General features: G+C 38.1%; 58 protein-coding genes (1 of these 58 running past the window's edge). 10 read left to right on the plus strand and 48 right to left on the minus strand.

The window, feature by feature from the left end; translation table 11 throughout:
• The 12 genes from MKZ25_RS17710 to acpS form a co-directional block, all read right to left on the minus strand.
• Nucleotides 1–194, minus strand: the 5' portion of a protein-coding gene (locus MKZ25_RS17710; RefSeq protein ID WP_340802627.1) for a SprT family protein. 274 nt of this gene lie to the left of the window's left edge; 194 of the gene's 468 nt are visible here — the first part of the coding sequence; its start codon is at nt 192–194; its stop codon lies off the left edge, out of view.
• A 75-nt stretch (nt 195–269) separates the two neighbouring features.
• Nucleotides 270–2,441: a Tex family protein gene (locus MKZ25_RS17715; protein WP_340802628.1), complete on the minus strand. Its 2,172-nt coding sequence runs from the start codon at nt 2,439–2,441 to the stop codon at nt 270–272.
• A gap of 126 nt (nt 2,442–2,567) precedes the next feature.
• Nucleotides 2,568–3,353, minus strand: coding sequence for an RNA polymerase sigma factor SigB (gene sigB, locus MKZ25_RS17720; RefSeq protein ID WP_079523292.1), 786 nt, complete (start codon nt 3,351–3,353; stop codon nt 2,568–2,570).
• Nucleotides 3,331–3,801 (minus strand): anti-sigma B factor RsbW, encoded by a 471-nt coding sequence (rsbW, locus tag MKZ25_RS17725; RefSeq protein ID WP_340802629.1) that lies wholly within the window; start codon nt 3,799–3,801, stop codon nt 3,331–3,333. Before rsbW ends, sigB begins: the two co-directional genes overlap by 23 nt.
• The gene (locus MKZ25_RS17730; protein WP_340802630.1) at nt 3,801–4,133 is read right to left on the minus strand and encodes an STAS domain-containing protein; all 333 of its coding nucleotides are present in this window, start codon (nt 4,131–4,133) and stop codon (nt 3,801–3,803) included. The genes rsbW and MKZ25_RS17730 overlap by 1 nt, the downstream gene beginning before the upstream one ends.
• 65 nt (nt 4,134–4,198) lie before the next feature.
• On the minus strand, nt 4,199–5,194 hold the full coding sequence (locus MKZ25_RS17735; protein ID WP_340802631.1) for a PP2C family protein-serine/threonine phosphatase: 996 nt from the start codon (nt 5,192–5,194) through the stop codon (nt 4,199–4,201).
• Between the two features lie 13 nt (nt 5,195–5,207).
• Complete coding sequence (locus tag MKZ25_RS17740; RefSeq protein ID WP_340802632.1) at nt 5,208–5,609, minus strand: anti-sigma regulatory factor; 402 nt, start codon at nt 5,607–5,609, stop codon at nt 5,208–5,210.
• A 273-nt stretch (nt 5,610–5,882) separates the two neighbouring features.
• On the minus strand, nt 5,883–6,233 hold the full coding sequence (locus MKZ25_RS17745) for a type II toxin-antitoxin system PemK/MazF family toxin (protein ID WP_008405778.1): 351 nt from the start codon (nt 6,231–6,233) through the stop codon (nt 5,883–5,885).
• Between the two features lie 4 nt (nt 6,234–6,237).
• Nucleotides 6,238–6,525: a hypothetical protein gene (locus MKZ25_RS17750; RefSeq protein WP_008405780.1), complete on the minus strand. Its 288-nt coding sequence runs from the start codon at nt 6,523–6,525 to the stop codon at nt 6,238–6,240.
• Nucleotides 6,526–6,691: 166 nt separating this feature from the next.
• On the minus strand, nt 6,692–7,810 hold the full coding sequence (gene alr, locus MKZ25_RS17755; protein WP_340802633.1) for an alanine racemase: 1,119 nt from the start codon (nt 7,808–7,810) through the stop codon (nt 6,692–6,694).
• 231 nt (nt 7,811–8,041) lie between these two features.
• A complete protein-coding gene (locus MKZ25_RS17760) occupies nt 8,042–9,040 on the minus strand; it encodes a LolA family protein (RefSeq protein ID WP_340802634.1) in 999 nt (332 codons plus the stop codon).
• A gap of 65 nt (nt 9,041–9,105) precedes the next feature.
• On the minus strand, nt 9,106–9,459 hold the full coding sequence (gene acpS, locus MKZ25_RS17765; protein ID WP_340802635.1) for a holo-ACP synthase: 354 nt from the start codon (nt 9,457–9,459) through the stop codon (nt 9,106–9,108).
• Between the two features lie 89 nt (nt 9,460–9,548).
• Between acpS and MKZ25_RS17770 the strand changes: the two genes are divergently transcribed.
• Entirely contained in the window at nt 9,549–10,172 is a 624-nt protein-coding gene (locus MKZ25_RS17770; RefSeq protein WP_340802636.1) for a rhomboid family intramembrane serine protease, read from the plus strand.
• Between the two features lie 45 nt (nt 10,173–10,217).
• Here MKZ25_RS17770 and MKZ25_RS17775 read toward each other — a convergent pair whose 3' ends face one another.
• The 7 genes from MKZ25_RS17775 to MKZ25_RS17805 form a co-directional block, all read right to left on the minus strand.
• A complete protein-coding gene (locus MKZ25_RS17775) occupies nt 10,218–11,696 on the minus strand; it encodes a PH domain-containing protein (RefSeq protein ID WP_340802637.1) in 1,479 nt (492 codons plus the stop codon).
• Nucleotides 11,689–12,168 (minus strand): PH domain-containing protein, encoded by a 480-nt coding sequence (locus MKZ25_RS17780; protein ID WP_340802638.1) that lies wholly within the window; start codon nt 12,166–12,168, stop codon nt 11,689–11,691. The genes MKZ25_RS17775 and MKZ25_RS17780 overlap by 8 nt, the downstream gene beginning before the upstream one ends.
• A 226-nt stretch (nt 12,169–12,394) precedes the next feature.
• The gene (locus MKZ25_RS17785; RefSeq protein WP_340802639.1) at nt 12,395–13,948 is read right to left on the minus strand and encodes a DEAD/DEAH box helicase; all 1,554 of its coding nucleotides are present in this window, start codon (nt 13,946–13,948) and stop codon (nt 12,395–12,397) included.
• Between the two features lie 363 nt (nt 13,949–14,311).
• Nucleotides 14,312–15,010: an alpha/beta hydrolase gene (locus tag MKZ25_RS17790; RefSeq protein WP_340802640.1), complete on the minus strand. Its 699-nt coding sequence runs from the start codon at nt 15,008–15,010 to the stop codon at nt 14,312–14,314.
• Between the two features lie 91 nt (nt 15,011–15,101).
• On the minus strand, nt 15,102–16,472 hold the full coding sequence (locus MKZ25_RS17795; RefSeq protein WP_340802641.1) for a UDP-N-acetylmuramoyl-tripeptide--D-alanyl-D-alanine ligase: 1,371 nt from the start codon (nt 16,470–16,472) through the stop codon (nt 15,102–15,104).
• Between the two features lie 12 nt (nt 16,473–16,484).
• Entirely contained in the window at nt 16,485–17,558 is a 1,074-nt protein-coding gene (locus MKZ25_RS17800) for a D-alanine--D-alanine ligase (protein ID WP_340802642.1), read from the minus strand.
• 98 nt (nt 17,559–17,656) lie between these two features.
• Nucleotides 17,657–18,406 (minus strand): hypothetical protein, encoded by a 750-nt coding sequence (locus MKZ25_RS17805; RefSeq protein WP_340802643.1) that lies wholly within the window; start codon nt 18,404–18,406, stop codon nt 17,657–17,659.
• A 294-nt stretch (nt 18,407–18,700) separates the two neighbouring features.
• Here MKZ25_RS17805 and MKZ25_RS17810 point away from each other — a divergent pair, with 294 nt between their 5' ends.
• Complete coding sequence (locus MKZ25_RS17810) at nt 18,701–19,891, plus strand: FtsW/RodA/SpoVE family cell cycle protein (RefSeq protein WP_340802644.1); 1,191 nt, start codon at nt 18,701–18,703, stop codon at nt 19,889–19,891.
• Nucleotides 19,892–19,984: 93 nt separating this feature from the next.
• Here the strand turns inward: MKZ25_RS17810 and MKZ25_RS17815 are convergent, their stop codons facing one another.
• On the minus strand, nt 19,985–20,122 hold the full coding sequence (locus tag MKZ25_RS17815; protein ID WP_176141992.1) for an Lmo0850 family protein: 138 nt from the start codon (nt 20,120–20,122) through the stop codon (nt 19,985–19,987).
• Between the two features lie 478 nt (nt 20,123–20,600).
• On the opposite strand from MKZ25_RS17815, the gene MKZ25_RS17820 reads away from it, so the two are divergent.
• Together MKZ25_RS17820 and cls are read left to right on the plus strand one after the other, a co-directional pair.
• Nucleotides 20,601–21,401 (plus strand): YwqG family protein, encoded by an 801-nt coding sequence (locus MKZ25_RS17820; RefSeq protein ID WP_340802645.1) that lies wholly within the window; start codon nt 20,601–20,603, stop codon nt 21,399–21,401.
• A gap of 92 nt (nt 21,402–21,493) precedes the next feature.
• On the plus strand, nt 21,494–22,960 hold the full coding sequence (gene cls / locus MKZ25_RS17825) for a cardiolipin synthase (RefSeq protein ID WP_340802646.1): 1,467 nt from the start codon (nt 21,494–21,496) through the stop codon (nt 22,958–22,960).
• A gap of 102 nt (nt 22,961–23,062) precedes the next feature.
• On the opposite strand, the gene MKZ25_RS17830 is transcribed toward cls, so the two are convergent.
• The 3 genes from MKZ25_RS17830 to MKZ25_RS17840 all read right to left on the minus strand — a co-directional run bounded on the left by MKZ25_RS17830 (nt 23,063) and on the right by MKZ25_RS17840 (nt 25,251).
• Nucleotides 23,063–23,950 (minus strand): M15 family metallopeptidase, encoded by an 888-nt coding sequence (locus MKZ25_RS17830; protein ID WP_340802647.1) that lies wholly within the window; start codon nt 23,948–23,950, stop codon nt 23,063–23,065.
• Nucleotides 23,951–23,975: 25 nt separating this feature from the next.
• Entirely contained in the window at nt 23,976–24,230 is a 255-nt protein-coding gene (locus MKZ25_RS17835) for a hypothetical protein (RefSeq protein WP_340802648.1), read from the minus strand.
• A gap of 226 nt (nt 24,231–24,456) precedes the next feature.
• On the minus strand, nt 24,457–25,251 hold the full coding sequence (locus MKZ25_RS17840; protein ID WP_340802649.1) for a helix-turn-helix transcriptional regulator: 795 nt from the start codon (nt 25,249–25,251) through the stop codon (nt 24,457–24,459).
• A gap of 578 nt (nt 25,252–25,829) precedes the next feature.
• Between MKZ25_RS17840 and MKZ25_RS17845 the strand changes: the two genes are divergently transcribed.
• Both MKZ25_RS17845 and MKZ25_RS17850 read left to right on the plus strand, forming a co-directional pair.
• Nucleotides 25,830–26,480 (plus strand): LytTR family DNA-binding domain-containing protein, encoded by a 651-nt coding sequence (locus MKZ25_RS17845; protein ID WP_008405802.1) that lies wholly within the window; start codon nt 25,830–25,832, stop codon nt 26,478–26,480.
• Between the two features lie 333 nt (nt 26,481–26,813).
• Nucleotides 26,814–28,334 carry a succinate CoA transferase gene (locus MKZ25_RS17850; protein ID WP_340802650.1) on the plus strand — a complete coding sequence of 507 codons (1,521 nt, stop codon included), beginning with the start codon at nt 26,814–26,816 and terminating at the stop codon, nt 28,332–28,334.
• Nucleotides 28,335–28,509: 175 nt separating this feature from the next.
• Here MKZ25_RS17850 and MKZ25_RS17855 read toward each other — a convergent pair whose 3' ends face one another.
• From MKZ25_RS17855 to MKZ25_RS17910, 12 genes are all read right to left on the minus strand, one after another.
• Nucleotides 28,510–28,917, minus strand: coding sequence for a 3-oxoacyl-ACP reductase (locus MKZ25_RS17855; RefSeq protein WP_340716616.1), 408 nt, complete (start codon nt 28,915–28,917; stop codon nt 28,510–28,512).
• A 348-nt stretch (nt 28,918–29,265) separates the two neighbouring features.
• Nucleotides 29,266–29,547, minus strand: coding sequence for a GNAT family N-acetyltransferase (locus MKZ25_RS17860; RefSeq protein ID WP_340802651.1), 282 nt, complete (start codon nt 29,545–29,547; stop codon nt 29,266–29,268).
• A gap of 93 nt (nt 29,548–29,640) precedes the next feature.
• Nucleotides 29,641–30,555, minus strand: a complete 915-nt coding sequence (locus MKZ25_RS17865; protein ID WP_340802652.1) for a DUF1002 domain-containing protein — start codon at nt 30,553–30,555, stop codon at nt 29,641–29,643.
• 119 nt (nt 30,556–30,674) lie between these two features.
• Nucleotides 30,675–31,532, minus strand: coding sequence for a CvfB family protein (locus MKZ25_RS17870; RefSeq protein ID WP_340802653.1), 858 nt, complete (start codon nt 31,530–31,532; stop codon nt 30,675–30,677).
• A 26-nt stretch (nt 31,533–31,558) separates the two neighbouring features.
• Nucleotides 31,559–31,978: a transcriptional regulator MntR gene (gene mntR, locus MKZ25_RS17875; RefSeq protein WP_340802654.1), complete on the minus strand. Its 420-nt coding sequence runs from the start codon at nt 31,976–31,978 to the stop codon at nt 31,559–31,561.
• Between the two features lie 313 nt (nt 31,979–32,291).
• The gene (locus MKZ25_RS17880; RefSeq protein ID WP_427713826.1) at nt 32,292–32,579 is read right to left on the minus strand and encodes a late competence development ComFB family protein; all 288 of its coding nucleotides are present in this window, start codon (nt 32,577–32,579) and stop codon (nt 32,292–32,294) included.
• A 212-nt stretch (nt 32,580–32,791) separates the two neighbouring features.
• Nucleotides 32,792–35,164 carry a penicillin acylase family protein gene (locus tag MKZ25_RS17885; protein ID WP_445326886.1) on the minus strand — a complete coding sequence of 791 codons (2,373 nt, stop codon included), beginning with the start codon at nt 35,162–35,164 and terminating at the stop codon, nt 32,792–32,794.
• A gap of 105 nt (nt 35,165–35,269) precedes the next feature.
• The gene (locus MKZ25_RS17890) at nt 35,270–36,037 is read right to left on the minus strand and encodes an exodeoxyribonuclease III (RefSeq protein WP_340802655.1); all 768 of its coding nucleotides are present in this window, start codon (nt 36,035–36,037) and stop codon (nt 35,270–35,272) included.
• A 99-nt stretch (nt 36,038–36,136) separates the two neighbouring features.
• Nucleotides 36,137–37,048, minus strand: coding sequence for a UDP-N-acetylmuramate dehydrogenase (murB, locus tag MKZ25_RS17895; protein WP_340802656.1), 912 nt, complete (start codon nt 37,046–37,048; stop codon nt 36,137–36,139).
• Between the two features lie 85 nt (nt 37,049–37,133).
• Complete coding sequence (locus MKZ25_RS17900; protein ID WP_079523324.1) at nt 37,134–37,439, minus strand: winged helix-turn-helix transcriptional regulator; 306 nt, start codon at nt 37,437–37,439, stop codon at nt 37,134–37,136.
• A gap of 206 nt (nt 37,440–37,645) precedes the next feature.
• The gene (locus MKZ25_RS17905) at nt 37,646–38,284 is read right to left on the minus strand and encodes an FMN-dependent NADH-azoreductase (RefSeq protein WP_340802657.1); all 639 of its coding nucleotides are present in this window, start codon (nt 38,282–38,284) and stop codon (nt 37,646–37,648) included.
• A gap of 214 nt (nt 38,285–38,498) precedes the next feature.
• Complete coding sequence (locus tag MKZ25_RS17910) at nt 38,499–39,203, minus strand: DsbA family oxidoreductase (protein WP_340802658.1); 705 nt, start codon at nt 39,201–39,203, stop codon at nt 38,499–38,501.
• A gap of 155 nt (nt 39,204–39,358) precedes the next feature.
• Between MKZ25_RS17910 and MKZ25_RS17915 the strand changes: the two genes are divergently transcribed.
• Nucleotides 39,359–40,735: an FAD-dependent oxidoreductase gene (locus MKZ25_RS17915; protein WP_340802659.1), complete on the plus strand. Its 1,377-nt coding sequence runs from the start codon at nt 39,359–39,361 to the stop codon at nt 40,733–40,735.
• A 19-nt stretch (nt 40,736–40,754) separates the two neighbouring features.
• Here the strand turns inward: MKZ25_RS17915 and MKZ25_RS17920 are convergent, their stop codons facing one another.
• From MKZ25_RS17920 to MKZ25_RS17930, 3 genes are all read right to left on the minus strand, one after another.
• Nucleotides 40,755–41,681, minus strand: a complete 927-nt coding sequence (locus MKZ25_RS17920) for a manganese-dependent inorganic pyrophosphatase (RefSeq protein WP_340802660.1) — start codon at nt 41,679–41,681, stop codon at nt 40,755–40,757.
• A gap of 131 nt (nt 41,682–41,812) precedes the next feature.
• Entirely contained in the window at nt 41,813–42,661 is an 849-nt protein-coding gene (locus MKZ25_RS17925; protein ID WP_340802661.1) for a MurR/RpiR family transcriptional regulator, read from the minus strand.
• Nucleotides 42,662–43,025: 364 nt separating this feature from the next.
• Nucleotides 43,026–44,258 (minus strand): MFS transporter, encoded by a 1,233-nt coding sequence (locus MKZ25_RS17930; protein WP_340802662.1) that lies wholly within the window; start codon nt 44,256–44,258, stop codon nt 43,026–43,028.
• Between the two features lie 209 nt (nt 44,259–44,467).
• Here MKZ25_RS17930 and thrC point away from each other — a divergent pair, with 209 nt between their 5' ends.
• The 3 genes from thrC (at nt 44,468) to MKZ25_RS17945 (ending at nt 47,233) form a co-directional block, all read left to right on the plus strand.
• Nucleotides 44,468–45,526, plus strand: a complete 1,059-nt coding sequence (thrC, locus tag MKZ25_RS17935) for a threonine synthase (RefSeq protein ID WP_340802663.1) — start codon at nt 44,468–44,470, stop codon at nt 45,524–45,526.
• Nucleotides 45,523–46,434, plus strand: coding sequence for a homoserine kinase (gene thrB, locus MKZ25_RS17940; protein WP_340802664.1), 912 nt, complete (start codon nt 45,523–45,525; stop codon nt 46,432–46,434). Before thrC ends, thrB begins: the two co-directional genes overlap by 4 nt.
• A gap of 151 nt (nt 46,435–46,585) precedes the next feature.
• Nucleotides 46,586–47,233 carry an NAD(P)-dependent oxidoreductase gene (locus tag MKZ25_RS17945; RefSeq protein ID WP_340802665.1) on the plus strand — a complete coding sequence of 216 codons (648 nt, stop codon included), beginning with the start codon at nt 46,586–46,588 and terminating at the stop codon, nt 47,231–47,233.
• A 108-nt stretch (nt 47,234–47,341) separates the two neighbouring features.
• On the opposite strand, the gene zupT is transcribed toward MKZ25_RS17945, so the two are convergent.
• From zupT to MKZ25_RS17995, 10 genes are all read right to left on the minus strand, one after another.
• Complete coding sequence (zupT, locus tag MKZ25_RS17950; RefSeq protein ID WP_340802666.1) at nt 47,342–48,163, minus strand: zinc transporter ZupT; 822 nt, start codon at nt 48,161–48,163, stop codon at nt 47,342–47,344.
• Nucleotides 48,164–48,312: 149 nt separating this feature from the next.
• Nucleotides 48,313–48,909: a phosphatase PAP2 family protein gene (locus MKZ25_RS17955; protein ID WP_340802667.1), complete on the minus strand. Its 597-nt coding sequence runs from the start codon at nt 48,907–48,909 to the stop codon at nt 48,313–48,315.
• Nucleotides 48,910–49,030: 121 nt separating this feature from the next.
• Nucleotides 49,031–49,363 (minus strand): antibiotic biosynthesis monooxygenase family protein, encoded by a 333-nt coding sequence (locus tag MKZ25_RS17960; protein WP_340802668.1) that lies wholly within the window; start codon nt 49,361–49,363, stop codon nt 49,031–49,033.
• 64 nt (nt 49,364–49,427) lie between these two features.
• Nucleotides 49,428–50,465 carry a siderophore ABC transporter substrate-binding protein gene (locus MKZ25_RS17965; RefSeq protein ID WP_340802669.1) on the minus strand — a complete coding sequence of 346 codons (1,038 nt, stop codon included), beginning with the start codon at nt 50,463–50,465 and terminating at the stop codon, nt 49,428–49,430.
• Between the two features lie 184 nt (nt 50,466–50,649).
• The gene (locus tag MKZ25_RS17970; RefSeq protein ID WP_008405841.1) at nt 50,650–51,417 is read right to left on the minus strand and encodes an iron ABC transporter ATP-binding protein; all 768 of its coding nucleotides are present in this window, start codon (nt 51,415–51,417) and stop codon (nt 50,650–50,652) included.
• Nucleotides 51,414–52,370: an iron chelate uptake ABC transporter family permease subunit gene (locus tag MKZ25_RS17975; protein ID WP_340802670.1), complete on the minus strand. Its 957-nt coding sequence runs from the start codon at nt 52,368–52,370 to the stop codon at nt 51,414–51,416. The genes MKZ25_RS17970 and MKZ25_RS17975 overlap by 4 nt, the downstream gene beginning before the upstream one ends.
• A complete protein-coding gene (locus MKZ25_RS17980; RefSeq protein ID WP_340802671.1) occupies nt 52,357–53,313 on the minus strand; it encodes an ABC transporter permease in 957 nt (318 codons plus the stop codon). Before MKZ25_RS17980 ends, MKZ25_RS17975 begins: the two co-directional genes overlap by 14 nt.
• Nucleotides 53,314–53,581: 268 nt before the next feature.
• Entirely contained in the window at nt 53,582–54,691 is a 1,110-nt protein-coding gene (gene menC / locus MKZ25_RS17985) for an o-succinylbenzoate synthase (RefSeq protein ID WP_340802672.1), read from the minus strand.
• 44 nt (nt 54,692–54,735) lie between these two features.
• Nucleotides 54,736–55,569, minus strand: a complete 834-nt coding sequence (locus MKZ25_RS17990; protein WP_340802673.1) for a GNAT family N-acetyltransferase — start codon at nt 55,567–55,569, stop codon at nt 54,736–54,738.
• 401 nt (nt 55,570–55,970) lie between these two features.
• Nucleotides 55,971–57,455: a peptide MFS transporter gene (locus MKZ25_RS17995; protein WP_340802674.1), complete on the minus strand. Its 1,485-nt coding sequence runs from the start codon at nt 57,453–57,455 to the stop codon at nt 55,971–55,973.
• Between the last annotated feature and the right edge of the window lie 216 nt (nt 57,456–57,671).

Genomic DNA, 57,671 nt, shown 5'->3' on the forward strand with positions numbered 1-57,671 from the left:
ATAATCCCCTTTAACTCCTCAATTCCGAAATGGTCATATAGTTTTTTATTGAGTTCGATATTATGGCTGCTTAACATATACCGACCGCCCGTCGTTTTCAAGCGACTATTAAAATAAGCTTTATGAATAAACGGTCGATTAAAAAAGTCATTTGATAACTGTTCCACTAATTTTTGTGCCTGTTCGTCCGTCATATGCCTACCCCCTTAAATTAATAAAAAGCGCATATTCAGCTATGCGCTTTTTATTATAATTGAAAATTATACTCTTTACACGCTATGTTGATTTTCAGGAGTTAACATTGTTAAAGAGATTCTGCCTTTGTTTGCTTCTACTTTTTCTACCCAAACTGTCACAATATCTCCCAGCGAGACAACATCTAACGGATGCTTAACACGTCCCTTTTGCAATTTTGAAATATGGACAAGTCCATCCTGCTTAACCCCGATATCGACAAACGCACCAAAATCAACAACATTCCGAACTGTGCCCTGTAGTTCCATCCCCACTTGTAAGTCATCCATTTGAAGTACATCTGTTTTCAATAATGGTTGAGGGAAAGCATCACGAGGGTCACGGGTAGGTTTCATTAATGTATCAACAATATCTTTCAATGTAACTTCCCCTACATTTAACGTATCACCTAATGATGTTAAATTTAACTTGCCGATCGATTCTTCAGCTTTCGCTGTGCCGACATCCTTTTTCGTCAATCCCGCTGCTTCCAATACGGCTTCGGCTAATTTATAGCTTTCAGGGTGGATACCTGTAGCATCTAAGGGGTTTTTAGCGTCTGCAATACGTAAGAAACCGACCGCCTGCTCATATGTTTTAGCACCTAATCGCGGAATTTTTTTCAGTTGTGCACGTGATGTGAACTGCCCGTTCTCACTACGCATCGACACAATGTTTTCCGCCACCGTTTTTGAGAGGCCTGATACATATTGTAAAAGGGAGGCTGAAGCTGTATTTACATCAACTCCAACTTGGTTTACCGCTGTTTCTACAATAAACGTCAGTGATTCTGCTAACTGTTTTTGCGACACATCATGCTGATATTGCCCTACACCAACTGCTTTCGGATCAATTTTTACAAGCTCTGATAATGGGTCTTGTATACGACGGGCAATCGATACAGCACTTCTTTGCTCCACCTGTAAATCCGGAAACTCCGCTCGTGCCACTTCAGATGCCGAATATACGGAAGCTCCTGCCTCATTGACAATAACATATGCAATGTTTCCTTCCATTTCTTTCAGCAGTTCGGCAATAAACTGCTCTGTTTCGCGCGAGGCAGTACCATTACCAATCGCAATAATATCAATCGGATATCTTTTTAATATTGCCTTCACTGTTGCTTTCGCTTTTGAAGGATCCGATGTAGTGTGGGGATAGATAACGCCAATTTCTATCATCTTGCCTGTCTCGTCCACCACCGCTAACTTACAGCCTGTTCTGTAGGCAGGATCTACACCGAGTACCATTTTACCGCGCATTGGTGGCTGTAATAATAAATTACGAAGGTTTTCCGAGAAAATATGAATTGCTTGTGTCTCTGCTTTTGATGATAGTTCTGCGCGCAGCTCATTTTCAATAGATGGTTTGATTAATCGTTTATAGCTGTCTGCAATTGCTAATTTCACTTCATTTACAGAAGGGCCTACAAAATTTCTGGGAATAAAATGATTTTCCATTTGTGTTGTCGCTTTGTCGATTGGAACTTCAATTGCTGCACGTATCACTTCTTCTTTTTCACCGCGATTCACCGCCAGTATGCGGTGAGGTGCAATTCGGTGAACAGGCTCTTCATATGCGTAGTACATTTCAAATACTTGTTTTTCATCTTTATCTGCATTTTTTACAGTTGTGACAAGTTTGCCTTCTCGCCAAGATAGGGTACGTAGCTTTTCACGAATCGCCGCATCGTCGGCAAATCGTTCTGCTAAAATATCCCTTGCTCCTGCCAATGCGTCTTCAATTCCAGTAATACCTTGTTCTTCGTTTATATAAGGTGCCGCCATTTCTTCCAACGTACGCTTTTTAAACTTTAACAGTTCTTCAGCTAACGGTTCCAAGCCCCGTTCTTTTGCAATCGTTGCTTTTGTACGGCGCTTTTGTTTAAATGGTCGGTACAAATCTTCTATGCGCTGTAAAACAGTTGATGCCTGGATCGCTGTTTGTAGTTCTTCCGTTAATTTTCCTTGCTCATCAATTAAACGCAGTACTTCCTCTTTCCGTGTTTCGAGCTGCTGTATGTAATGGTAGCGGTCTTCTACTGCCTTAATTTGAACTTCATCAAGTGAACCTGTCATTTCTTTTCGGTAGCGGGCAATAAAAGGTACTGTATTACCTTCTTCCAGCAGCCCAATAACTGCTTGTGCTTGCTTTGGCTCCACTTTCGCATCTTTCGCGATTATTTGTAACATTTTTTGTTGATCCATCATGCCACTCCTTTAAATTTCGAACTTTCTTTTAGTGTACCATTCCATTCGTATTGTTTCCCAAAAAAGCATTGAATTTATGCATGAAAAAGAGCCTACTAAACTATGTTAGTAGACTCTTAAACTTTATAATGAGACGCCGCCACTTGCTGTGATGGCATCCTGTAGTTTTTTAATTGCCTTACGTTGAATTCTCGAAACGTGCATTTGGGATATACCGAGTCTCTCCCCGGCTTCCTTTTGACTAAGTTGTTCCAAATAGGTTAATTGGATAATTTGTCGCTCACGTTCATTTAATACATTCATCGCATCTGCTACAATCATGCGGCGGTTAGTCACTTCATAGCCTGTATCTTCCCGACCGACTACATCAAATAGCGTTACCGTACTGCCATCGGAATCCGATTCGATCGAATGATCCATCGATAATGCCTGATAGCTTCTCCCCATCTCCATCGCTTCCAGTACGTCCTCATCCTGTACTTCGAGGTACGTCGCAATCTCGGTAATGGATGGAGAACGTTGCAGCGATGTCGTTAATGCTTCAACAGCTGCCTTGATTCTAGGTCCTAGTTCTTTAATACGTCTCGGAACATGCACGTCCCAGGTTTTATCACGTAAAAAGCGTTTTATTTCTCCGACGATTGTCGGAACAGCAAACGCCTCAAAGCTTCTGCCAAAAGAAGGGTCAAATCGTCGGATCGCACCTAATAAGCCAAGCATCCCTACTTGTACAATATCATCATAATAAGATTTACCATGTGAATATTTGCGTGCAATCGACTCGACTAATTGTTGATAATGAAGCACAAGATTTGTTTGTGAATCTTCACAGCCGCTCGCCTGATATTCTGCAATCCAATTTAGCACTTCTTCTTTTGATGTATTTTTAGGTAGTGATTCTTTCGACATTCCCTTTCACCTGCTCTCTCGAGACATACTTTGTCATGAAAACAGTGACGCCACCTTCGTTATTCAATTTCACTTCATCCATTAAAGTTTCCATTAAATAAATCCCTAATCCACCTTCACGTAATAATGCTACGTTTTCATCTTCATGATATGGACCAACTTTTGATTTGATCTCTTCAAAGTTAAAGCTTACACCGTAGTCTGCCACCATTATTTCAATTTTGTCCTCGAATAACGCACAGCCGATTACAACTTCGCCTTCCTCATTTGATTTATAAGCATGGTGCACAACATTCGTCACCGCTTCACTTGTAGCAATTTTCAAGTCTTCTATTTCATCATAAGTAAACCCAACTCGCATCGCTAATCCTGAAATTGTTAGCCGTATTACACTTACATATTGCGATTTGGCGGGCACTCGAATTTCAATATAGTCAAACGCTCTCATCATTTCAACTCCAATTCCTCATCAATCTCAATACTCATCAATTCACTTAATCCTGTAATTTCAAACAATCTTACTAAACGGTTGGATAAGTTGACTAATTTTAATGATGCATTTTCTCTTGTAACTTTTTTATAAAATGCAACAAATATTCCTAACCCTGTACTGTCCATATAATTTACTTTTGATAAATCCAATTCTATTTTTCGGCCTTCCACAACTTGAACAGTTTCTAACTCTTCACGTAAAATCGGGGCTGTGTACGTATCAATCTCACCCTCGATATAGCCTTTTAATACGTCTCCATCTTCTCTAAATTGAACATTAACATTCATTAAAGACACCTCCATTATAAACCTTCTTACTATTCCCGAATCCGCGGGAGTTCAAACATTATTATTTATTTTTTAAATATAACAACCGTAAAATCATCTTCAAGTTCGAAATCAGGCAAGTTTTTCAAGTAGGTGTACAATTCCTCACACATTTCCTGTGCCGAAAGATGGTTACAGCTTAACACCAACTTCTTAATTACATCCCTGGGATCCAGTCCCCCTTGCTTACGAAAATCTGTTACACCATCTGTAATCATAACGATAAAATCATTTTCTTCCAAATGAATATCGTATTGTGGATACGTCACTTCCGGCATGACACCTAACAGTAAACCTTTTGACTCAAGATCAAAGAAAGTTTTTTTGCGAGCATTATAATAGATAGCAGGCTCATGTCCAGCAGACCCATATGTAAATTTGCTTTCTTTAATATTATATGTCCCATAAAACATTGAGACAAACATACTATCATCGACACTTTTTTCAATAATGCGATTTAATACTTCTAAAATATAAGAAGGATCTTTCGTTGCATACTCGAGTGTATCGAGCCCATACTTGACCATTGACATACAAAGGGCTGCAGGTACACCTTTTCCGACAACATCTGTCACCGCTACACTGACTACTGAATCATTATTGTTCAAGAAGTGAACATAATCTCCATTCATTTTTCGAATCGGCACAGAAAGCATACCGATATCTATTTGATCAAGCATTGGTACTGTTGTTCTGAGAATCATATTCTGAATTTTTGTAGCAACATTCATCTCCATACGCAGCTCTTCCTGCTGTTCAAGTAAACTTTGGTGCTCCTTTAAAGTTAAACCGAAGTGTACCATAATCTCAATTAAAAAATCATAGCTATGCGAAATATCTTCTGGAATATCTGGGTAAATTTGTTCAATCGCATATTTATGGATATTGATTACCTCTTCTGGAGCTACTTTTTTTTGGATTAACTGTCGAATAAAGTTTTGACCTATATATAAATTTCGCTCAGTTTGGTTGGCCAAAAAATCGGATAAGATTTTTTGATATTGTGTTTGCAGCTCTTTCAAATTTTATCACATCCTATCTTACCCATTTTTCGATAACTATTGTCGTACCAACTCCTACATTGGATTGGATGTCCATTGTATCCATCAGCCTTTTGACTCCCGGCAATCCCGCACCAAGCCCACCGGAAGTAGAATAGCCGTCTTCCATCACTTTTTTTAAATCGCTTATTCCTGGTCCTTTATCTGCCGCTATTATACGAAGGCCAACTTTCTCTTCATTACTAATACGCTCTATTGTTATTTCCCCGGTCCGTGCATACAAATAGATATTTCGAGCCAGTTCACTTATCGCTGTAGTAATTCGAGCTTGATCTACCGCGCCAAAGCCAATTGCTTTCGCTTCGTTACGCCCAAGTTGGCGTGCAGCTACAATATCCCATTCTGTTACAATCTCTACGGTAGATTTCGTATTCATCATAGTGCCCCCAATTTCCTACTTTTTCTTTCTATGGAGTTAACGTATAGTATCAGTTTTTTGAATTATTAATCTTTTGTATTATACCATATGTTTTCCTCGTAGTTTAGTTGGATAAAACCTTTCAACCATATTTTTCACATATTTTAATTTTAAGTAAAATATTACAATTGTACATGATTACAGTTTACTATTTACCTAAAAAATAGAGGGGCTTTTAATCTGTGGTAATAAAAAACATCGAAACAATATGTTTCGATGCTTTTTTATGTATTAAAATTTTACGAGTCCTAAACTAATATTAAGAGCGATATCTACTTCTTGCATTAGTTTTGCATCTAGCTGAGTAATACGATCTGTTAATCGTGATTTATCAATTGTACGCAATTGTTCAAGCAAAATTACCGAATCACGTTCAAAACCATACTTTTTCGCGTCGATTTCAACATGTGTGGGTAACTTTGCTTTTTGAATTTGCGCAGTTATTGCAGCTATTATGACGGTTGGACTAAAGCGATTTCCAATATCATTTTGAATAATAAGAACGGGTCTAGTCCCGCCCTGTTCTGAACCTACCACTGGTGATAGGTCAGCAAAAAAAACGTCTCCACGTTTTACAATCAAATTGTCATCCCCCGCTAACGAGACGCTCCACCATATGTTCCGCTTCATACTCTGCATGCAAGCACTCACTGCAAATTGTCAGATTAATTTGCGACATTTCCACATAGCCCTTTATTAAAGCTTCCCGTATTTGATTTGGTTGCATATGCTTTGTATAATTTTGAGTCGCCAAATACGCCATCATATAACCATTCTCAGTATTACGCCCAAACGTTCTTTCGAATTGCGTTACTAGCTCATTTGGTATGTCAATTACTACTTCTTCTACTTCTACTAATTCCTTCGCGTACAAAACAAGCACCTCCACCGAACATCCCATTTCCCATTCATTCTATCATTGATTGACTACAATGAAAAGACAGGAAAATTAAAAAACTGACAATTCTCGCATTAAAGGAATAAAATGAACATACTTGTTTTGTATATTTGAAGTTATTTACAGTAATATTGCATCGATTTTATTTATATACCCTAGGAACTCTAGCTGTAATTACACATGGCACTTCGTAATTAATTGTTTGGAGTTTATGAGCCCAATCATCAATTGTGATTTCCTCTTGCTGTTGGCAGCCTATTAGTACAACTTCTTCTCCAACAGTATATGCTTCCGGAAGTAAAATCATACTTTGATCCATACAGATTCTGCCGACAATTTTCGCTCTTTTTCCTCCAACGAGCACTTCTTGGCCCGATAGCTTACGAATCATACCATCCGCATAGCCAATTGGTATTGTTCCGATGTAGCATTCCTCTTCTGCTGTATATGTTGCTCCATAGCCTACCGATTGACCAGCCTGCATTTTTTTTATATGTACAAGTTCTGTCTGTAAAGATAACGCAGGTTTAATCGGAAATGGTAATTTTGTGCCTACATAACCTGAAGGCAGTAATCCGTACATGGAAATACCGAACCGTACCGCATCATAGTGCAAAGAAGGATCTTTTACTAAAGCGGTTGCTGTATTGGCTACATGAACAAGACGGGGCTTTTGTGGCAAAGCACCTAAAAAGTCCTTGAATAGGGTAGCCTGATTGTCAAAGTACATGGTGTCTTCTTCATCCGCAGTAGCAAAATGCGTGAAAATTCCATCCACTAAAAAATCCTCAGAAGAATGAATCATTGTATACAATTCCAATAGTTCTTCTTTAGTGGATACACCGATACGTCCCATACCCGAATCCACTTTAATGTGAAGTTTCAACGGATTCAACAGTGGCGTATATTGTTGTGCTCCCTGCAGCCATTCTGTTGAAAAGACGGTAAGGGTAATATTTTCTGATGATGCATATGGAATAAAAGCATGCGGTGAAGCACCTAACACTAAAATATCAATATCCTTAAAATTTTCTCTAATATGTACTGCTTCATCCGGTGTTGCAACAGCAAGCATTGTTGCTCCGGCATCAATCGCTGTTTTTGCAATTTCCACATCTCCGTGACCATATGCATTCGCCTTTACTACAGCAATTATCTGGATTTCCGGTCCTATATAGTTTCGCAGTGAAGACAGGTTATGTGTGATTGCTTGCAGATCAATAACTGCTTTTGTTGGTCTGTAATAAATTGGAGTATCCATTTCTACTCTTACCCTCTTTTTATAAGTTTAAACTTACCAGTATTTATGTAATTTTCAGTAAACTAAAAGTGAATCCGTATACGAAGAAATCATCTTGCGCTTGTATGCGCAAGATGTCTCTTCTTAAATATAACCATAAAATGCAATTTAAAAACAAGTTTAGATAGAAATAATTTTAAATTATTTTATCCCGCACCAGTGGAGGGTGGGAATCCCCCATCAATTGAAGTTTTACTTCATACTACTTTCCTGTACACTTGCAGCTACTTCCAGCAATTCATCTTTTGTCAATTTTGTGGATGCGATGAAGAAGGTCATACCATCTTTGTCCCACTGGATTGAGTGATCAGTAATTGCACCGATCGTATAACCTAAATCCGCCGGGTCCCCAGGAGAGAATACAGGTAAGACCGAATCATCCGGTTGGATTGGCTGCTGCATTAGTGTAAACGGCTTTTCCCCTTCGAATGTTAAAATAACTCGTGTATTTCCCTCTTCCTGAACTTCATATTCATCTGTCAGCTTAGTATGAGCCCAGTCGATCGTTGGATAATACACACTAAACTCTGTGTCTACCACTTCTGCCGATGCGGCTTTCTTTTCTTCTTTTTCAGAGAATTTTTCTACCGCATACTCTTCCGCAGTATGCTGCACACCTAATTTAATATCTCCAAATGTAATCACAACTTGCTCTTGTAATGATTCATCCATCACACTTACTTTTGTCGGAAGCATCGTTTTCTTATCAACTACAATTTGCTGAACCGGCAGTGCTGTTTGGTCTACATTCCGTGTCGCAACTTCAAAAGTATAGCTTGCATCATCTTCAGTCATTACCGCTTTTGAATCTGACACTAAATCATCAGCCAATGCACCGATTATATACGCCTGACTATTTTGCTTTGGCCATTCACTTTGAAATTTATGCGTTTTACGTAATGATGGCGTGACAACAAAGACACCTTCTTCATTTCGGACGATTAACTGTTGTTCTGACTCACCTTTTGGATTAACTGCCACTCGGTAAAAATCCGGTTTTGTATGCCAAACTTTCACATCATAAATACGTGGCTCCGCGCCTGTCCGAACTTCCATCGAAGCACTTAATTCATAACCTTTTGCGTCATTCCACTTCTTGTTGACATCCTCAATCACTTCATCCTTTGTAGCTTTTCCACACGCCGCCAAAAAGAGACAACAAACGACAACTACTAGCAGTCGGAGTTTCAAAGATTCACCCTTTCGATTATCTATTTCGATAAATTACTATATGAGCCAAGGTGTCCATGTATGTATTATTGCATTAAGATTACTTGGGCAGCTGCTGTTGTACGCGTATGAGTAATGGAAATAAACCCGTTCACCTGTTCACCATCAAAGTATAGTAAAGGTTTTCCTTGCTCTGTTTTTAAAATTTCTATTTGATGAAGTTCACAGTCTTTACCGATTCCTGTGCCATTTGCTTTTGAATAGGCTTCCTTTGCTGCAAAGCGACCTGCCAGAAATTCCACTTTGCGCATATCCGATAATGTATCATAAATGGCAAGCTCCCTTTCCGTTAAAATCCGTTGAGCAAATTTCGCCGAACGATCTGTCATTTTTTTGATTCGGTCCAATTCTACTAAATCCAATCCAATCCCTTTAATCATTTAATAGCTCTCCCTTTCCTTTAATCATTACTCCAATGTATAATGAATAAAATACGTTTTATTTTGTATCGACTTAATTGAGGTGGAACATGTTTATTCGTAGAGAAAATTTTAAACAGTACATTGCGCTATATCCGGTCGTATCGTCAATTATAGCAATTAATCTGATTGTTTTCGTCCTAACGTTAATCCCGGGTTTCGGCCAAGAGCTGCTTTATGCCGGAATGAGCGTCAACGGACTCATAGCAGCCGGTGATTGGTGGCGTATTATTACGTCCATGTTTCTACATGCAGGCTTTATGCACGTTCTTTTTAATATGTTCTCCCTATTTCTATTCGGTCCGGAGCTTGAAAAGATCGCCGGCAAAATACGCTTTTTAACAATTTACTTTTTAGCCGGAATTTTCGGTGTCGCTGCTACATACGCAACTCAGGATGCTTATTATGCCAGTGTAGGCGCAAGTGGAGCATTGTATGGAATTTTCGGCGCGTTCGGAGCCCTTGTTTATTACACAAGACATTTATTCCCGCAGTTAAGACAAATTATATTGCCCTTAATTGTGATTAGCATTATTATGACATTTTTAACGCCAAATATTAATATCGCTGCACATTTAGGCGGCTTAGTTACCGGCTTTATTTTAGGGGTTGTATACTTTAACCCTAAAAATATGGGACGCTGGCGTAAACAGTCCATTAAAAGGGTAAAATAAAACAGGATCCGCGAAAAGGAGTAACTTTTTTGCGGACCCTGTTTTTTAATGTTCATACCAGGACAGTACTTTTTCCACTTCCTGCTGCTCCATATGACGCGCCGTTGCTGAAGCTCCGTGCATACCTGACATCACGACAATTTTTACAGATCCTATATCGCGTCGCTTTTGGAAATAGGTTTGACTTCCCTGCATAATTTGAACACGCTTCTTTAAGGCATAAAACGTTACACGACTCACTAAGCGCGAGACGATCGTAATTTGCTGATCTTTCACTATAAATCCAGTCGTCTTAAATTGCCATCTTCCAAGAAGAATAATTGGAACAATCAGCAATAATGACAACAATCCATATGGATAGAAAAAGTATGATATAGCGCCGATTAACGGGACTAGCCATAAAAAATCAATCCGGTAGAAAAAAGGCTGTGCTTTTATAGGCGGCTGAACAAGCTGGTTAACTTGAAAATCATATTCCGGAAACAGTTCTGCCAATGGTGAAAATACTTCTTTTTTTGCAATCAGCGGAAATAAGATGATTTTCTTATCATTTTCCCCGCTAAATCCTCCACCAGCACTTTCTACCGCAACAGATGCCAAACCAAGTATTTGCTGGAAAGGATTTTCCGCCAGTTTAATGGCCTGTACCCGATTCAACGGGATTGTCACACGTTTTTTTTCGATTAAACCTCGCGTAATAATCAGCCTGTCATGCTGCTTGCTGACCGTAAAGTTATAATAGTTTAAAAAGGTCAGGCCGACAGAGATTCCCCATGCCAGCATTAACGCTAGAGCGATTAGAATCATGACGACAATATATCCGTATTCCACTAAAAACGCCAATTCATCATAAATCATATCAAATGGAATAAACTCCGCAAATTGGGAAAGGACAGCAAAAACTCCGGCAAGTACTACACCAACACCGCTGGATGTCGTCGCTAATAATAACAGTTCCGGTACTTTCATTTTGTGTAGCACTACTGATTCGGACTCCGGCTCTTCATCTTCAACCCTTTGTATCAGGGCACCTTCATTCGGCAGTTTTTGTTTCGCCTTTTTCATTTGTATTTCCACTTCGTCGGCTGCAGCTTTTGTTACTGCTGTCAACTCGGCTTCCGGTTTACCATCTTTACTTCCCGCCGTTTCCACTTGTACTTGTACAAGCTTGAATATCCGGTGGAAAATACCCTCTTTATAATTCAGATTTTGAACTCGATCAAATGGAATATAGCGCTTTTTCTTTATAAACAGTCCATATTCCACACGCAGTTCACTATCTTCAAACCAATATACAAATGTCCACCACTTAATCAAACCGCTCACTACCGTAATCGCTAAGACGAGTACTAATATAAAGAGTGGAATCATTTCACTGAAAAATGTTTCGCTTCGATAGTCTAAATTAAAATTAAAGCCGTTCGCCGCAATAATGATAATGATCGGAATGAGGAGGTCTTTCAATGCTTTCATAACATTGATAATAGTCGTTACAGGATGAAGTTTGAATTTCTCTTTAGACATCATCTTCCGCCACCCTTGCAAGTTCAGAGATTTTTGTCCTCAATTCATCGGCATCCTCAACTTTCAGCATAGGAATCGTATGTACAGTTGCTGCCGAAGAAATCGATATATTCGCTAACATGTATTTTTTTAAGATCGGTCCCTGCTCGGTGTCAACATGCTGAACACGTACCATCGGAATTAGCGTCCGTTTTACGACAAACAGACCGCTTTGAATTTCAATTTCCTGTTCCCGAACTTCATAACGCCAAATTCTCCAACGAATGTTCGGAAATACAATAACCGAAAACGCAATCGATAATATTACTAGTGCAATGGCAACCCACATAATCCACTGTGGCCAATCAAATCGGACTGTTAAAAATACAATACCACCTGTTAAAAGTGCGATAATAGAGGTTTGAATGATGCCATATAATCGCCACACTGTTTGCGCTTTTTTAGGTAACTGAAACTTTGGTTGTTCTCTCATTAACTCCACACCTCTTTCTCTATAGTATGCTATACGTATTAACCGCTTAAATGTTTCATTATGTTTTAATCTATACTATTAAAAACAGTCCCCTCTCACCATAGTATAGTTAAATGACAAATTTGTTAAATAATTTACAAAAATTTTATTTCCCGGAAAATATATTCATATAAAATTTCACAAAAAAACACACCAACGATTTTCTCGTTGGTGTGTTTGAATAGTATTAGTCTTCGCGACGTGGACGTGGACGACGATCACGAGATCCTGATCCTTCGCGACGAGCACCGCCTTCACGACGACCTCCTTCACGACTTCCGCTACCAGAACGGCTTCCGCCACCTTCACGACGGCGATCTCCACCGCGACGGTCACCACCGCCACGGTTGCCACCACCACGGTTACGGTCATTACCGCCACGGCCGCGGCCTCCGCCACCTTGTGAACGGTCACGACGCATTGGTAATGGACGCTCTTCCGATAATGATACTGGTGTAGCATCCGGTTCTTTAGTAATTGATTTAAGCGCTGCTGCAACTAAGTCAAGTGCTTCGTTATTTTCCAATAACTTAGCTGCTAAATCACGGTAATTGCCTAAATCATTATTTTGTACTAATTCAACTAATGATTGCATTGCATCTTCTTGTAAGCCTACCAATGCTTCTTCAGATGAAGGTGGACGTAAAGGAGTCATACGTTTTTTCGTAGTTTCTTCTACGATGCGTAAGTAACCCATTTCACGAGGTGTTACGAATGTTACTGCAACACCAGATTTACCAGCACGGCCTGTACGACCGATACGGTGAACGTATGATTCCGGATCTTGTGGAATGTCAAAGTTGTAAACATGTGTTACACCTGAAATATCCAATCCACGAGCTGCAACGTCTGTTGCGATTAGGATATCGATTTTACCTTCTTTAAACTGACGCAAAACAGAAATACGTTTCGCCTGAGATAAGTCACCATGGATACCTTCCGCTAAGAAGCCACGTAAACCTAAAGCTTGGCTTAACTCATCAACACGGCGTTTCGTACGACCGAAAATGATTGCTAATTCTGGTTTTTGTGAATCCAATAGACGAGATAAAGCATCGAATTTCTCGCGCTCTGTTGCTTTTACGAAGAATTGTTCAATGTTTTCCATTGTTAATTCTTTCGCTTTAATTTTTACGATTTCAGGATTTTTCATGAATGTCTCTGCAATTTTGCGGATTGCTGGAGGCATTGTCGCTGAGAATAGTAATGTTTGGCGATCCGATGGTACGTTTTCTAAAATTGCATTAATATCATCGATGAAGCCCATGTTTAACATTTCGTCAGCTTCGTCTAAAACTAAAGTTTGAACTTCGTCTAAACGTAAAGTACGACGGTTAATATGGTCTTGAATACGACCTGGTGTACCTACAATAATTTGAGGTTTATTTTTTAATGCACGGATTTGACGGCCGATTTCTTGACCACCATACACCGATAATAATTTTACACGCTTGTCATAGCCTAATTTATAAAGTTCTTCCGAAACTTGGATTGCTAATTCGCGAGTAGGAGCAATTACCAAAGCTTGGATATTCGGATTTTTTGGATCGATTTTCTCAATTAAAGGAATACCAAATGCAGCTGTTTTACCAGTACCTGTTTGTGCTTGACCTAAAACGTCACGGCCAGCCATTGCAAATGTTACTGTTCCTTCTTGGATTGGTGTTGCTTCTTCAAATCCCATACGCTTAATAGAACGTAATGTCGATTCACTAATGTTTAATTCTGAAAAATTTGTCAAACTCTTCATTCTCCTTTTTCCTGTATAAGTTGACAAATGGTTACATTTTCAGATGAAATGGCGGCAAATTTTCGAGCCATTGTATGTGGAACGTTTCCGTTACTTAAAAATTCTCTCTGCTTCGTATGCAGAGTCTCTTATATGAAAAGGAAAGCCCGGTCATTGCCGAGCGGTTCAATTCTACCGTTTCTAATTGGTTGTTGCTTTTGTAAAAAATAGAATAAAACCGTTTATCAAAAAAAAGCACTCTTCACCCATAAGTCTGAAGAGTCTTCGCACAAAATGTATCCATTGCTTTTATTAGTCTAACATGGGTTGTAACGGTATGCAATGATATTGCCTTGTATCGAAATAGTCAGATATTTAATGCTCCAATAAAAATCGATACACTTGGTCAAACCATCGCTCACAATCATCACTGTAACAAATATGATGTTTTCCACAATCTGAAATATACATTTGCTTTTTCTGCGACTGAATTTGTTCATATAAAATTTGGGCTGTTGTACTGGGCACAATACCATCAAGCTCCCCTTGTACAATAAATGTAGGGCACTGAATGTTTTTAATATAAGGTTCCGTTTTTTTCACGACCTTCATAAATTCAATCGTTGCTGTTAACGGAACATTTTTAAATTTAAATTTATAACGTGCAAACAATTCGTTTTCTTCTAACTTTTTATGCACCATATCCTGGGCAATTGCTCGAACATCTTTCACTAATTGTGTAGGACTCACATACTTGGCTGCAGCACTTAGGAGTACTAACTTCTTTACTGGGTAACGTATAGATAAGTACATCGCAATGACACCACCCATTGAAAAGCCGACGACAATGACTTCATCAACTTGCTTTTTCAACTGCCGATATGCGATTTCCGCTTCCATCATCCAGTGCTCAGCTTTATAACCTTTCATCGCCAAGTGCTCTGCATCGCCGTGACCTGAAAATGTCGGAATACTTACTGTCCAATCTATTCGTTGCTCTATATAATGCGCAAAAGGCTCCACTTCATACGGTCCACCTGAAAATCCATGTAAAAACAGGACGCCGATTTTCATTAAAACACCCGCTTTCAATGAGCTGTTATTATTTATAATAAGCGACATTTTAAGTCGAAAAAAGTTTTTGCGCCAAAAAAATGAGCTAGCACTAGGCTAACTCAATTGAATGGATAATTTTCTCCAACTGCATTCCACGAGAACCTTTAACTAGAAGGATGGACTCGTCTGTTGCATGAGATTGGATTTTTTCGATAATCGGTGCGTACTCATTTTCGGAATACACTAAATGCCCAGCATCAAATTTCTCTTGCAGTTTATTGTGGAGCCACTTCATACGCGGACCATATAAGCAAACATAGCTTATTTCTTCAGGATGAATATGCGCGGCGATTCCTTCATGCATCTGCTTTTCATCGTCCCCGAGCTCAAGCATATCCCCGAGTATAAGCCACTTTTCAGCACGAATCGTCGTTTGCTCAGCAAATTGAATAGCAGCATGCATCGATGTCGGTGCCGCATTATACGCATCATTAATAAATAATAAATCGCCGACCGGAACAAGCTGCATCCGCATATCTGTCAAAACTACTTTCTTTAATGCTCCGCGAATTTGTTCATCGGTCAAACCTAATGCCTTGCTCACCAGCATTGCACTTAATGTATTCTTTACTTGGTGTTCTCCTAAAACCGAAATAAAGAAATCACCTTGTATTACTCCATCTACATGGAAGCTGCTTCCTTGTGCTGTCGCTTTAATTTGCGAAGCTGCCAAATTCTGTTCCCGGCTAAAACCAAATGCCTGTGTTTTTAACTGCGGTGTTTTTGCAACTAAGTTTTGAAGTAACGGCTCATCACCATCATAAAAAAGAATCCCTTCTTCAGACAATCCTTTTACAATTTCAAACTTCGCCTTCGCAATTCCTTCGCGCGATCCTAAATCTTGCATATGGGCTTCACCAATATTTGTAATAATGGCATAATGTGGTCGGGCCAGCTTCGTCAGAAATTCAATTTCACCGAAACCGCTCATCCCCATCTCCAATACGGAAACTTCTGTATCTTCATCAAGCTGTAGAATCGTAATCGGCAAACCGAGCTGATTATTAAAGTTTCCGATCGTCTTTTGTACTTTAAAGTATGGAGAAAGTGCCCCTGCCAAAATATCTTTTGACGACGTTTTACCATTGGAACCGGTAATTCCGATAAATGTTGCTTTATGCTCATTACGGTAACATTCTGCCATTTTCTGAAGTGCAAGCTCCGGGTCTTCCACGAAAATTAATGGCAAATGTGCCGGAGGATTCGGCTCATCGATCATCCATAAAGAAGCTGCCGCGCCTTTTTCAAATGCCTGCTCGACAAAACGGTGCCCGTTTACGGCTTCTCCACGGAAAGGAATAAATAAATCCCCTTTTGCAATTGTCCGTGTGTCAATGGAAATACCTGTGACAATCGTTTCAGGAAATGACTGATTTTCTATCGTTAACCATGCTGCAATTTGCTGTAAACTTTTTTTCACTTTTTATCCCACTCAATCTCTGTTGTATTGAAGCTGTTGTTTTTCTGTAAAACGTTCCAGTGCAAAGCCAATCAGCTCTTTAATTAACTGCGGATATGGCAAATCTGTATGCTGCCACAGCAACGGATACATGCTTACCGGGGTAAATCCTGGCATCGTGTTTACTTCATTGATGAAAATTTCGTTGTTTTCAGTTACGAAGAAATCTGCCCGCACTAAACCTGCTCCATCAATTGCTTTAAACGCTCTTTTCGCCATATCAACTAAATCTCTATAGACATCATCTTGCAATGGTGCCGGAATAATTAATGCTGTCGAACCATCTTTATATTTTGAATCATAATCGTAAAACTCAGTCATCGGCTTAATCTCGCCTGCTACTGAAACGTTGGGTGTATCATTCCCTAACACAGCAAGTTCAATTTCCCGTGCTGTGACACCTTGTTCGATTACAATTTTACGGTCATATTGCAGTGCAAATTGAACAGCTTTTTCCAGTTCCGAAGCATTCGTCGCTTTGCTGATCCCTACACTTGATCCTAAGTTAGCTGGTTTAACAAACATCGGATACCCTAAAGATTGTTCGCATCTTTTGATCCAAGCTTCTTTCTCCCGTTCCCATTCGCTTCGAATAAAGTATTCATAAGGTAATTGCGGCAAGTTTGCCATTTCAAACAATTGCTTCATAACTACCTTATCCATACCTGATGCCGAACCAAGAACACCATTCCCCACATAAGGAATGTTCAGCACTTCCAGAAAGCCCTGTACCGTTCCATCTTCGCCGTTCGTGCCATGTAGTAAAGGAAAAATGACATCAAATGGAGTATCCATATGTTTTGCAATAAATTGCGTAATATTATTTTCAGACTGGTCTGATACTGTCGTAAATTGTAATTGTTCAATCGTTTGAGCGGGTTCTGTTAATTGAGGTCCAACACGCCATTCACCCTTCAATGTAATAAAAATCGGGAAAACGTCAAACTCATTAAAATCCAATGCTTGCGTTACTGCTTTTGCAGTTGAGAGTGATACTTCATGCTCGGCTGACTTACCACCATATAATAAACCAATTCTTTTTTTCATTTTTTTGACCTCCAGTTTTCACTAACCTTATTTTATCACGAATGCACTAAACGCTGAAATCGGATAAAAAACACCCACTGCCCTGTTCGCTGTGAGTGTCAACTAATTTGTATTAATTCATCATAGCCTTGTTTTAATATTTCATCTAAATCGTCCCAAACTTCATCAGGGTAATCATAATCACTCAGCACCCGGATTTCGACTCCGTAATGGGAATTTGGTTTATCTAGTTTATATAATGACAGTAATGCGCCTTCCTTAGCAAAAGGTCGATATAATCTTAATGTAGAAGGATCGATTGTCGGTGAATTGATTTTATTCTTTCTTCTCCAAAAGCTCCCAACACCTTCTTTATCTCTTATCATTCGATTAAATAAATTTGATACAAGTATTTCAGAATCACCTATAAAACGATAGTATACTTTTGTCATTTTGTCAGTTACAGATGAGTAATAAGCATAGCGATTTTGCAATTTATTGAAAAAAGGCGATGCAAGCGGTTCACGCTTATGACTTAAATAAAGAAGTTCTGCCTGTTCAAGGGGAGTTAACGTATTAATGTTTTTCTCTGTCGTAAAATCTACCCAGCATAAATCTTTCTTTAAATCGCTTTCCTTTTTCAGAAAATCGCGCATATCTTCATTTGTTACAAAATCAAATTGGGTATGCATATTAAAAGAGCCGTTGTCGTACGCGTGCTTTAATAACAGAACATTTTTTACGGGGTCGACCGAAACCATGAATTCCTTCAGTGTAAGACCACTATATATAACAAAATGTTCGACATCGTTCATATGAATATATAAATGATGCATAAAATCTTCAGCAGATTTCATTTTCTTCGCCACGATTTGCACGCCCCTTTAATATGAATAATATGATTATTATATGACTTCTCATTCAAATTTGAAACATTTTCTCACCTGTTTCGTCCAACTTTTAAATTAGTCTTACTAAAGTAATTTTTAAAAGAATATGATAAAGTATATAAAGCTTAAAACAATACAGCAATTTCCGTGAAAACTTTCCTATATCTGCGATTTTTTTTACGGGTAATGTTGTTACCGATTTAAAGAACCATCAACTTGTTGGTATCTTCTGGCCCTTTAACGGGTTAAATTTAATAATTTAAGGTGAAACGAATGGATACAAACAATTATAATTTCAATAAACGGTTCGACTGGACACTTACGATAATTTTGATCCTATTTTTAGGTGTGAGTTTACTTGCCATCGCCTCTGCGCAGACATCCGGGCAATACGGAACAAACTTTGTCCCGAAACAAATGCTTAACTATGCGATTTTTGCCTTCATTGTTGCAGTTGTCATGTACTTTGATCCCGACCAGTACAAAAAACTGGCCTGGCCCTTATATGGTATGGGGCTGATACTGCTTGTTGCCGTTGTGGCGATTCCGGCATCAACAGGCATCACAATTGAGCGGAACGGTGCGCACAGTTGGTTTAATACACCGATCGGAAGCATCCAGCCTGCCGAATTCATGAAGACGTTTTTCATTTTGTCCGCCGCTTATTTGATAAGCAGGCATAACGAAAAATACCAGATTAAAACAATAAAGTCCGATATGATCTTACTAGGTAAAATCGGTGTAACTTTAATCGTGCCGCTCGGTTTAATTATGCTTCAGCCGGATTTAGGTTCAGGCCTCGTATTCATAGCCATTACCGTTGCACTTGTGATTGTTGCTGGTGTTACCTGGAAAATCATTCTGCCTCTTCTCGGCGGGGCAGCTGTTGTCGGCGGATCATTATTATGGATGGCCCTGTATATGCAGGATTTCCTTGAAAAGACATTCGGATTCCAGCCATACCAATTCGCCCGGATCTACTCATGGCTAGACCCATACTCATATGCGACTTCAGACGGCTATCATTTAATTACTTCACTAAATGCCATTGGCTCCGGTGAAGTATTCGGTAAAGGATTCCTGGCACGTGAAGTATATGTAGCTGAAAACCATACCGACTTTATCTTTGCAGTAATTGGCGAAGAATGGGGCTTTATCGGTGCAAGCGCTGTTATTTGCCTATACTTCCTGTTAATTTACCACTTAACAAAAATGACGCTTTTGCTAAAAGATCCGTTTTGTACTTATGTATGTGCCGGGATTATCGCCATGATTACATTCCATGTATTCGAAAACATCGGTATGACGATACAACTTCTGCCCATTACAGGGATTCCGTTACCTTTCATTAGCTATGGCGGTAGTTCGATGATGGGGAATGCTTTAGCAATCGGTCTCGTCTATAGTATGAAGTTTCATTACCGGACATATATGTTTACAACAAATGATCCGGACGACGAATAAAATTAAAGGACCTGCGTATATCGCAGGTCCTTTTTTATTGCTTAATATGAAAGTAAGGTGCGATGAACTGGGTTTCACCACACCTTACTTTCATTAATTTTGCGTTTGTGGAGTTTGTGTTGGTGGTGTTAAAACTTTTAAAAGCTCAAGACGAGATTTCGTAACTGTCGCCGTAACACCTAATTTTGATAAGTTTGTAACAATACGCTTTAAATCAATCTCTTTCGCCATTTGATTACACCTCAAACTTTCCTTTGTTAATATATATAACGATATTTCATGTTAAAAGTTTCAAATTAATAAGGTCAGACCTTCTACTAATTCATATGTTACCACGTAAAAACTAATTTTTCTTTCCTGTTTTGTGACAAAACTAAAACATAATTAATTTTAACCTTTTATTATCTATAATAAACCTTTTCAGGAAATATTTTAAGAAATTTTTTCCTTTTAAATTTTATAATTACTTTTGAATTAATTTACATAATCTACTCGAATACATGTTATTTAATAATTTGATTTTATATATGTAGTTAAAATGAATTGCCTTATTTTTCGAATGATGTTTAACAAAAATTACAAGTGGAAATATTGTAAAATATCATGACAATTTTTGAAGTAATACTTATTAAAATCAAACAAATTTCCGACCTTACATTTCCATTAAACTCACCATTACCCATAGTTACTTCAGTAGGAGGAACTTTAAATGTCACATATAGAAAAAAATATTTATATCCCTAAAGAATTAATACATTTTCATACGAGCTTAAGTCATTCAGCTGAGCAAGCAGCTATTTTAAAACCAGTGAAACAACCCGCATTTTTGCATGAAAGCAAATTTGCCGGTCTACCCTTTTTAACAAATAAAATGGAACACCCGAAAGACAATCACAATCACTACATGCTTTTTTTGGCACAACTTAACTTTGCGGAAATTCAGCTTGATTACCCATTTCCACAAGATGGTATATTACAATTTTATATCCCGCAGCAATGTTATGAAAAGGAAAAGTTTCAGTCAGAATGTCGGTCATTTAAAGTACAATATATACCTTTTCAAGGTCAATATAATGAGTTTATTCATGATTTCACATATTTAAAGGACGTAAACACTAGCAGCTTCCCGATTCGGCAAGAGATGAAGCTCATTCCAAAAACTCAATTCGAACCAGTGTCGGCAATGGACTACCGGTTAAATAATTATTTTAAACCTGAAATAATGGATGCCCCCATTACATTGGATGACCGTTCATTTCAAGATGTGTATTTAGAAAGTTATTTAGCTGCCGAACATAAAATTGGCGGTTATCCATATTTTATACATCAGGATTTCAGAAAAGCATCACCTTATTTACAGCACTATGACACTTTATTACTGCAAATCGTTTCAAACGATGAGCAAAATATTATGTGGGGGGATAGTGGAATCATCAGCTTCTTCATCAACTCCAAAAAATTAGCACAATGTGATTTCTCGGATATTTACTTCCATGTTGAGGAATACTAAACCATTTAGAAACACTCGTTTAAATAATAATTGAGTGTTTCTTTTTTTGTTTTGCATCCATAGGCTATAATGATATGAAAGAAGGAAAGTAGGTGAATCTTTTGAGCGCAATTATTCAAAGTTCCATTCTGGTACCACTTATTATGTTTATAAATGTTCTATTTGCCCTGACTGTCATCTTTTTAGAGCGCAAAAAACCTTCATCAACTTGGGCATGGTTGCTCGTTCTTTTTTTCTTGCCGTTTGTTGGATTTTTCCTCTACTTATTATTAGGAAGACAATTGAGAAAGAAGCATTTATTCCGATGGGATGGCAGAAAAGATATTGGCATTGAACAATTAATTAATTATCAGATTGAAGCAATCGAGAATAATGAACTGGAACTGCGTGCAGAACATATTAAAAGTTATAATCATCTTATCTATATGAATTTAAAAACAAACAATGCTGTCCTGACACAGGATAACGATGTAAAGATTTTCGATGATGGCAGTGATAAGTTCGAAGCACTTATAAATGATATTCAACATGCAAAAAACCATATTCATATTCAATACTATATTTTCAAACTGGATAATTTAGGTCAACGCATTGTAAATGCTTTAATAAAAAAGGCTAAACAAGGTGTAAAAGTAAGGGTACTGTTTGATGAAATGGGCTCACGCGGAGTTCGGAAGCGGCATTTTAAAGAACTGATCGAAGCAGGCGGTGAAGTAGAAGTGTTTTTCCCTTCGATTTTGCCTCTCATCAATCCACGTTTAAACTTTAGAAATCACAGGAAAATTTCCATAATAGATGGGCGTATCGGCTATATAGGAGGTTTTAACGTTGGGGATGAATATTTAAGTTTATCGGACCGGTTCGGCTACTGGCGTGATACCCACTTACGTATTGAAGGGAGCGCAGTCCACCCGTTGCAGACTCGCTTCATTTTAGACTGGAATCAGGCTAGCGCCAAAAATGATATATGCTATGCGGAGCGCTATTTCCCGATAATCCCTCAAAAAGGAACCGCTGCAATCCAGATCATTTCAAGTGGGCCTGATACAGAATGGGAAGTCATTAAAAACAATTATTTGCATTTAATCGCAAATGCAAAAAAATACGTGTACATACAGTCCCCGTATTTCATCCCGGATGAATCTTTTTTTGATGCTATCCGGATCGCTGCCCTCTCCGGGATCGATGTGCGGATTATGATTCCTAATAAACCGGACCATTTGTTTGTCTATTGGGCAACGTATTCCTATGTTGGACCTCTCGTTGAAGCGGGCGCAAAAGTGTACCAGTACGAAAAGGGCTTTATACATGCCAAAATGATAGTCGTGGATGATGAAATTGCTTCAGTCGGCACCGCTAATATCGATGTACGAAGCTTTAGTTTGAACTTTGAAGTGAATGCACTTCTTTATGATAGATTATTGGCACACCGCCTTGCTGAAATATTTGAAAGCGATATATTAGACTGCTCAGAGCTCACATATGAACTGTATAAAAACCGGTCCAACTTTATTAAATTCAAAGAATCCATTTCACGTTTACTGTCCCCGATTCTCTAGGATTGGGAATTGTAGAGTTGAAATCCTTTGGAGTACAGTAAAAAACCAATTTCCTCCAGAGTGGGAAAATTGGTTTTTTCTTTTACAATTTAGTTTTTAGTCTTATTGAATTCCTAAATATTCTTCCAGCGTTACGCCTGCTTCATATATTTTTGTCGCTAGTTCACCCTCTAAATAGCGGAAATGCCATGATTCATGCATGAAACCTGTAATCTCTTCTTTTCCTTTTGGATAACGTAATATGAACCCGTACTTATGGGCATTTTGTGCCAACCACTGTCCTGCTGCCGTGGCGCCGAAATCATTTGTCAGCCACAAATCTTCACGACCCTTTTCTCCAATATCAAAAGCAAGTCCAGTTTGATGCTCGGAATACCCTGGTCTTGCACTATAGCGATCTGCCGCTTCCTTCCCATCTCGCTTCACATATCGGTCGTATAGTGTTTTTTGATACTCGTAAGAACGGAAACCACTAAAAGCAACGAGCTCTATTCCATTTTCCATCGCTGCTTTTGCCATTATTTCAAAAGCAGCACGCGCCTTAGGATCTTCCCCTTTATTGTAAGTAGAAGGAAGGGGATTTTTCTTATTCGCAATTAAAACTCCATTTACAAAAGTAGGCTCTGTTGCAGGCTTTTGACCAACAATATATCCATTTTCCATCTCCACTTCTTCCGTAGCGGGCGGAGTTTCTTTAGCAGGCTGTTTAACAGGCTGCTCCCCGGAATTTACCGCGGGATTTTCACTGTTTTTTTCTGAAGAAGCCAAATCATCAGCATTTTGATCTTGTGGCTTCGACGGCTCTGGTTCATTTGATTTATTTTGCATTTCTTCATTTTCCAGTTCATTTGGTGCAACAGATTCGTCTTCTGTACCAGGTTGTGCTACTTCAAATTTATAATAAATTGACCCTAAGATCGCGATTAAAATAACAATTGAAATGGATACAATCATTGCGATCGGACTTTTTCTCTTTGCTTTTCTGTTCATTCCATTTCGCCTTCTTTTTATATTTTTATCCTGTGACAATAACAAATAAAACAATAATCGATAAAACCGCAAAAATCATCGACATTTTCTGCATCCATTTTGCTTCTTTTTCATGACCCTTTTCTTTAAATGTACGCGAACGGAAAAAATTCGTAAACGTAAACATAATCGTCATAGCTAAAATGGCCGCCTCCATATTTTGTTTTACAATGAAAAATAATGCGGTTAAACTAGCTCCAGCAACTAAGATGAGTGAGATCACTCTTTCATATTTTTTCATTTTTCTCTCCTTACATGATGATTGCATGTTCTCATTCAAAGCAATCTATTTTTCAACCTTTGTTTAGTATAAAACTAGCTTAATTGATAATGCAATTTTGAAAATCTTAAAGGCACAAACTAGCTTTCAAAACAAAAAACTCTACATGTAATAATATATACCATGCAGAGTTTTCATATATTATTCTTTTTTTTCTGAAACTTTCAGCCGAAAGAGAATAAAGTAATTAAACACCTTCGTACTCTACTTCCGGAATTTCAAATCGGAAAAATTCATGATGCAATTCATCACGGAAATGTTTAGGTGTAACACCTGTATATTTCTTGAAAATTCTAGTGAAATAACTCTGATTACAGAAATGGAATTGATCTGAAATTGACGTTATACTTTTATTAGTATGACGCAAATAGTATTGGGATTCCTCTACACGGCGAACATTTAAATACTCCACTAAAGTGATCCCGACATGCTCACGGAAAATACGCGATAAATGACTCGTACTAATATGGAAATTCGCTGCAATACTTTCAACTGTTAGATCATTTTCCAGCTCATCATTTATGTACATAATTACTTTGTTTACTGTTTGGTGACGGAATGTAGGCTGCTTTCGGTCAGCAATAAAGTACACATAAAAATCGATTAAGTCATCTGCAAATTGCAGAAACTCGGCATCCTTCATCTTGTTTTCAATCATATCTGCACATGCTAAATTGAAGGCAAACGCTTTTTTAGAAGGGACTTGATTATCTAAAAGCTTACGCGCAACAATTGAGGATAACGTAACAAAGTACGAGCGCACTACTTTAATGACTTGTTTTCCGAAGCGTGCGGATAATATGTCTATAATTTCGTGTAATGTCTTCTTCGCTTTTGCTACTTCTAAATGATAAACTTCAAAAATCAATCGAGATTCCAGAACAAAAAAATCTTCTATACCAGCATATTGATTGATATTGTCAATCTCTTGAAAATACCGTTTTGAAATTGTTTCCGAGATTGAATATTGATGTAGTTGCATAAGTTACCCCATCTTTCTTCAGAATGACCTTCTATTACTTATTTAGAAAGACAAGCCTAATACAAATGTACAAGAATTTGTCATATTTCTGCAGATGTACCTTACATGACCATTCTGCATTTCATAATAAGTGATATTATTATATTAATGATAAGAAATTTCCATAGTAAATTTCTTTTATTAAGCAAAGTAATTATTTATACAATTTTATATTTATACTATTACAGTACGCTTTGTTCTCCGTACAATCGTACATTTTATTAGTAACTATAGTGAATATTACCATATTACAAGTTTTGCTTTCAACCTAATTTTAACAATTACCCTAGGACAAAATTATTAGGTTACTTCCAATTAAAGAAATAAAGGAATTTAAAAATGCATATTTCTCCCAATCATACTCTTTTAGCATAGTAATTTTCACGCTATTTTTTCATTAAATATTTCTTGAAAAAGATTCCTTTTTAAATCTTCAAAAAATAATTTTCGATTTAAAAAATCTTCCTCACCCAATTTCTTTAAATATGTAGTAAAATAGTTCATAATTGTATAAAATGCTTATAAAGAGGTGTTATAAAGTGGATCCAAGACAAATAGAAGAAATTATGGAAGTCATTAAAGAATTTTTCCCTGAAAATACATCAATTGCTATTTCAGATACAAATGAGTATTTATATTACCAGCCAAGCAAAAAAGTAGATTTGAAAATCAAACCGGGCGATCCGATTAAAGAAGGTTCTGCTGCATACAAAGCATTAACTTACGGCCAAAAGATCAATTCATACATTGAATCGGACGTATTCGGAGTTCCATATTACGGAATGAGTATCCCTCTCATTGAAGAAGGCGAAACTAAAGGTGCTATTACAGCAATCTTCCCTCAAAAACCTTCTCCATTCTTAACAAATTATATTACAGTGAAAATTGACGACTGCTGGTACCCAATTAAACACAACCAAGTAATATATCTGGAGACTCAATTGCGTAAAACATTTGTAAAAACGATGCACCGTGAAGGCTATCACCGCTTGAACTTAAGTGACTTAGAGCTATTTTTAGCTCCTGATTCGTTCATCCGCTGCCACCGTTCTTATATTGTAAATATCGATTACATTGACGAAATCCAGCCAGATTCACACTCAACTTTCTTATTAATTATGAAAGACGGTACACGTATTCCTGTAAGCCAACGCTATGCAAGCTACTTCCGTCGTTCTTTAGGATTCTAAAATAATGTAAAAGCGATCCGTACATACGGGTCGCTTTTTTATTTTCATCCCTCCCCTTAGTCTTTTGACCTATTTCCCCGACTTTAATTGTGCATATTTGCTAAAAGTTTAATTAACCCAATTAAGATACAATCCTTTTTCTACTCTCTTTTACGTTAATTTTCTCTAATAATCATCTTTTAAGCGCTTTTATGTTGTGCGTGAAGTAAATGTGACAATTTGATGATAATATTAGCATAAATGCCGGTTTACTACCTGGTGAAAAACACAGAAAATTACAAAATTTTTCTGTTTATCAAACGATTAAATAACTTATTAGGGGAGGATTTATTAATGGATCCACGAGTTGAGAAACGTTTAGGTTTAAAACAATTAGTAGATAAAGTTGTATCTGCTGAAGAAGCTGCTGCTTTAATCCAAGATGGCACAGTGGTAGGGATGTCAGGATTTACTCGCGCAGGTGATGCTAAAGTTGTACCAATGGCATTAGTAGAGCGCGCTAAAAACGAAAAATTTAAAATTGATGTATATACAGGGGCTTCATTAGGTCCTGAAGTTGATAACTACTTAGCTGCTGCTGGTGTTATCAACAAACGCGGTCCTTTCCAAGGGGATGCGGTAATGCGCGGTTTAGTTAACAAAGACCAAATTTCTTATGTAGACGCACACCTTTCTCACAATGCTGAGTTAGTACGTCAAGGAATTATCGGTCCGATTAAACACTTAATTTTAGAAGCAGTTGCAATTACAGAAGACGGTTTAATTATTCCATCAAACTCTGTAGGTAACTCACCAATTTTCGCTGAATATGCAGAGAACATTATTATCGAATTAAATATCTCTCATCCGGAAGCATTGATCGGTATTCACGATATATATGTTCCTGGTGAACAAGGTAAGCGTGAAGCGATTCCAATGACAAATGCTGAGCAACGTATCGGTGAAATCGGTATTAAAGTGGATCCAGCTAAAATTAAAGCAATCGTTATTTCCGAAGAGCCTGACGCTCCTTCATTAATCGTTCCTCCAGATGAGGAAACACAAACAATGGCAAACATTTTATTAGACTTCTTCCGTTCTGAAATCAAAGCGGGCCGTTTAACAAATGAATTAATGCCATTACAATCAGGTGTAGGATCTGTAGCAAACGCAGTATTAGACGGCTTTGCTGATGCAGAATTCGAAAACTTGGTAGTTGCTTCTGAAGTATTGCAAGATGCAGTATTCAACTTGATTGATGCTGGTAAAGTACGCTTTGCAGCTGCAACTTCTATTACACTTACAGAAGAATTACAGAAAAAAGTTTACGGCAACTTAGAAAAGTATGCTGATAAAATTTGCTTACGTCCACAGGAAATTTCTAACCACCCAGAGCTTATCCGTCGTTTGGGCTTAATCTCAATTAACACTGCTCTAGAGTTAGATATTTATGGTAACGTAAACTCTACACACGTTTCAGGTACTAAAATGATGAACGGTATCGGCGGTTCTGGTGACTTCGCACGTAACGCTCGTCTTGGTATCTTTGTAACAAAATCATATGCAAAAGGCGGCGCGATTTCTTCAATCGTACCAATGGTTTCTCACGTAGACCACACTGAGCACGATGTAGATGTAATTGTAACTGAACAAGGTATCGCTGACTTACGCGGACTTGCTCCAAAAGAGCGCGTAAAATTAATCATTGAAAACTGTGCTCACCCAGATTTCAAAGAGCAGTTATGGGATTACTATAACCGCGCTTACGAAGCAACTGGCGGCGCACACACTCCTCACATCTTAGAGGAAGCTCTATCTTGGCACGTTAATCTTGCTAAAAACAAAACAATGAAAAAAGAAACAGCTAACGCTTAATCTTTATACATGTTAAAGGGTTTGTTTGAAACGTTTTATAACGTTTCATGACAAACCCTTTTTATCGTTTTGAGGTCTAATACCTTGCTCACTACGTTATTAACCCTACATGTATCATAAAAAAAAGGAGGCTAAGTTCCCGCCTGCCTTGTTTTTATATTGTTTACACAACTGCTTATGCTCGTTTGTCCTGTTCATAATTGTAGTAATCAGTTGTTGTTTGTGCGCCTTCTTCGACCATCTGGTTACCTTCTAACGTATGATCTGCAACTTCACCAGCTGTCGATGCAACTTCCTCCAATGATTCTTTTTTGTAATCATCTTTTCCGACTGAAGCCGATTTCGCAATATTTGTATCCAAATCTCCTGTAGATGATGGATGTGCATCTTCATTACTGTAACCAGCCGTTTTACCTTGGACTTTCTCCATTAAACCTTGCACTCCACCACTTTCATTTACCTTGCCTTTTGCTTTATTCAAATAATCCATTGCTTTATCGCGGTTTTCCTTTTTACTTAGAAATGAAGCAGCACCTGCTAATAAACCTGCGACTACAACGCCTTTACCTTTTAATTTAGCCATAATAATATTACCTCCTACTTCGGAATTTAATTTCACTTTTCATATAAATTAATATACCCTTCGTAATTCTTTTAAAACATTCAGTGTTATAGGATTAAAAACTACCTGAATTGGATAAATATATATAAATAAAAAATAAAAGGAGTGTTCAACATGTTTCAAAACAAAGAAATTACATATAAAGGTACCGAAATTATTATGCTTCTCGGTGTATCTGGAGTAATTACAGCTATGATTTCATTATTTGTCGGGTTTTAAACAAAAATGATATTAAATCGAAAAAACATTATAATTCCATAATAAAACACGATTTCCAAAATAAATGAAAATCGTGTTTTTTATATGCTGCTATACCTTTACATCGTCATACGCGTCACTTTTTTGGAATGAAGAAACGACATATGAGCAAATGGCATTCATCTTATAATTATTTTCTCGAGCATAGTCCGCAGCTGCATCTAAAAGCTTTTTAGCTACCCCTTGGCCGCGCAATACATCCGATACATACGTGTGATCCATATTCATGATTCCATCCCTTAAAACCCAAGTAATCTCAGCTACACGCTGACCATTCAATTCATATTCCAGAGCACCATAGTTGTTCCCTTTGTCTTTAAAAGTAAATTCCATATTTCTCCCTCCTTCTGTAATTCACAATATACCATAAACTGAATTTTCAACAAAAACAAAAGCACCCGATTTACAGGTGCTTTTATGACTATTTTATTTGAACCAAGATGAAATGGTATTGATTAAATTATTAAAGAAATTTTTGACGCTTTGCCAAAATCCTTCATCCTCCAATAATGCACCGAACTTCTCATCGAACTTTGCTGTTAAATCCGATAGCTGTGAAGATAATTTACTGAAGTCGATATTCAGATTACTAATTCGGTCCATCAAATCAACCAAAAGCTGACGGTCTGCTTCGCTTAAATTGATTTGCAGTTTGTTCAGCTGTTCTTCAACAATTTGTTTGACTTCTTCTTTTGTTGCCGGTTTATTTTCAGCAATTGCTTTCTTAATTTCTGTTAATAATTCTGCAACTTGTGCATCTGAAACTCCTGCTGATTCAGCAATTGATGTAGCAACGGATAATTCGTCATTCGCAACATCTGTACGCTCAATATCTAATGTCTCACCCGTTTTTGCTTCATATGCTTTATATATTCCGACTAATGCAGAGTGACCTGTTACCGGTTTTGGTGCTGCAATTTCCACAACTGCATCTTCAATACCTGCCGTTAACATGGCATTTGCATACATTTCCGATGTTACTTGTGTAATATTATCTGGTGTTACGATACTGATTGTAAGTCCCTTGCCTGCATCTTGACGTGTAATTTTCGCAGATGAGAACATGCGTGAACTTGGGTTACTATCTTTTATATATTTTGCTAAATCCTGTCCTGAAATTGTGATTTCATCTACTTCTGTTTCCTGATCAACACGCAAAGCAGTTTTCACTGTTTCTTTTTCATCAGCAGATAAGTTACTTCCATAAACAACGATTGGTACACCTAGCTTTTCATTGATTGGATTTTTTTGTTCCGTAGTCGCCGCAGAAGCGTTCATTGGTAAAACGAAAGAAATCAATAACGCAAATGCAGCAATGACAGCCATCCATTTTTGTCTCATTTATAAATCCCCCTTTGCGAATGTATATGATGTCCCATTTTACTATACATTCTTTAATTAATACGAATAAAAAAAGTAAAAGGTTTCATATGCATTTCCCCTTTTACTTATAGTTATATCTAAACGATTTCAGTCCAGCCGTCTTTTTGTTTAATTTTACGAGCTTTCATTAAAGTACCTAGCGCACGCTTAAATGAACCTTTACTCATATTGAACATTTCTGTAATTTCCTCTGGTGTTGATTTATCACCAAATGGCATTTTCCCTCCGACACTTTCCAAATATGCAAAGATTTTTTCCGCATCTTCACCTAAACGCTCGTGTTTTCGAGGTAAAAATGATCCGTTTAACGAGCCATCTTCCTTCACATCTACAATGCGTACCTGTACTTCTTGTCCTAAACGTGGCTCAGCCTTCATTTCTGATTCATGTACGAAAATACGATACGGATTTTCAACGCCTAATAAAAATGATCCTACCGGCAATAGACGGTATGGTCGAGCAGTAATGTTTTTATTGAACATGTCTTCTGCTGCGCCTTCAAACATGTCATTGACTTTTTCTTCTGTAATTAAACGACCGAATAAATCCCCGTTGCGATCCGTACGTAATGTAATATATAAATGATCTCCTGCTTCCGGCCATACTTCTTCAATAGCCGGTAAGTCTTCAGCACGGACTAATACTTCGCGGGATGTACCAATATCGCAGAAAGCACCTTCTTTTGTTACTTTCAACACACGCGCCCAACCGTAATCTGCTTCTGTAATATGCGGAATAGCTGTTGTTGCCTGAAGGTCTCCACGGCGATCCGTATAAAGGAAAACCTTTAAAACATCGCCAAGAGCAATCGTTTCTGCCACATCTGATGCATTTAAAGGAATTTCCAAATCTCCATTCGTTAAAATATAGCGCGACCCTTGTTCTTCCAATACCGTTAATTCGACAACTTGTCCTGATTTTATTAATTGATTCATCATATTCTCCTTTTTCTTGTTAATCATTACATACTATGATTTGATTTCATTTCTTCCAGCTTTTTTGTTATTTGAGGTTCTTCTTCTAAAAGCTGCACCAGATCCGCAATACGATCAATGGAATCCCAGCTCAAGTGATGTTCGATACCTTCAACGTCTTCATATATACGTTCTTCATCAACCCCTATTAAACGCAAAAATTGTTCCAGCAAATCATGTCGCTGAACAAGTCTCTTCCCTAACTTTTGCCCTTTTGGCGTTAATGTTAAGCCTCTATATTTTTCATATATTAAATAGCCGTCTTTATCCAATTTCTGCACCATTTTTGTAACGGAGGAAGGTAGAACAGATAAAGCTTCCGCAATATCGGACACACGTGCATACCCCTTATGTTCAATTAGTAGATAAATTTGTTCAATGTGGTCCTCCATGCTAGGTGTTGGCATAGCTGTTCCCTCTCTTTCCAATTGCTTCTTTCAGTTTACTACAATTTCAAGCAAAAAGTTAACTGAAAACAGTAAACGATTAAATATACATTAGCTTAGTCAGAAGAATCAGCTTCAAATACAAAGAAAGCAGGTTGGCCAACTATTGCCGAAAATTCGGGACATTTTTAATAGTCATCCTGCGCTAAAAGGTGTTAAAAGAAAGAGGCTATTGCAATTAGTATGTCCCTAATTGAATAACCTCTTCATTTTATCTTTTATTAACCTTGATATTGTTTGTCTATTTACAAAAAGAATGCATTGAATTCACTTTTTATGGATGCTTAGGATATTGTTTTACAATGTGAAGTGCATGGATAATTTGTTTATTAATTTCTTCAAGATATTCCGGTGTGCTCATTTGTTTAAATACAGCATCTCTCGTCTCGTCCGATGTAACATAACGAGCAGGCAATACATTTAAAACTATTGCATTCACATCCATCTCACATTGTTCACAATGGCAAAATGTTTGATATTCAACGCCATGCAGCAGAAAACTAACAAGCCCTTTTACTATTTCTTCTGTTACATTTATTAATTTAATACCTGACATTGTCATCTTTCGCCTCATTTATATAACTAGATTCTCTTCTTTAATCATATAACGCCAAGTGATATTACTCAATCATTTCGTTTTGCATATGTGACTTTTTTACTTTTATTTTTCAATTCACACCCCTATAATTTAATCACAATTTGAATATCGCCCATACTACTTTCCTCCTTCAAACAATATTTTGAATTCAAACTAACGTTTATCTGCTAAAACAGCTAATTGGCTTTTAAAATTAACTCGTACTTTGTATTAATATCACCATTGATGTTTGTTTTATGATAAAGGCCGTTTACCCAGTCTGAAACTTGGTTGTCATACCATTTTGACTTCACATGTCCGCTCTGTCCTGGACCGACAATATGATGTGCCGACGATAAATCATCCAGGTCAGCAACAAAGCGCCACGATGCACCATGATTCACATTTCCGCTGCCATCTTCAGAAGCAGCCTGTACGGTAACACTGGAACCGCCAACCGGTACTTTTTCAGGGTTGACATAGTCCGCTAAAAAGTCTGATGCGCTTGCTAAAGGATGACTAAATATCAGCTGATTATAGCTGCCCCATTTCCATTTTGAAACAGGCGTCCCAAATTCACCTTTGATTTTCGTTACTGCATTCTTGAAAGCTGTATAAACGAATTTATCCAATCCGCCTTCTTCTGTAATCCAGACACCCGGATTACCTGCATACGCATCACGCAGCATTTGGTCGGTAATTTGCGATTTGCCAGGCATTAATTTATAGACATCTTCCGGCATTGCATCTTGGAATAATGCTTTTTCCATATTTTCGATTAAGAAATGGTACACAAGCGGTGCACCTTGATCTTTGTCATCGTAATACTCCCATTCTTGCAGAAGTGTAATGACATTCCTGTACTGGTCATCTATATCTTGAGCTTTAATCGTTTCAAGCAGGCCTGGTAAAAATTCTTCGGCATGCAAATTCTTTTTATCCATTTGCATATCTTTCATTTCCGCAACAGACAGCTTTAATAATTCACCTGTTTCCTCATCATACATCGGTGTTTTAATCATCTCTACAATCCGCTCATATCGATAAGGCTGTGCCCACAAATTTGAAATATGGTAAGGGTATTCCCCGCCTACTACTTGATTGTTTGCTGTTGCAATAAAGCCTTCTTCGGGATTAATAACAGTTGGCAGCTCATCAAATGGAATATAGCTTTCCCAGCCGTATTCCGATGAATTACCCGGCACTGGTAATGAACCTGTACCTTGTTTACGGACCGGTATGAGACCATTTGCTTTGTAAGCAATGGTTCCATCAGTTGAAGCAAACACAAAGTTTTGGGCTGGTGCTTTGAAGTCCTCTAAGGCAACTTCAAACTCTTCCCAATTTGTCGCTTTATTGAAGCCTAATACTGCTTTTAGTTCCTGTGTTGATTGCAGTGCTGTCCACTGCATAGAGAACTGCTCTATCATTTCTGTATCTTTTAGCATAATGTTGGAAATGATTGGACCATGTCGTGTTTCCACAACTTCAAAACCCACCGTTTCACCGTCTTTTACTTTGATCGGCTCATGTCTTACAGTTGCCTCTTCCCATTTGCCATCGTATTCAAATTCATAAGGGTTTTCCGGGTTTGGTGTTTCAATATATAAATCTTGCACATCCGGATTCACATTTGTTACACCCCATGCTATTTGTTCATTATGACCAAGAATAATTCCAGGAATCCCGGCAAAAATTACACCACTTACATTTTGTTCCGGTGATTGCAAATGCATTTGATACCAAACAGATGGCGTGCTTAATCCTAAATGGGGGTCATCAGCAAGCAATGGCTTACCGGATTCTGTCAGCTCACCACTGACAACCCAGTTATTGCTTCCATTATGTTCCGACGGTAAATAATCTGTTGGAATGGCATTTGCAATATTTGTTTCCAGATTTAAATTCGCCTCAATAATGGATTGAGCATTTTCCGGATACTCTACAAATAATTCTTCTGCTTGCTTTTGTGAATAGTTTTGCATTGCCCATGAACGGAAAGCTTGCTGATTCCAGTTTCCGCCTAAGTCATATGCCATATATTTTCCGATTGTCAACGAATCTACCGGTTTCCAGACTTCAGGTGTATACCCAAGCAATTTGAACTCATATGAAAGTTTACTCGTACCTTTTACTTCATCGATAAAAGCATTGACACCTTCAGCATACCATTCAAGAATTTGTTTTGACTGTGCATCATAATCATCCCATGATAACTCCGCGGCATGTCGTAAACTGAATGTACGGAAATACTTATCCGTATTTACTGCCGATGCCCCAACGACTTCCGCCAATGTACCACTTGCTTGGCGGCGCGCCATATCCATTTGGAAAAGACGATCCTGTGCCTGTACATAGCCTTGTGCACGGTAAAGATCTGCATCAGACTTGGCCACAATATGCGGAACCCCCACAGCGTCTCGCGTAACTTCTACGTCATCATCTAAAATGGCTACAGTGAGCTCACCTTCAATGACTGGTTTAGAATTCGCTACATATAAATGCACCCCTGCCGCTGCTGCACCGCCTGCAATAATTAAAATCCCGACTGTCCAAATGACAATGCTAATAAACTTACGCCCTTTTGACCTTTTCGCCTGTTGTGCCGTAAATCCACCTCTTCTTCTCGTTTTTTACAAAGCTTATCATGCTCTGAAAGTTCAATTTCTATTAGTCTATTCATCTACACTGTTTTTTAATTTTAAAATGATAGGGCAATGGTCACTACCTAAAATTTCTGAATGTATTGATGCTTCTTCAACTTTTCCAACAAGACGGTCAGAAATAATAAAGTAGTCGATGCGCCAGCCGATATTTCGCTCACGAACTTTCGCCATATAACTCCACCATGTAAAATGGTCGGTTGCGTCCGGATGGAAGTGACGAAACGTATCTGTAAATCCACTTGAAAGCAAATCTGTCATTTTCCCGCGCTCTTCATATGTAAATCCGGAATTTCCAATATTGGATTTCACATTTTTAATATCCCGTTCGCTATGTGCAACATTTAAATCTCCACAATAAATGACAGGTTTTTTCGAATCAAGTTCCTTTAAGTACAGCGCCATGCGGTCTTCCCAAAGCAGTCGCTCTTCCAAGCGAGTTAAATCTCTCTTTGCATTTGGTGTGTATGTATTGACTAAATAAAAGTTTTCATACTCCAATGTAAGAATGCGTCCTTCATCTGCCGCAATTTCGTTTTCTATGCCGTAGTATACCGCTAACGGTTCATGTTTCGTAAAGACAGCTGTGCCCGAATAACCTTTTTTCACTGCCGAATGCCAGTATTGATAATAGCCTTCCAGTTGGAGATCAATTTGTTCTTCCTGACATTTTGTTTCCTGTATGCAGAAAAAGTCTGCATCCATTTCATGAAAATAATCTAGAAATCCTTTATTCACACATGCACGTATTCCATTCACATTCCACGAAATTAATTTCATCTTTCCACTCCTTTACATAAGTCCTCTTTAATTATCCTTGAAAAAAAGAGAACTCGCGCTAAATTAGCACGAGTTGAAGTCATATTTTATCTTGCACGATTAGTCTTCACCGACGATTTTTACTTCCATTTCCAAGTCGATATCGAACTTCTCTTTTACAACACGCTGGACCATTTGAATTGTATCGATATAGTCCTTTGCCGTAGCATTGTTTTTATTGACGATAAATCCTGCATGCTTTGTAGAAACTTCCGCCCCTCCGACACCTTTACCTTGCAATTCACTATCCTGAATAAGCTTACCTGCAAAATACCCTGGTGGTCGTTTGAATACACTGCCAGCTGAAGGGTATTCGAGCGGCTGTTTCGATTCACGCTGGAATGTTAAATCGGCAATCTTCTCATCGATTTTCTTTTGTTCACCATGCGCTAATTGGAACGTCGCTGACAGGACGATATAGCCTTTCTTTGCAATGATGCTTTTCCGGTAAGAAAGTTCCAGTTGCTCGTTGTTCAGCTCCAGAATCTCCCCTTCCGTTGTTAGTACTTTACACGATGTGACGATGTCTTTAACCTCTCCACCGTAAGCGCCGGCATTCATCGCCATTGCTCCGCCGATTGAACCTGGAATACCGCAGGCAAACTCAAAACCAGTTAAACTTTTAGCTGCAACTTGTTTTGACACTTCTTTAACCAATGCACCACTTTGCGCATAAACCATATCACCATCAATACGAATTTCATCCAATAACGAAAAATGCAGGACGATTCCACGGACACCACCATCACGGACAACCATGTTAGATCCGTTGCCCAGCATGAGTAGCGGTACATTATTTTCATATGCATACTTAACGACAGCCGCGGCTTGCTCTTCTGTACTCGGCAGTACTAAAATATCTGCCTTACCGCCAAGTTTTGTCATCGTATATTTTTTTAATGTTTCATTTTTTTTTATATTAGTTGAAGGAATCCATTGTAATAAATCATTTTCCCACTGTTGAATTGTCATAAAAAACATTTTCCTTTCCTGTAAAGCTGACGTACTTTTTAAGTATCTGTTTTTACAACGCTTTTTACAAGTAAAACAGCATGATTTATAACCAAGTTTTCGCCCATATTTCAATTTCTCTCACAGTTTGTTCAAGTGAACGCCCTTTATCCGTTAAATTATACTCAACACGAACCGGTACTTCTGAGTATACTTTACGTTCAACAATGCCTTCTTTTTCCAGTTCCTTTAAACGCTCTGACAATAAGCGCCCACTAATCGGCAATGCTGCTTCGATTGCATTGAAACGTTGAGGTCCTTCCAACAATTGATAAATAATTAACGCCGTCCAACGTTTACCGACAAGCTCCATTGCTTTTGACAGGCGCGGACATAGTGCTGATTCTTTCATTTTCTTCACCTCATATTTACTACTCTAAGACTAAATTTATTTAACTGCTACTTATTATATTACCACTTCTAGTTAATTACGAAAAGTAAGTAGCTTACTGCCAAGTGATTTTTTATCTAGTAATTGCTGCTGCTCGATAAAATACTAAAAAAAGAAGGGAGCCCACATCTTTGTGAGCAACCCTTCTTTACTATATGAAAAATAAATTAAGCTGTTACTTTTACTAATTTTTGCGCGGCAGCTTTAACTTTTTCTAAACCGTCTGCAATAATTTGTTCTGCAGCTGCCGGATTTGCAGCATGACCTTCGATAATAACTTCATCGATTTTTTCCATACCATATACGCCACCTGCAACAGCATCAATATAATTTGCTGACATTTCTAGTGAAGCCATTTCCGGAGTTGAATAAACGCCTCCACGTGCGTTTAATACGATATATTTTTTATCAGGCATTAAGCTTACTTGGTTACCGTTCTCATCATACTTGAATGTATAGCCTGCACCATAAGTGTAATCGATGAACGATTGTAATGCTGCCGGAATTGTTAAGTTCCATAATGGGAATGCAAATACTACTACATCAGCAGCTGTTAATGCTTCACGAGATTTATTGAAAGCCGCTAAAGAACCTGCTTCGATTGCTGATAATTCTTCGCCTGCTTGTGCTTTACCGAATGCGTTGAATAATTCTTGACCGAAATATGGCATGTTTTCTTCAAATACATCAAAAGTTGTTACGTTTAATCCTTCAACATTTGCTACTTCAGCCATGAATGTTTCATACATTTTTGTTGATACGCCATCTGGGCGGTTATTTGCTTTTACTACTAATACGTTTGTCATTTCTCATTTCTCCCTGCTATTTTCAATATTATTTATTTTTATGATTTTATCTTGTTTTAAAGTATCTCAACTTCGAGGTACTTTTATATAATAAAAGAACAACCTAAAAAAATCAATTAGATTGTCTTCATACTTTAGTCTGAATTTCTATTTTGGCTTTATATAAAATTAATATTCTAGGTGAAATTTCCGGTTTAACTTCTTTAAACTTCTGTTAAATATCACAAGAATCATCCGTACAAGCAGCGCCGTCTACCCCTTGCATTTTCAAAGGCTTACGTAAACCCGTTTCCTGTGCTGCCTTTTCAATTGTTTGTTCAAAAACTTCCTGTGGCTGTGCACCTGAAATGCCGTACTTATTATCAATGACAAAGAAAGGTACTCCACGTACGCCAAGATTTTGCGCAACCGCAATGTCTTGCTCTACCTGCTCCATATATTCATTGCTTTCAATAACTTGTCGTGCTTTTTCCGCAGATAACCCGACTTCTTCTGCTAATGTCAGTAATACATCCGTTTGCCCGATTGCTTCACCTTCTAAAAAATAAGCTTTTAAAACGCGCTCGGTAAACTCTTGTTCTTTTCCTTCTGTTTCAGACCATTTTGCTAAACGGTGCGCTTTTATAGTGTTGGCACTTTTCATTTCATCAAAATTGTATTCAAGCCCTACTTCTTTGGCACGTGCTGTCACATTTGCCGTCATCTTCTTCACTTCATCTAGTGAAATCTGGTATTTTCGTGACAATTCTTCATATACAGAGCTTGTCGTATCAACTGGTGTGGAAGGGTCCAACAGATAGCTTTTATACGCTACTTCAATCGCATCTCCATACCCAAGTTCATCTAATGCAATTTCTAATTGTTTTTTGCCGATATAGCAAAAAGGACATACATAGTCAGACCATACTTCGATTTTCATGCTAATCACTCTCCTTGTCTTGTATTGTAGCGAGCAACAATTCAAAAGTACAATGTTTGAAACTATCCCCCTAGGTCCGGGAATTTTTATTCTGTGACAACAGCTGAATAAATACTGTTCAAATACCCTATGCTAAAAAATAAAAAGGTGATATTTTGAAACAATCGCTATGGCTTCCAACACATTCAGATTTTGCTGCCCCTACTCTGCAAGAATCGATTAATTGCGATATATGTATTATCGGAGGGGGGATCAGCGGTATTTATACAGCTTATTCGCTGGCTAAAGAGGGGCTCCATGTTGTGCTGATCGAAGCAATGCCCCAGTTTGCACAAGGCACAACCGCTTATTCTACAGGGAAACTGACCGTACAGCATAATGTCATTTATTCTAAACTAAATGAAGAAGACGGGAAAATTTACTACGAGGCAAATAAACAGGCTATCGAAAAGGCTGTTTCCGAAAGCAGCACCAGCTTTTCCCGTGCTACCTCGTACGTTTATACAGCTACTCCCCAAGGAAAAGAGCAGCTTTTAACTGAGGCGGAAAGCTATAAAAAAATCGGGATACCCTTTGTTGCTACAAAAGAAATTGAGCTTTCGGTACCTGTAGAACTTGCGCTCGGCATAAAAAATGAAGGTCAGATCAATCCTGTCGAGTTCACAAATACTTATGTTCATTTAGCAAGAAAACATGGAGCACAGCTATATTTAAATACACGTGTCACTAAATTAGAAATGTCCAAAAATTGCCTTCATACAAGCAACGACCATACAGTTCATTATAAAAAGCTGATTTTATGCACACATTATCCGATTGAATCGATTCGTCAGCTTTATTCGATGAAGCTGCAAATTAAACGCTCTTACCTTACAGCTACAAAATATTCTCAGCTGCTGGAAGGGCAATATTTAAGCATCGATGCTCAAAGTCGTACAATCCGAACGGCACTAATCGATAATCAGCCTTACTTCGTCTATGGCGGACAATCGCATACAGCGGGGTCGACAAGTGATACGGATACCTTTTATGAAACATTGCAGCATGAACTAACAACAGATTTTGAGCTTCCGCCATATGAATACGGCTGGAGTGCACAGGATATTATGACCGCAGACCAAATCCCATATATAGGCCAGCTCTCTCCTAGTGATGACAGTTTATACATTGCAACGGGGTTCAACAAATGGGGGCTTTCTTCCTCACTTGTTGCGGGAACATTACTTACAGATCTTATTAAAAGAATCGCAAACCCGGCAGCCGCTATATTCTCACCGAATCGTTCAAATTTCGGGAAAACATTTTATTTTATGCTTCAAACTGGTGGGATGGTTGGAAAAGAACTTGTAAAAGGCTATATTGATCGCCCTGATGCACCTAAGTGTACACACCTTGGCTGTAAAACAAGATGGAATGTTGCGGATGATACATGGGATTGCCCATGTCACGGATCACGCTACAATGCTAAAGGTGAAGTCATTGAAGGACCTGCCGTCTATCCGTTAAAAATGAAAAAATCCGGTAACTCTTAGTGAGTTACCGGATCATTTTTTATTTCAAGTTTTCAGTTAAAACGGGAACGATTTGCTTTTTACGTGATACTACGCCCGGCAAGCTGATGCGACCGTTAACAATTGTTGCACCGAAGGCTTTCGCTGCTTCTTCGGCAACTTGTCCAGCTGCGACTGCTGTTGAATCATTGTTTAAAATGTCCGTTACGACGAAGAAGAATAAATCAAGGCCGTTATCAGCAATATTTTTGTTTAGTAAATTTTCAAGCTCTTCCTGGCGACCAAGAACGTCCTCTATATCCACGGCGTTCACCTGGGCAACAGTTGCTTTATACTCACCAAATTCAAAGCCCTTTGCATCCAATGACAATAAATCTTCCAATGACTTATCTGAAAGGTCCGCACCTGCTTTAAGCATAGCTAAACCATATTGTGCAGGATCAATATTTGCAATTGTCGCCAATTCTTCAGCAGCTTTTACATCTTGCTCTGTACATGTTGGCGATTTGAATAATAATGTATCTGAAATAATAGCAGAAAGCATTAAACCAGCAATATTAGCCGGAATTTCAACGTTATTTTCTTTAAATAATTTATTTAAGATTGTGGCTGTACAACCTACAGGCTCCGCACGGAAATATAGCGGATCAGCTGTTTGGAAATTTGCAACGCGGTGATGGTCGATTACTTCCGTGATCTGCACTTCTTCGATTCCATCCGCTGATTGCTGGAACTCATTGTGATCAACTAAAATTACTTGTGCCGCTTCGTCTTTTACGTTAGCGATTAGACGTGGTGCTTCAAAGTTGAATTTCTCCAGTGCATACTTTGTCTCGTTATTTAATTCTCCAAGACGAACTGCTTCTGCATCTACACCTAATTGTTGTTTTAAATATGCATAAACAATCGCTGAAGTAATTGTATCTGTATCTGGATTTTTATGTCCGAAAACTAATGTTTTACTCATGAGTGAGCCTCCTATAAATACTTTTCGCTCTTCATTTTAACATAACGTTCAAAAAGTGAAAAACAGAAAAAGTTTTACTAACATTACTTAGCATAAAAAAACTGTAAAGGCTAACTTATAGCCCTTACAGTTTAGCTGATTGCTATTAGATTCGATGTACTGAACGCATTTTTTGCCTTTTTAGTATACTGCTCATATTGTGGCGGGTTTTTGCTTACCATCGATTCCACCAATATATGTAAAAGAGCGAAAATAGCAATTGTACATGTGGCCCCTGCTTCTTTTGTATTAGGAACAATAAGTACCGGATTAGCCGGATCCGATTGAGATGTAAGCTCTTTGTTACGGATTGCGACAATTTTTACATTTTTCCTTTTAGCGATTTCTACTGTTGTCGCCATATCTTCATACTCTTCATCAAGCGATATAATGAACAGCAATGAATCTTCATCCATATAGGCAAGTTGTTGTGCAATTTTATCTGCCTCATGGGGTATAAAATGAACATGGTCCCGTAATCTACTAACGTTGCTATACATCCAAAATGCAACAGGTGTCGATTGTCTGAAACCTAAAAAGTGGATTCTTTTTGCTGTATGTAACAATTGTACAACTTCTTCAACGTCCTGCTCTTTTAATTGATTGAACGTTTTCGAAATGTTGGCGATATCTTTTTTTACAATGTCTGCCCCAATGTGATTTCGGATTTTTTTAACAGGCAGCGCTTGTTTCACTTCGCTTGTTTCACCATTTCCCATTAAATATTCTTTCATTTTATCTTGGAGCTCACTAAACCCCGTTAAGTCCATTGAATAGCAAAATCTTATAACAGTTGATTCACTAACATCTGCTAATCTTCCTACTTCCGAGGCGGTATGTGTCCCCACTATATTCGGGTTATCCAAAACAAACTGAGCAACTTTCCTCTGCCCCTTAGAAAGCCGTATATACTTCTTTTTAATATTCTCACAAATAGTCAAATTTCCCATCTCCCTTTCTACTATTTTTTTATTAAAATACTATCTTACTCATCCGTGTAACTTTACGTGCACTAAATTCTTAATAATAAAAAATACATTATCATGAATAATAATAGAATTCAACGAGTTTTCTGAAAAAACTTTAGTATACTAAAGAATATAATTTTCCGGGTAGAAAATTGACATACATTTGTAAAATTTATAAATTATAAAACAACTATTATTAAAAAATTGCGATGTGCATTCATATTTTAGGTATTTTTTTACAGTGTTCTAATAATATAAAAAGGGACCTAGGCTATTTTATACGCCGGTCCCTTTTCTTTCATGATAAATACTTGATGGATCACCATCCAGCATTTATCTATTCTAATTCGGTTTGTTTTGTTTCTTTTCCTAAAAAAATAACCGCTAACACACCAATAACTATGGCAACACAGAAAATCGCAAAAATATAGCTAATATCAAACCCTTTTGTCAGTAATGTTCCAACCAACAACGGACCAAAAATACCTCCAACACGACCTATCGCTGCTGCCATACCCGCTCCTGTTCCACGTACAATTGCCGGATATTGCTCAGGTGTATATGCATATAAGGCACCCCATGCTCCTAAGTTAAAGAATGAAAGCAACATACCGGAAATTAATAATATTTCAATTGTTTCTGCACCGCCGAATACAAAAGCACTTGCTGCAGTACCTAATAAATATGTAACTAATACAAACTTACGCCCAAACTTTTCGATGAACCAAGCAGCTGTAAAATAACCTGGTAATTGAGCCAAAGTCATGATCAATACATATTTGAAACTTGATATTAGATCAAATCCCTTGCCAACCATTACACTTGGTAACCACAGAAACATACCGTAGTAAGAAAATACAACTGAAAACCATAAAACCCACAGCATCAGTGTTGAACGTGCATATTTTTTCTCCCATAACGTTGCGATATTTTGAAATACCGAACGCTTTTTTGATTCCTCTTTTACCCTGAACTGTGGCGAGTCCGGTAATTTCATTCTTATATAAATTGCATAAAGTGCAGGGATTGCTGTGATTAATAGAGCAACTCGCCAGCCTTCAATTGGCCAAAATTCAGCCGGTATAACGAAATAGGCAATCAGCGCGGCAATTAGCCAGCCTCCAGCCCAAAAACTTTCAAGTAAAACAACCACTCTCCCGCGTTCTTCAGCTTTTACACTTTCAGATACTAATGTCGAAGCTACAGGTAGTTCCCCGCCAAGCCCCATTCCAACAAAAAACCGTAAAATTAAAAATAGCGTCAACGTTGTCGTAAAAGCGGATAATCCGCTTGCAACTGAGAATATTATTAATGTCCACATAAAAATCTGTTTACGCCCGACTTTATCTGCAAGCACACCAAAAAATAGTGCTCCAACTGCCATTCCGATGGAGTTTACACTTGCAATCCAACCCATTTGACTACTATTTAATCCCCAGTCAACCGCAAGTGCTGCAATGATAAAAGATAGTATACCGACATCCATTGCATCGAACATCCAGCCAACACCTGCTATACGTAAAAGTTTATTACGCGATAGAGGCTTTTGTTCATTCGTTCCCACTGACATTACTTTTCCACCTTCCATGTGTCTTTACACTTGACTTAACAACATTATTATCATACATTTCTTTCTTAAAAGTGACAACATTTTTTTAACTTAACGAATTGTTCCGACAATTTAACAATTCCTATTGAAATAAGAAACACATAGGTATAAAATGTCTTGTATACAAAAACAAATGTTCATCTAGCGAGAACAGAAGGAGTTTAATATCTATGTGGAAAGGTCTTATCGAAGAATATAAACAGTACTTACCTGTTACTGAAAATACACCAGCTTTATCATTAAATGAAGGAAATACACCACTAATTCCATTAGTAAATTTATCAAAAGAGCTTGGAATTGAGTTATACGGAAAAATTGAAGGTGCTAACCCAACAGGTTCTTTTAAAGACCGCGGGATGGTATTTGCTGTTGCAAAGGCAATTGAAGAAGGCTCTAAAGTTGTTATTTGTGCATCTACAGGAAACACATCTGCGGCTGCAGCAGCATATGCGGCACGTGCAGGCATTCAGTCTATCGTTGTCATTCCAAAAGGAAAAGTAGCTCTCGGAAAATTGGCACAGGCTTGCATGTACGGTGCAAAGATCATTGAAATTGACGGCAACTTTGATGATGCCTTAAATATTGTGCGCAAAATCGGGGAAAATACTCCGATCGCACTTGTAAACTCTGTAAATCCATATCGTATTGAAGGGCAAAAAACAGCAGCGTTTGAAATTGTCGACCAGCTTGGCCAAGCCCCTGACTATTTATGTATTCCTGTAGGAAACGCAGGAAATATTACAGCTTACTGGAAAGGCTTTAAAGAATATAATGAAGCAAAACAAAGCGGCCTTCCTAAAATGTATGGTTTTGAAGCAGAAGGTGCCGCTGCAATCGTGCAAGGAGCGCCAATTGCAGATCCTGAAACAGTCGCAACAGCGATCCGTATCGGTAATCCCGCAAGCTGGAAGTTCGCTGAAACAGCTCGTGATGAGTCAGGCGGTCTAATTGATGCAGTTACAGATGATGAAATTTTAGAAGCTTATAAACTAATCGCCAATAAAGAAGGAATCTTTGTTGAACCGGGTTCTGCTGCTTCACTAGCTGGTGTCATCAAGTCTGTGAAAGCCGGTAAAATCGCGGCAGGCAGTCGCGTTGTTACAATCTTTACCGGAAATGGCTTAAAAGATCCGGATACAGCGATGAGCGTTTCTACTGTTGACCTTGTCTCGCTGAAAAATGATGAACAGGAAATCCGTCATTACATCGAGGGCGTATTTAGTCTATGAGTAAAATGTGGCAAATCAAAGTTCCTGGCAGTACAGCAAATTTAGGTCCTGGATTTGATTCCATTGGTCTTGGACTATCACTTTATTTAACATTGGATGTCACATTACAAGACGAGTGGGAATTTGTGCATATTGGTGACAATGTGCCTACTGATACGACAGTTGAAACACATTTAATTTATATAATTGCAAAGCAAGTCGCAAAGCAATATAATGCGACGTTGCCCCCATGTAAAATTGAGATGACTAGTGAGCTTCCCCTTGCACGTGGTATTGGCAGCAGCGCGGCAGCAATTGTAGGGGCTATTGAATTAGCGAATATTTTAGGGGATTTGAAATTATCACAACAGGATAAGCTGAACATTTCATCTCAAATTGAAGGACATCCAGATAATGCAACCGCTTCGGTATTAGGGGGTCTGACGATTTCTTCAATGGATGAATCCGGAATTGTCGACACTCTTCATATTCAGGAAATGGAAGCAGCATTCGTTGTATTTATCCCGAATATCGAACTCAAAACTGCCGCATCACGCGGTGTTTTGCCGGAGCAGCTGAATCGTAATTATGCAGTTCGTGCAAGTGCCAATGCGAATATGCTTGCCGCTTCTCTTATTGCAAAAGACTATGAGCGGATCGGACGTTATATGGAAGCAGATCTGTTCCATGAACCTTTCCGAGCAAACCTTATTCCGGCATATAAAGAAATTCGCGAAGCTGCTAAAAAGGCCGGAGCATACGGAACGGCATTAAGTGGCGCCGGGCCAACATTAATTTCGATCATCCCGCCTGCTTTATCCGAACAATTTGTTGCATCAATGCAACAGCAATTTCCGGAACATCAAGTCGTATTGACAACTGCTTCACCATTTGGCTCAACAGTCAAAGCTTACACAAACAAGTTATAGATCAAACCTATCATAAGAATATTTAATGTACGTTATTCTCAAATTAGAGTAACGTACATTTTTGTTTTTCTATCATTTTTTGTCTTTTATGCATAATTTCTCTTAAATTTGGGTATATTAATAAATCTACTGTTAGAAAGGGGTAATGTTTATGAAAATTGCAGTTATTGGGGCTGCGGGTAAGGCTGGGACTCATATTTTAAGAGAAGCTGTTATGAGAAATTTTGATGTGACAGCGATTGTAAAAAATAAGGCAACAGTACAAGAAGATAAAATTAATATCATTGAAAGCGACCTGTTTAAATTAACTAAGGAACAAATCGCTCCTTTCGATATTCTAATTAATGCCTTTGCACCATTACCAGGGGAGGAACATTTACATGTCACTGCTGGTGAACATTTAATTTCCTTACTGGAAGGAACAGATAAAAAGTTGTTTGTCATTGGTAGTTCGGGCTGCCTTTTTGTAAATCGAGAAAAAACGGTCCGCTTAATGGATCTTGAAGATTATCCTGAGGATCTGGCAGTTGCGGCAAAGGCTCAATTGCAAAACCTCCGCGACTTAGAGAGCTCTTCAATTCAGTGGTCATTTGCCATTCCGTCGGCTATGTTCGATTCGGATGGACCGCGTACCGGCCATTATATTAAAGGTGAAGAGAAAATTTTAGTAAACTCACAATTTAACAGTTATATTAGTTATGCCGACTTTGCTGTGGCATTGCTCGATGAAATAGAAAAGAATGAATATCCAAATACAACATTTACTGTTGCGTCTGAAAATGTAACAGCAGCGTCTTAATAAAAAGCGCTAAAGCTTTTAGTCTGCAAATAGGCGAAGCTATGACCTGGACACCGAAAAAACCAGCATGCTCCGAATAGGAGAGATGCTGGCTTTTTTGTAGAGAACTTACGTTAACATTACTAAACTTATGGCCATAACTGCCATACCTGCTATTAAACCATAGATAGAGGAATGGGCTTCATCATATTTCTTGGCAGCCGGTAGAAGCTCATCAATCGAAATAAATACCATAATACCTGCAACTCCCGCAAAAACAATACCGAACAATGTATCTGTCATAAATTGCATTAGTACTAAATAGGCAATAAGCGCACCGAACGGCTCTGATAAACCAGAGGCGAACGACCATTTAAATGCCTTCATACGCTTCCCAGTTGCGTAGAAAATAGGAATGGCTACCGCAATACCTTCCGGGATATTATGAATAGCTACCGCAATTGCAATCGCTATTCCGACATTCGGGTCTTGCAGTACTGCCATAAAAGTCGCAATACCTTCCGGAAAGTTATGAATCGCAATTGCCAGCGCTGTAAATAAACCCATTTTCATTAGGCGGTCTGCTTCTACATCTTCATTTCCAATCAATTGAGCCTTTTGAACATCTTCTACAGACTTTACTTCATGCGGATTTTTCCCTTTCGGAATAAATCGGTCGATCAAAGCAATTACAAGCATACCTCCGAAAAAGCCGATGATTGTGTACCAATACCCTACGGTTTCTCCATGAACGTTTACTAAAGCGTCTTTCGCTTTTACAAAAATCTCTACAAGCGATACATAAATCATAACACCGGCCGAAAAACCTAATGCAATTGAAAGAAACTTCTTATTGGTGCGTGTTGTAAAAAATGCAATCAGACTGCCAATACCAGTAGCAAGCCCTGCAAATAATGTTAAGCCCAGCGCTAATAATACATTCTCATCCATACTATTCTCCTTCTTTATAATTCTTTTCTCACATTATACGCACAATGTTTCCTTTGTGCAACTTTCTTTAACAAGGAAACATCTTATGCAGGAAAGCAAATCGATATTACTAAAAAAGGGATTCCTATACATCAGGAATCCCGGTAATTCTATTTATGCTTTTTTTTCGACTCATACCATAATACGCATACGATATACCAAGTATACCCGATGCTCCACCCTGCTATAACATCCGTTGCATAGTGGCGACCTTCCGCTATACGCGATAACCCTACTAAAAGAATAAGGACCAGTATTACACCATATGTAACAAAATTCCACTTCTTATTTTTCAACCACTTCGTAATCAAATATGCCAGCGTTAAAAAAAACATTACACTAATTTGCGCGTGGCCCGATGGAAAGCTAAACGACACAAGCTGATCTTCAAGCTCTGGACGTGGTCGTGCAAAAATATGTTTTAGTAACTGGTTTAGACCATTTCCAACCCCAACTGTAAGTAGTACAAAAAGTACACCTCGGAAATCCTTTTTAAAGATTGCTAAATACAGCAACATAATAACAGTAGCAGCTATAATAAACTTTGTTTCTCCTAAATTGTGAAATAAAATAATAAAACTGTTTCCAAATAATAAGGAACTGAGTCTTAGATCGAATGCTTCAACGTCTGGTGTATCAAAACTTAATGCAATAATGATAAATATTATGAATGTCACAACTGCCAAAACAGAAAATCCCTTTTTCAAACAAACACCTGCTTTCTTCAGTCAAACTGTTACTTTACTACCCTGTTATTATATGTAATATCCAAAAAAAAATAAAAACTACTTCGCTAAAAACTCCGCAAAGTAGATTTCTTGATCAGCCTTATTCCACAACGGTGTAATTTCCGTGCTCCATCGAAATAACGAATTCCGGTTTTGGTGGTTTACCGCCATGCTCTTTGATTTTCGCTTTATGGCCTGCAATATGCTCAGGGCTCTTTTCCCATGCTTTCCATGCATCCTCTGATTCCCAGCGAATAATCATTACAACTTCCTCTTCACCACGTCGAACATTTTTTACAAGCAGTTCACGGCCAATGAAACCATCTCGTTGTTCAAGCATTGATGGACCTTGACCCGGTTTTTTGCTGAAGCGCTCAATAATTTTATCAGAGTTGCCTTCTGTTACGATCCATTTGCGGATTTGTACAAACATTTTAGTTCCCCTTTCTTTTAAAAAGAGCATGCCTCTAATTTAGAGACATGCTATATTTTTCATCTTATTTTAATTCGTTTAAGATTTCATCTAATTTCTCTGCTTCAGTTGTTACACCGTTAGAAGAGAAGTACCAGTTTACCCCATCAAGGTAAACGATTTTGCCTTCTTTGTAAGCACGAGTTTGTTTGATGATATCATTTTCAATGTCAGCTTTGATTGTGTCTACATCAGATGCTGTACGGTCGATAATTAACAATACTTCAGGGTCTACAGAAAGAACTGATTCATAAGAGAAGTCAGAACCGTGTGATGAAGCTTTGATATCAGTAGTTGATGGTTCGAAACCAAAATCATTATAAACATATGCGAAACGAGAATCTTTACCGTTGTCGAAACCAGAGATCTTTTTGTCGTTGTACATCGCTACTAATGCATTTTCATAACCAGCTGCTTTTTCTTTAACAGCATCAACTTTTTCTTGCAATGCAGTTTTTAATTCTTCAGCTTTTTCTTGTTTGCCGAAGATTTCCGCAGCTAAGTCAACTGTTTCAAATACGCCATCAACATAGTTCGAGTTATCAGAACCGATGAATACTACGTTTGGTGTAATTTCTTTTAATTCTTCATAGAATGTACCTTGACGACCTGAGATGAAGATTGCATCCGGATTAGCAGCTGCTACTTTCTCGAAGTCAATTTGTTTTAAAGAACCAACGTCAGCAACTGAATCCGTTAAATATTTTTCTTTTAAATGCTCAGGGAAGTTACCTTTACCGCCGTTTGCAGCGATACCTACAATACCTTCAACACCTAATGCATCAAGTGTATCTAAGAAACCGTAGTCAAATACTACAATGTTTTTTGGCATTTCTTCAAATGTAACATCTTCGAAAGTAAGGGACTTACCATCTTCTGTTTCACTGCCTGCTGATAATGAAGATACTGTCATCGGGAAAGCTGAAGCTTCCGTAGATGAAGTTGTTTCCTCTGTTTTAGCTGATTCGTTCGCTTCATCTTTTGTCGATGCTTCTTCGTCTGAACCACATGCTGCTAACATTAATGTTAATGCTGCTGCCGTTAAAAATTTCCACTTTTTCATTATTACTTTTCCTCCTAATGTACCCTCAAGCGAGAGTGATAATCGTTTTCAATTAACTAACGTTAGTGTAAATCAACTGCTTATAGTTGTCAACGAATATTCTGAAACTAATATTCATTCTCAATTAAACTTATAAAATAAATGCATAAGCGAGCAAAACTTATGCATTTATTCCCATTTTTATTTAGCTATGTGAATTAAAGTATACACAAATACGACAGCCGTCTTGTTCCTGCACCGGAATATGCATATCATATACTTCTCGTAAGGCTTCTGAGTTAATAATCTCATTCGTAGGACCATCTTTTACAAGGCGTCCGTCTTTTAATGCGACAATTCGATCTGAATACACGGAAGCAAAGTTAATATCATGCAAAACAATGACTACTGTTTTGCCCAATTCATCGACAAGTTTGCGTAAAATTTTCATAATCTGAACAGAGTGCTTCATATCCAAGTTGTTCAATGGCTCATCCAATAAAATATATTCCGTATCCTGAGCGATTACCATTGAGATAAAGGCACGCTGTTTTTGACCGCCTGATAGTTCATCCAAAAACTTATGTTCCATCTCACCCAAAGTCATATATTCAATAGCACGGTCAATATGCTGTTCATCCTCTGGAGTCAAACGGCCTTTCGAATATGGATAACGACCAAATGAGACAAGTTCACGAACTGTTAAACGCACATTTAAATGATTTGACTGGCGTAAAATAGCGACACGTTTTGCAAAATCATTGGACTTCATTTTTTTTACATCACTTTGATCTAAAAATACTTCACCTGTATCTGCATCAAGCAATCGGCTTACCATTGATAACAATGTCGATTTACCTGCACCATTCGGTCCGATAAATGAAGTGATTGCTTTCGGCTGTATAGTTAATGAGACATCCTCAACGACCGGTTTTTTTCCAAAGCTTTTAGAAAGCCCTTTAATTTCAATCATCCTGCTTTCCTACTTTCCTTCAGTATTAGGTAAATAAAGTAAAGTCCACCGACAAAGTTAATAATAACGCTGATCGTTGTACTTAACTGGAATACATGCAGTACTAAGAACTGCCCACCGACAAGTGCAATAATACTAATTAAACTCGCACCCACTATTAAGACGGAATGCTTGTACGTAGCAAAAAACTGATAAGCCAAGTTAGAAACGATTAGCCCTAAAAATGTAATCGGACCAACTAGTGCAGTAGAGGTTGCAATCAAAATTGAAGATAAAATTAATACTTTCAATACTATTCTATCATAATTTACACCTAAGTTTATTGCATTCTCTCGACCTAGTGACATGACATCCAGATCACGCAATAAGCGGTAACCGTATATAAATGAGGCCCCTAAAATTATGACAGCGATGAGCAGCAGCTCTGTTTTTACATTCATGAAGCTAGCAAACAAACGGGACTGTAAGCTTTCATATTCCACCGGGTCTATTATTACTTGTAAAAATGTCACAAAACTGCCGAGCAATGTTCCGATTATCATCCCGGCAAGTAAAAGCAGGAATATCGGATGTTTATCTGCACGGAATAAGAAGCGATATAAAATCAACGCGAAAAGTACCATCGCCACAATTGATAAACCAAAGTTTAAATAACGACTTACGACAAAGATAGATGCAGAGCCTGCAAAGAAGAAAATCATCGTCTGCACTACTTCATACATCGAATCGACACCCATCATTGAAGGTGTCAGTAAACGGTTATGTGTAACCGTCTGGAATGTAACGGTCGCATAGGCAATCGCCGTACCAGTAATTACCATTGCCGCTATTCTCTCCAAACGCTTTGGAAAGGCATAGCTAAAGCCGCCTTGAATATTGTAAAGAGCAAATAACGCAATACACACCAGTGCGATAACTGCTAAGAAAATTAGCTTTGTACTATTTTTTTGCATATGCTTTCCCCCTAAACAACATTACTAAGAAGATCGCACTGCCGATTACAGCAACCGTTGTGTTCACTGGAATTTCAAACGGGTATACAATTAAACGACTTAAAATATCACACATTAATAGGAATGCTGCACCTAAGAAAATTGTATGTGGAATTGTTTTACGTAAATTGTCTCCCAAATATAATGAAACCAAGTTCGGTACGATTAATCCCAGGAAAGGTATAACCCCTACCGTTAAAACAACTGTTGTAGAAATAATCGCTACCAGTACTAAACCAAGATTTAATACGGTACGGTAGCTTAATCCAAGGTTTTTGGCGAAATCTTCCCCCATGCCGGCCACTGTAAACTTATTGGCATAGAGGTACGCAAGAATAATTGCAGGGACTGCTACATAAAGCAGTTCATAGCGGCCTGACACAACAAGCGTAAAACTCCCTAGAAAGAATGTATCCACACTTTGCAGCACATCCGCTTCGTACGCAAGAAATGTTGAAATTGCCCCAATAATATTCCCATACATAATCCCGATTAGGGGTACAAAAATAACGTCCTTGAATTTAATGCTTTCAAGTAGACGCATAAAAATCATCATCCCGATCAGTGCAAAAGTAAAACTGAAGAGAATCTTCTCCATATATCCTGCACTTGTGAAAAATATCATTGATACAACAATACCTAGCTTTGCCGCATCGAGTGTACCGGACGTTGTCGGCGATACGAATTTGTTACGGCTTAAGCTTTGCATAATTAATCCAGAAATACCCATCCCTGCCCCGGCAAGTATGATTGCCATTAATCGCGGTACCCGGCTCATTAAGAAAATTTGCATCTTATCTGATTCCCAATCCAATAAATCAGATGGCTTAATGTCGATAGCCCCGATAAATAATGATAAAAAGGACAGAACGATGGTCGCTGCTACAAGCATCCAAAGTCTCATTTCATTCTCCCACTATTCTTTATATATTTTAGACCTTTATATATTACGAAAATTCTAAATGAAAATGAGAATCATCTCTTTCCCTACATCATTATATAATTGCTAATAATGAAAATCAAACAGACAATTTATAATAAGTAGTATTAAAAGAGGAATAGACTGAAAAAAGCACTTTTAGAGCGATTCTCCGTTTTATTTATAACATCCCGTCTCTCTTCTAAGCGAATGATAGAAAAAGGCCACAATTATTAAAATTGTGGCCTTACATTTACACGCGATATGTTTTTTTATTTACTCTGTACTTATTTATTGCTTCGCGATTTACATTATAGCCGAGCCCTTTTGTTTTTGGAATGGTAATGTAGCCGTCTGTAACGGTTACTTCAGGTAGAATAATGTCTTCTTGCCAATAGCGTTCCGAAGCAGCGGTATCCCCTGGCATGACAAAGTTTGCAAGACTTGTCAGTGCTACATTTTGCGCTCGGCCAATACCTGCTTCCAGCATTCCCCCGCACCACACAGGAATTTTGTGTTCCATGCAGTAGTCATGGATACGCTTCGCTTCGCTAATACCGCCAACTCGCGCAATTTTAATATTTACCACCTGACAGCTGCCTAGTTGAACCGCTTTTCTCGCATCCTCTAAAGAAGTAATACTCTCATCTAAACAAATCGGTGTCCTTATTTGCTTTTGCAATATGGCATGATCGATGATGTCATCATGCGCTAACGGCTGCTCAATCATCATTAAATTAAATGCATCCAGCTCTTTTAACCGATCGATGTCATCCAATGTATACGCAGAGTTTGCATCTGCCATTAAAGGAATTTCCGGGAATGCTTGCCGTATTGTTCGGATCAGCCCAATATCTTTTCCGGGTTTGATTTTTACTTTAATCCGCTTATAACCTTCATCCAAAAAGTGCTGAATTGTATCGATCAGCTGTTCATCTGTAGGCTGTAGACCGATGCTGATTCCCACTTCAATCTTTTCCTGGACTCCTCCAACCGCCGATGCCAGCGATTGGTTCGTCAATTGGGCATAAATATCCCAAACCGCTCCTTCAATCGATGCTTTTGCCATGTTATTGCGTCGAATCGTACGGAATCGCTCATACACGTCATCCGGGTGCTTTAATTCTTTGCCGAGTAATGCTGGGATTAAAAAGTCTTCCAATAAATGAAGGGAAGTTTTAAATGTTTCTTCTGTATAGGAAGGCTCTTCAAATGCAACACCCTCACCCCAGCCGACGACACCACTTTCATCCGTCGCCTCCACAACTAAAAAACGCTTGTCTTGCATAGTCCCTAAGCTTGTTGTAAATGGAGTTTTCATTCGCATCACTAGTTCATGTATCGTCACTTCTACTAACTTCATCTTTATTGCTCCATATAATATTTAGCTGCATCATTCACCGATAATTAAAGGGCAAATAATGAACGCTTTACAAGTAAGTAATGGCTAATATTATCATCTATTTTATTTAAATAAATTATTTTATAATTTTGATCAAACATTGACTGTAAAATGTGTCTAGTTTTATAGCGCCAATCTTCGGCTAAAGCGACACTTTCCACTTTGATTTTCTGAAAGTTTGTAGGGATAGGTAACAGATAGGCATCATGGATAAGCGCTTCTTCTTTATCAAACTTCTGTTCCGGGTCCAATGTCGGAAGGCCTACCATATTTTCTTCCCAATTTACTACAGGCTTTGCTTCATCCATTAATTCTTCCACTTTCGCATCCCAGCGCAAATAGTCATTATCAACAAGTTGCCACTCAACACAAAGACGGTCTGTAGGCAATACCCGATTGAACGGATCTTCCATTTCACCATAGCAATTTTCTATATAAGTATCGCTGTAACTGCGCAACTTTGAAAAGTTCAAAAATCCGCTGCGCGCTTCAAGTGGATCAAATGTCCAGCGGCAAGTTCTGTAACCGCGCTCTATTGCGATATCCTTTAAGTAATTTTTAAGCAGCTCTCCAACGCCTTGCTCACGATAATTACGCTTCACACCAATCATATGGGAATATAAGTATATATTCTCATCCATATATCCAGGGCAACTATAGTTAAAACCAATTAATTCATCATTTAAATATGCACCGAGTACAATCCCGCCATTGCGAATCGTCGCAATCGTCTGATGTACCGGAATGCTGCCGACAGCCCAAATTTCAAGCTCTAGTTTACGTGCATCTTCAATTTGTTCAATTGTCGTTAATTCTTTAATCGTCACTGATTCTAACATAATTTTGCCTCCCCTATAGTTACTTTTCTTCAAACTTAAAAACGCCTTGCTTTACTTAGTGTCTTTCAACAATCATGTTTTATCGCATGGTTGTTGAAAAAGATGTGTAACCATCGGGAATGTTCTACATATATCGGTTACCCTGGTTATTTTCGACCAAATAGAACGAAATTAACCCAAGTGGGTCTCATTCGGCAAAAGTTTTTGCCAATCGCCGAAAGAAGTTCATGTGAAGATTCGATACTTGTTTACTAAAAGATTCCGTAACACTTCTTTAAGTATCATCCCAACCTCATTATATACCACATACTACCTTTTTAAGTAGTTAACTTTTATTATTCCTTATTGAACAAAAGAAAAAACCTTTATTTACAGAAATTCTGTAAATAAAGGTTTGATAATTATTTAATACCGCGCATTGCTTTAGAGATGATTGGCGAAATCAGGAGGATAATCACACCTAATACAACCGATAAACCACCTAATACACCGAAGTAAGTTGTTTCAGATACGATTCCGTAAACTCGAACTAACTGTGCGTTAATTGCTTGTGCAGCAGCTGATGCCAGGAACCATAACGCCATTGTTTGTCCAGCGAATGCAGCTGGTGCCAATTTCGTTGTAGCTGATAAACCAACCGGTGAAAGCAATAGCTCACCTAATACTAACAGGAAGATTGAGAATACAACCCAAAGCGGATTTACTAACGTACCTTCCGGAGTTAAAACGATTGCTGCGATCATTACGAAGAATGAAATACCTGCAAAGAATAAAGATAAAGCAAATTTCTTCGGAGTTGATGGTCCGCGATCCGCTAATTTCGTCCACATAAACGCAAACATTGGCGCTAAAACGATGATGAATAACGGGTTAAATGACTGGAACCATGCAGCCGGAATTTCAAAGCCCCATAAGTTTAAGTTCGTACGAGTATCAATGAACGTTGCAATAACTGTTGATGATTGTTCAGCAATTGCCCAGAACATTACCGCACAGATGAATAATGGGATATAGGCTAATAGACGAGACTTTTCGTCTGCATTTGTTTTTGGACTACGATACATATAAAGTATAAAAGCCGTAGGAATCATTACCCCTAAGAATGTAATTAATAATGAGAAATTTTCAATGCTTGCATAACCTTTTTGATAAGCTACAAAACCTAAAATTACAATAATTAAACCACCGATTGTGAAGTTACGAGTTGTCGTTTTCTTCTCTTTATCAGAAAGTGGGTTTGGTGCTACAGATCCTGCTAACCCAAGGCTCTTTTGTGACATTAAATAAACAACTAAACCGATGAACATACCTACTGCAGCAACACTGAATCCTGCGTGGAAGCCCCAGTTTTTTTGGAATAATCCAACTAATAAAGGTGCCAGGAAACCACCCATGTTGATACCCATATAGAAAATAGAGAATCCTGAATCTCGACGTGCATCATTATCTGCATACAAGTCACCAACTACCGATGAAACGTTTGGTTTTAATAAACCAGTACCTATGATGATAAAGAACATCGATAAGTATAATGCTGTTACACCAAGCGGCAAGGCCAATAATATATGACCAATCATAATTAATATTCCGCCGTAGAATATCGCTTTACGCATACCAGTAATACGGTCAGCGATCCACCCTCCGATAATACCTGACATGTAGATTAATGAACCGTAAATCGACATGATGATATTAGCTTGCGTACGATCTAGTCCTAATCCACCATCTTTAACTGCATAGTACATGTAGAATAATAGAATGGCACGCATACCATAATATGAAAAACGTTCCCAAAACTCTGTAAAGAATAGTGTAAACAACCCTTTAGGTTGACCGACAAAACCAGTTTGAGGAACGGACTTCACGATTTCTTCTTTTGAATACATTTGAAATCCTCCCGATTAATAAATATTCTGACAATAAACTCCGTCGTCTGTTGTCTGACATTTGAAATAATATACTTGAACACTTTAGCCTAATAGTTGATTAAAATCAACAAATAATCAAAATGTTATAATTTTGTGTTTTTTCGTTATTTTCAGACAAATAAATTAAATTACCACAACAGGATTTTTGTATTATAAAACATTTACTTCACTAAA

Source organism: Solibacillus sp. FSL W7-1464 (genome assembly GCF_038004425.1).
Classification (GTDB): domain Bacteria; phylum Bacillota; class Bacilli; order Bacillales_A; family Planococcaceae; genus Solibacillus.

Coding starts and splice junctions, on each gene's coding strand:
- MKZ25_RS17860 (WP_340802651.1), bottom strand. CDS start 29,547: ATGGAATTTACTTTTAAAGACAAAGGGAACAACTATGGTGCTCTGGAA.
- MKZ25_RS17800 (WP_340802642.1), bottom strand. CDS start 17,558: ATGAAAAAAAGAATTGGTTTATTATATGGTGGTAAGTCAGCCGAGCAT.
- thrB (WP_340802664.1), top strand. CDS start 45,523: ATGAGTAAAATGTGGCAAATCAAAGTTCCTGGCAGTACAGCAAATTTA.
- MKZ25_RS17850 (WP_340802650.1), top strand. CDS start 26,814: ATGGATCCACGAGTTGAGAAACGTTTAGGTTTAAAACAATTAGTAGAT.
- MKZ25_RS17840 (WP_340802649.1), bottom strand. CDS start 25,251: ATGCAACTACATCAATATTCAATCTCGGAAACAATTTCAAAACGGTAT.
- MKZ25_RS17970 (WP_008405841.1), bottom strand. CDS start 51,417: ATGATTGAAATTAAAGGGCTTTCTAAAAGCTTTGGAAAAAAACCGGTC.
- acpS (WP_340802635.1), bottom strand. CDS start 9,459: ATGATTAAAGGGATTGGATTGGATTTAGTAGAATTGGACCGAATCAAA.
- MKZ25_RS17920 (WP_340802660.1), bottom strand. CDS start 41,681: ATGAGTAAAACATTAGTTTTCGGACATAAAAATCCAGATACAGATACA.
- MKZ25_RS17880 (WP_427713826.1), bottom strand. CDS start 32,579: ATGACAATGTCAGGTATTAAATTAATAAATGTAACAGAAGAAATAGTA.
- murB (WP_340802656.1), bottom strand. CDS start 37,048: ATGACAATTCAACAGTGGGAAAATGATTTATTACAATGGATTCCTTCA.
- MKZ25_RS17965 (WP_340802669.1), bottom strand. CDS start 50,465: ATGAAAAAGTGGAAATTTTTAACGGCAGCAGCATTAACATTAATGTTA.
- MKZ25_RS17990 (WP_340802673.1), bottom strand. CDS start 55,569: ATGTTAGAATCAGTGACGATTAAAGAATTAACGACAATTGAACAAATT.
- MKZ25_RS17790 (WP_340802640.1), bottom strand. CDS start 15,010: ATGAAAATCGGCGTCCTGTTTTTACATGGATTTTCAGGTGGACCGTAT.
- MKZ25_RS17820 (WP_340802645.1), top strand. CDS start 20,601: ATGTCACATATAGAAAAAAATATTTATATCCCTAAAGAATTAATACAT.
- menC (WP_340802672.1), bottom strand. CDS start 54,691: ATGAAGTTAGTAGAAGTGACGATACATGAACTAGTGATGCGAATGAAA.
- thrC (WP_340802663.1), top strand. CDS start 44,468: ATGTGGAAAGGTCTTATCGAAGAATATAAACAGTACTTACCTGTTACT.
- MKZ25_RS17740 (WP_340802632.1), bottom strand. CDS start 5,609: ATGAATACGAAATCTACCGTAGAGATTGTAACAGAATGGGATATTGTA.
- MKZ25_RS17945 (WP_340802665.1), top strand. CDS start 46,586: ATGAAAATTGCAGTTATTGGGGCTGCGGGTAAGGCTGGGACTCATATT.
- sigB (WP_079523292.1), bottom strand. CDS start 3,353: ATGTCGAAAGAATCACTACCTAAAAATACATCAAAAGAAGAAGTGCTA.
- MKZ25_RS17910 (WP_340802658.1), bottom strand. CDS start 39,203: ATGAAAATCGAAGTATGGTCTGACTATGTATGTCCTTTTTGCTATATC.
- alr (WP_340802633.1), bottom strand. CDS start 7,810: ATGGATACTCCAATTTATTACAGACCAACAAAAGCAGTTATTGATCTG.
- MKZ25_RS17930 (WP_340802662.1), bottom strand. CDS start 44,258: ATGTCAGTGGGAACGAATGAACAAAAGCCTCTATCGCGTAATAAACTT.
- MKZ25_RS17905 (WP_340802657.1), bottom strand. CDS start 38,284: ATGACAAACGTATTAGTAGTAAAAGCAAATAACCGCCCAGATGGCGTA.
- MKZ25_RS17775 (WP_340802637.1), bottom strand. CDS start 11,696: ATGTCTAAAGAGAAATTCAAACTTCATCCTGTAACGACTATTATCAAT.
- MKZ25_RS17960 (WP_340802668.1), bottom strand. CDS start 49,363: ATGTTTGTACAAATCCGCAAATGGATCGTAACAGAAGGCAACTCTGAT.
- MKZ25_RS17975 (WP_340802670.1), bottom strand. CDS start 52,370: ATGCAAAAAAATAGTACAAAGCTAATTTTCTTAGCAGTTATCGCACTG.
- MKZ25_RS17780 (WP_340802638.1), bottom strand. CDS start 12,168: ATGAGAGAACAACCAAAGTTTCAGTTACCTAAAAAAGCGCAAACAGTG.
- MKZ25_RS17995 (WP_340802674.1), bottom strand. CDS start 57,455: ATGTATTCAAAAGAAGAAATCGTGAAGTCCGTTCCTCAAACTGGTTTT.
- MKZ25_RS17855 (WP_340716616.1), bottom strand. CDS start 28,917: ATGGCTAAATTAAAAGGTAAAGGCGTTGTAGTCGCAGGTTTATTAGCA.
- zupT (WP_340802666.1), bottom strand. CDS start 48,163: ATGGATGAGAATGTATTATTAGCGCTGGGCTTAACATTATTTGCAGGG.
- mntR (WP_340802654.1), bottom strand. CDS start 31,978: ATGCCAACACCTAGCATGGAGGACCACATTGAACAAATTTATCTACTA.
- MKZ25_RS17835 (WP_340802648.1), bottom strand. CDS start 24,230: ATGAAAAAATATGAAAGAGTGATCTCACTCATCTTAGTTGCTGGAGCT.
- MKZ25_RS17865 (WP_340802652.1), bottom strand. CDS start 30,555: ATGAGACAAAAATGGATGGCTGTCATTGCTGCATTTGCGTTATTGATT.
- rsbW (WP_340802629.1), bottom strand. CDS start 3,801: ATGAGAGCGTTTGACTATATTGAAATTCGAGTGCCCGCCAAATCGCAA.
- MKZ25_RS17830 (WP_340802647.1), bottom strand. CDS start 23,950: ATGAACAGAAAAGCAAAGAGAAAAAGTCCGATCGCAATGATTGTATCC.
- MKZ25_RS17890 (WP_340802655.1), bottom strand. CDS start 36,037: ATGAAATTAATTTCGTGGAATGTGAATGGAATACGTGCATGTGTGAAT.
- MKZ25_RS17810 (WP_340802644.1), top strand. CDS start 18,701: ATGGATACAAACAATTATAATTTCAATAAACGGTTCGACTGGACACTT.
- MKZ25_RS17980 (WP_340802671.1), bottom strand. CDS start 53,313: ATGAGACTTTGGATGCTTGTAGCAGCGACCATCGTTCTGTCCTTTTTA.
- MKZ25_RS17870 (WP_340802653.1), bottom strand. CDS start 31,532: ATGAATCAATTAATAAAATCAGGACAAGTTGTCGAATTAACGGTATTG.
- MKZ25_RS17815 (WP_176141992.1), bottom strand. CDS start 20,122: ATGGCGAAAGAGATTGATTTAAAGCGTATTGTTACAAACTTATCAAAA.
- MKZ25_RS17900 (WP_079523324.1), bottom strand. CDS start 37,439: ATGAAAGAATCAGCACTATGTCCGCGCCTGTCAAAAGCAATGGAGCTT.
- MKZ25_RS17715 (WP_340802628.1), bottom strand. CDS start 2,441: ATGGATCAACAAAAAATGTTACAAATAATCGCGAAAGATGCGAAAGTG.
- MKZ25_RS17730 (WP_340802630.1), bottom strand. CDS start 4,133: ATGAATGTTAATGTTCAATTTAGAGAAGATGGAGACGTATTAAAAGGC.
- MKZ25_RS17770 (WP_340802636.1), top strand. CDS start 9,549: ATGTTTATTCGTAGAGAAAATTTTAAACAGTACATTGCGCTATATCCG.